Source organism: Chromobacterium sp. FG89, from assembly GCF_057808735.1.
In genome coordinates this window covers 1-56452 of record NZ_JBMDIQ010000027.1, presented here as the reverse complement: position 1 = coordinate 56452, position 56452 = coordinate 1, and the positions used below count along the sequence as shown (strand labels likewise).

The window sequence follows — 56452 nt, the reverse complement described above, 5'->3', positions numbered from 1 at the left end:
CCAGCATCTCGTCGACCAGGGCGGCGAGCGCGCGCAGGCTGTCTCGCTTGCCCGGCAGGTCCAGCCAGTCGGCCAGCGCGTTGATCACCTCGGCCGGCAATTCCAGATCCAGCAGCGCGCGCCGTTCGCGCCCGGCCAGCGCGGCCAGGCCGTCGATCTGCGCCGCCAATTGCTGGCTGCGCACCTCGGTCAGACGCGGAATGTCCAGCCGCGCCAGCAACACGGCCGGCTGAAGACGCTCGGCCAGGCGCGGCGACGGCGCGTGCTCGTCGGCCGGCGCCACATGGCTCAACAAGGCGTCCAGCGCGGCTTCGTTATTGGCTTCGGCGAAGAAGTCCGCCAGCGATTCCGCCACCACGCCGCCGATATCCGGCAGCGCGGCGAACAAGGCCGCCTGCGAACGACGGATCAAGGCCATCGTCCCCAGCCAATCGGCCAGGGTCTTGGCGGTGGATTCGCCGACATGGCGGATGCCCAGCGCGAACAGCAGCCGCGCCAGCGGCGGCCGCCGGCTGGCGGCGATCGCCTCGATCAGGTTTTCCGCCCATTTGCTCGCCACCTTGCCCGCCTTGACGGTTTCCGGGGTCGCATCCTCGTCCTCGTCGGCGCGGCGCTTCATTTCCAGCAAGTCTTCCAGCGTCAGCCGGTACAGGTCGGCCACGCCGCGCACATAGTCGTACTCCACCAGCTTGTCGATATAGCGTTCGCCCAGGCCGTCGATGTCCATCATCCGGCGGCCGGCGAAATGCTGGATCGCCTGGCTGCGCTGCGCGCGGCAGGACAGGCCGCCGGAGCAGCGCGCCACCGCCTCGCCCTCTTCGCGCACCACGTGGCTGCCGCATACCGGACAGGCGCCGGGCAGCCGGTAGGCCGGGTATTGCGGTTCGTCGAACAAGCCGCCATCCGCGGCCGGCTGCATCGGTCGGCGCTCCATCACCACGGACACCACTTCCGGAATCACGTCGCCGGCGCGGCGCACGATCACGGTGTCGCCCACGCGCACGTCTTTGCGCCTCGCCTCGTCCTCATTGTGCAAGGTGGCGTTGGTGACGGTGACGCCGCCGACGAACACCGGCTTCAGCCGCGCCACCGGGGTGATGGCGCCGGTGCGGCCCACCTGCTCCTCGATCGCCTCGACCTGGGTCAAGGCCTCCTCGGCCGGGAATTTGTGGGCAATGGCCCAGCGCGGCGCGCGCGACACAAAGCCCAGCTCGTCCTGCAAGGCGCGCTGATTGACTTTGTACACCACGCCGTCGATATCGAAAGGCAGGCCGGGGCGGCGCTGCTGTACTTGTTCGTAATAGGCGATCAAGCCGTCCACGCCGCGCACCACCGGCCGCAGGTCCTCGGCCACCACCGGGAAACCCAGCGCACGCAACCAGGCCATTTCCCCGCTGTGGCTGGCCGGCCAGTCCGCGCCCTCCACCTGGGCGATGGCGTAGGCGAAGAAGGACAGCCGGCGCTGAGCGGTGATGCGCGAATCCAATTGACGCAAGCTGCCGGCGGCGGCGTTGCGCGGATTGGCGAAGGTCTTGTCCCCGCGCGCCGCCTGCTCGCTGTTGAGCTTGTCGAAATCCTGCTTCAGCATCAGCACTTCGCCGCGCACTTCCAGCAGGCCGGGCGTGGCCGCGCCGGCCGGCAGCCGCAGCGGAATCGCGCGCACGGTGCGGATGTTCTCGGTGACGTTCTCGCCGGTCACGCCGTCGCCGCGGGTGGCCGCCTGAACCAGCACGCCGTCGCGGTAAAGTAGGGAGATCGCCAGGCCGTCGAACTTGGGCTCGGTCGCGTACTCCACCTCGGCAAGATCCAGCCCTTTGCGCACCCGCTCGTCGAACTGCAGCAGCTCTTCATGGCGCTGCTCGCGCTCGCTCAGCTGCATATCGGAAAACGCGTTGGACAGCGACAGCATGGGCACGCTGTGGGTCACTTGCTGGAATTCGTCCAACGGCACGCCGCCGACGCGGCGGGTGGGCGAATCCGCGCTCGCCAGTTCCGGATGCTCCTGTTCCAGTTGTTGCAGCTCGCGGAACAGGCGGTCGTATTCGGCGTCCGGCACGGTGGGGGTGTCCAACACATAGTATTCGTGGCCGTAGCGGTTCAGCAGTTGATGCAGTTCGGCTACGCGCTGTTGCGGAGTTTGGGCGGTCATGTTCAGTCGGACTCAAACAGAAAAAGCCGGCGTGGCGCCGGCCTTGGAAACGGAGGATTATCGAGCGGGCTTATCACCCCAGTGTAGCGGCTGGACAGCAAGGCGACACCAGGGCTTCCCGCCGGTTTCAGGCAAACAGTCTCAACGCGGCCACGCTGCCGGGGGCGATGCCGCGGTCGTCCATGCTGCCGTAGATGTGCAGCAGCTGGTCGCGGATGCGGGTCAGGCCGGCGTCGGACAGCGGACGGCGGTTGTCGTCCACCAATTGGGCGTCGAACTCCTGCGCCAGCTGGCGCGCGAAGTAAACGGCGCGGTCGAACACCTCGACGCCGCCGGCCACGCGCGGCACGTCGAACAACAGCGTCAGCGCCGGGAAGGACTTGTCCAGCAAGGTGTGAAAGGTGAACGGCATCTGGTCCGCCGCCATCAGCGAATACAGGGTGTTGCCGGAGTCCGCCAGATAGTGGAAGGCGCCGTCCGGCTCCAGCTGCAGGCCGGCGGCCTCGGCGAAGCTGCGCAGACGCGTGCCTTCTATCGGCCCCTGCGGCACGATGTTGATGCCGATCAGCACGTCCACGTCGGCGCAGAAGCGGTCCAGTTCGCGCGCCGCCACCAGCTTCTGCTGGCGCTGCGGGAAACTGACCGCGGCGTCGTGCTCCTCGGCGAAGCGCGATACCTGCTGGCAGAAGCCGGCCAGTTCCTGTTCGGTCACCGCGCCGCTGCGGTCCACCATCTGCATGCTGACGTTGATCTGCTTGTAACGGGTGCCGGGCAAGGCCTCGGCCGGCTTCCACAGGCCTTTTTCGGTGCGGCCGATCAACTGTGTGCGCTTGCCCACGTTGAAGCGCGGAATCGCCGCCAGCTCATGCGGCGCGTGGAACACCACTTCAGCGATGAAGTCCAGCGACGGATCCAGCATCGCCACCACCAGCGCCTGGTGATCGGCGGAGTCCATCTGCGGGATGTCCTCCTCTTCCTCCACCACCGGCACCGCGTCGAAAACCGCTTCGCGCGGGCGTTCGGTCTCGGCTCGCGCCGGCTCCGCGGGGATGTGCGGCTCGAAATAAGCGGCTGCGTAATCGTCCGGCTCCGGCGCGGCGTCCACCAGCACCGGTTCCATCCTGTCCTGCTTCACGCCGTCGCGCACATTGTTCTTGGGCACGTCCAGCAACACGTCGTCGTGGCCGCGCGTGAAGGCCTGGCGAGTCTTCTTGCGAAAACGCCATTCCTGGAAAGCATTGAATCCGTAAACCAGGGCGATCACCGCGCCGCCCAGTATCAACACACCAATCTGTAATTCGCTCATCAGCCAGTCCGCATTAAGGCGAATAATCGAAGCTGTCGGCAGCCCCCTCGCCGCGCGCCGGCGCATCTTTCAATGCGCGATGCGGCGTCTTTCGGCAATAGCCAGGCCGACAGCCTCCCTTTAAGTATTCGGCAACAAAACCGTTCGAATCTGGCGTTTCGGCCAGTCGAGAACGGCGATAGACCACGGTTATTATAACGAAAGCCTCAGCTTGCGCACCATTTGGCGGCAATTTAGCCGTAAATGCCTTGCCGCCAGCCTAAATCAAGCCGAGGCGATAGCTGATGCGGGCAATTTGGTGCTTCAAACCGGGTTCGCAACCTGAATTGGATGCCGAATCGCCCCTGCTGGTTCCATCGGACCGCGTCGAACCGCCCCAGTCGGCAGTTCGGCGCCGCGAGTCAGGCCCGCCGCAAGCGAGCCAAATGGAAGCGGAACGTCATTTTCAGGCCCATAAGGTCCGGTAGATGACATTTCTGACAGGGGCGCTCTGAAATATCTCGTGCCAGAATATTTCGTGTTCATGCAAATGAATGATTCCAAATCGTCTTAAACACTGCTTAGGAAAGCAAGGGATAGATCGATGAAAAACACTTCTCAAGCCAGTTTCCTTCCGGTGGTCCACGAGCTGGCGCGCACCTACCAGGCATTCGAACAGTTTGCCAGCCAGCACATTCGTCAGCTGGGCCTGACTCCGCCGCAATTCGACGTGGTCGCCACGCTGGGCCACAGCAAGGGCATGAATTGCAAGGAGCTGTCCGACCGCACGTTGATCACCAAAGGGACGCTGACCGGCGTCATCGACCGGCTGGAAGACAAGGGTCTGGTTACCCGCACCATGCAGCCCAACGATCGCCGCAGCGTGTTCGTCTCCTTGACCCAACACGGAGAACGCCTGTTCGACCAGGCCTTCCCCGCTCATATCGACTATATGCAGATCGCCTTTAAACGCTTTGGCGAACACGACCTGTCCGGTTTCTGCCAGGAATTGGGCCGCCTGCGCGAAGGCTTCAGCCTGGCGCTGGAAGAACAGGAAGAAGTCACGGCTTAGGATTCCTCCAGCCGTAACCGCCTTTACCCGGCGGCGAGGCGCGCGGTCCCGCAATGCGGTCCGCTCCTCGCCGCCATTGCGTTTTCAGCGCCGGCCGCGCACGCGGCTCAAGGGCTCTGAAACCGCACCGGCACCGTCAACACCGAATCCACCGCCTGGCCATTGCGCTTGGCCGGCGCAAAGCGCCAGCTTTCCACCGCGGCCTTGGCCGCGCGGTCCAGCCGCGGATAGCCGCTGCTGACCGCCACCGTCACCTCGCTGGCGCGGCCGGCGGCGCTAACGCTGACCCGCAGCAAGACCGTGCCCTCTTCGCCGTTCTCCCGCGACCGCTCCGGATATTCCGGCTGCGGATTGTTCAAATATTCGGCGCGATACAAGGCCACGCTGTCCTGTCCGCCGCCCCTTGCCGCGCCGGAAGCGCTTTGCGTCGACGCCGAGCCGGCCGGCTCGCCTTCCACGACGCTGGAGCCGCCTCCAAGCGCCGTCGGCAACGATGGACGCTGCCGCGGCGCGGCCGCAGCCGGCGGCGCCGCAATAGCCTTGGCAATGGGAAGGCGCTTGGACTGCGGAGATTGGCGGCGCGGGGCCGGCGACGCTTTGGCCGCTTCCGTCCTAGCCCCTACGCCATCGGGAACGCCGGCGGCCCGCGGCGCCGGCAGGCTTAGCGTCAGTACCGCGGCGCGAGCAGAAGGCCGCGGCGCGAACGGCCGCCAGCAAAACAGCAACAAGGCGTGCAGCAGCAAAGATGCCAGCAAGGCCCAAGCCCATCCAGGCCGCGCGCGCATCGCTCGCCTCAGCAGCGCATCCGGCTGCCCGGCCGGCTGTATTGCCACCAGGCCACCAGCATGGACACCAGATAAAACACAAAGAACATGCCGAAGGCCGGCAGGAAGCTGCCGAAGGCGGCCAGCGCGCTGCCGAAGGATTTGGGAATCACGAAACCGCCGAAGGCCGCCATCACCGAGCTGACGTTCATCGCCGACGCGCCGCGGCGGCCGCCGCGCGCATAGGCCTCGGCGATGTCCAGGCCGGCGGCCTTGGCCCCTTGGCCGGCCTGCAACAGAAAGACCTTGGGCGCCAACTGGAAGGAAGATCCGTTGCCGACGCCCGCGGCGAAGAAGATCAGCTGGAACATGGCGAGGAACAACCAGAACGAACCGCCGTTGCCGGCGGAGGGCATGCTCAGGTAGACGCCGACGGTGGCCAGCGCCATCACCCCGTTGCTGAGCATGGTGGCGATGCCGCCGCCGATGTGATCGCCCATCCAGCCGCCCAGCGGCCGCGACAAGGCGCAGACCATGGGGCCGATGAAGGCGTAAGGGGTGACGTCGACCAGCGGAAACATATTGCGCGCCAGCAAGGGAAAGGCGGCGGCGAAGCCGAGGAAAGTGCCGTAACTGCCCATGTACAGCAGGCAGATATACCAGGTGTGCGGGTCGCGCATCGCGTCCAGCTGGTCATGCGGCGTGATGCGCAGCTTGGGCAGATCATGCGCGTACAACAGGCAGGCCAGCGCGATGATCACGATGAAGGGCAGCCATAGATAGCCGGCGTTCTGCAGCCACACCGGATGAACGACGCCGCCGACGCCCCAGATCTGCGGCCCGCCCACCTCCCCGAACAAGGGCAGCAGAATGACCACCGGAATCGCCAGTTGCGCCACCGACACGCCCAGATTCCCCAGCCCCGCGTTCAGCCCCATCGCCAGCCCCTTGGCCGCCTTGGGAAAGAAGAAACTGGTATTGGACAGATGGGAGGCGCTGGCGCCGCCGCCGATGCCGCACAAACCGGACACCAGCAGCAAAATGGGAAACGGCGTAGAAATGTCCTGCACCACCGCGGCCACGCCCAAAGCCGGCAGCAAGAGTAGCAAGGTGGAAATGCCCAGCCACAGGCCGCCCCCCACCCAGCTCCAGATCCACGAGTACAGCAGCCGCATCAGGGCGCCGACCAGCGGCGGGATAGACACCAGCAGGAACTGCTGCTGATTGCTGAGCGCGAATCCGACCGCCGGCAGATTGACCACCACCATGCTCCACATCATCCAGATATTGAAGTTCAGGTGCAGCGACAGGATGGACAGCCAGAGATTGCGATTGGCGATGCGCCGCCCGCGGCGCAGCCAGAAGATAGGGTTTTCAGGTTCCCAACGCTTGATGCTTACGGTCATGCCCATTCATCCAGCAATGATATCGCCCGACGGCCGCTGCCGTCGGGAAGCTGCGCAGTATGCCATCCGCGCGCGCGGCCCGGTTTGCGCGCCGTCAAACTGTAACTGACGATAATAGTCCTCACCAGCCTGTTTAAACGATGACTAACAAAAACCTGGCCGACGCCAAGCGGACTTTGCCATTGCCCCAAGCGCTTTTTCAAAAGCTCGCCAGCGAGGGCGAGACAAGGCCAAAACCGCTGAGAAAGCGGAATGTACGTGTGGTACATGAGCATTTCGACGCGGTACTCACCGTGTGACGTCTCACGACGCGCAGCAGATCGTAAACAGCTTCTTAGGCGGTTTCCCGCATTTTCAACGCTTCCACGATGTCCACCGCCACAATGCGGCTGACGCCCTGCTCCTGCATGGTGACGCCCACCAATTGCTCGGCCATTTCCATGGTCAGCCGGTTATGGGAAATATAGAGAAACTGCGTGCGCTCCGACATCTGCTTGACCAGATCGCAGAAGCGGCTGGTATTGGCGTCGTCCAGCGGCGCGTCCACCTCGTCCAACAGGCAGAACGGCGCGGGATTCAGAGAGAACAGCGAGAACACCAGGCTCATCGCCGTCAACGCCTTTTCCCCGCCGGACAGCAGGTGAATGGTGCTGTTCTTCTTGCCCGGCGGCTGGGCGATGATCTGCACGCCGGCGTCCAGCAAGTCCTCGCCGGTCAGCACCAGTTCGGCGCGGCCGCCGCCGAACAGCGTGGGGAAGAACTCGCGCATCTTGGCGTTGACCGCGTCGTAAGTGGCTTGCAGCATTTCGCGGGTTTCGCCGTCTATCTTGGCGATGGCCTCCTCCAGCGTGGCCATCGCCTGATTCAGGTCCTCGGACTGAGCCGCCAGATAATCGCCGCGCTTCCGGGCTTCGTCCAGTTCTTCCAACGCGGCCAGATTGACCGCGCCCAGGCCTTCCAGCGCGCGCGCCAGCCGCGCGATCTCGGCGGCCAACGCGTTCGGTTTCACCGCCTCGCTCAAATCGGCCATCAGCGCGGCTTCGTCGGCGCCGGCGCTGGCCAGCTCTTCGGCGAAGCGCTCCATCGCCAGCCGCGCTTCCTGGTGTTTGAGCAGCCAGTCCGAGCGCGCTTCGCGCAGCGCCGGCAAAGCGGCGTTGGCTTGTTGTTGTTGATGGGTCAGCTCGCGCAGCTTCTCGGTCAGGCCGTTTAGCCGGTCGCGCACCGCGCCCAGACTGTGTTCGCGTTGCTCCCGCTCGGCCAGGGCCAGTTGCAAGGCCTCCTCCGGCACCGCCTCCTCCACCGCCTCGGCCTCTTCGGCCAGGGTTTCCAGGCGCTCGGCCAGTTGCTGGTCGCGCTCGTCCAGTTCGCGGCCGCGCCGCGCCAGCTCCGCCACCTTCTGCTCGGCGGTGCTCATTTCCAGCTTGATCTCGTGCAGCATGCGCTCGGCGTCGCGGGTCTTGTTGCGCGCCAGTTGCAAGCCGGTTTCGGCGTTGAGCCGGTCCACGCGCATGTCTTCCAGCTGCACAGTCAGTTCTTCCAGCGTCAGCGCCGTCTCTTCGCCCAGCATTTCGGCCTCGGCGATGCTCTGGCGCGCCAGTTCGCCCTCTTCGGCGATGCGGCCGCGCTCGGCCTCTATCGCCGCCAGCCGCGCCGCGCCCTGCCGCGCGGCCTGATCCAGCTTGACGTGTTCCAGCGTCGCCGCGTTCAGCTCCGCTTCCAAGCGGGTCAGCGCGCCCTTTTGCGCGCGCACCGCCTCGGCCAGCATGCCGCCGCGGCTTTGCAAGGATTCGCGGCGCCGCTGCAAGGCGTCGATTTCCGGCGACAAGGCGTCCAGCCGCGCCTGCGCCGCTTCCAGCAGCGCCTTGCGCGCCATCAGGCCGTCGCCGCTGGCTTCGGCGTGCAGGCAGAGGCTGGCGGCGTAAACGCGGTGGCCTTCCGGCGTCAGCAGGCAGGCGCCTGCCGGCAACTGCCCGCGCATGGCCAAGGCCTCGTCCAGCGAGCCGGCCAGGTAGACGCCGGCCAGCCAGTCCTGCAAGGCCGCCTGGAAGGGCTGGGCGGCGCGCACTTGCTGCAGCAACGTCGGCCACGGACGCTCGGCCTGCCAATCGCGCGCCGCCGCGCCGTCCGCCAGCGCCAGCGCCGCCGGCGGCGGTTCTCCTTGCAGCGCGGCGGCGCGCGCGGCAAGACGCTCGCCCAGCGCCGCCTCCAGCGCCGGCTGCCACTTGGGCTCCACCTGCAGGCTTTGCCACAGCTGCGGCGCCTCGGCCAGGCCGCGGTGCTGCAGCCAGGCGTCCAATTGTTCGCTGGCCGCCTCGCGCGCCAGCATGCCGGCCAGCGCGGCGGCCTCGGCTTCGGCCCGCGCCTGTTCGCTGCGCAGCCCGGCCAGTTGTTCGTCCAGTTTTTCCCGCTCTGCCGCCAGGTCCGCCTGCTTGGCCTCGTCGGCCACCAACCGGCTGCGCACCGTTTCCAGCGCGCCGCGCGCGCGCTCCGCTTCGGCGGCGGCGGCTTGTTGCTTCTCTTGGTCCGGCAGGTTCAGATCGCTCAGCTCGCGCCGCAATGCGTCTTCCCGGCCGGACAGTTGTTCCAGGTTGCGGCGCTGATGCTCGCCGTTCTGGCGCGCCAGGTCGCGATCGCGGCCGAGCTTGGCCTGCTGCGCGGTCAATCCGTTCAATTGTTGTTCGATGGCGCGGTATTCCGCCTCGGCGGTGGGCAGTTCGTCGGCGCCGTCCTCCAGCGTCATCTGCGCCTCTTCCAGCCGCATCTGCGCTTCTTCCCGCCGCGGCAGCCAATCGTCCAGTTCGGCCTTCACCTGGCCGCGGCTTTCGGCCAGCACCTGGCGCTCGGTGCGCACGGTGCCCAATTCGCGGTCGACGCGGGCGCGGTTCTGCTCGCGATGGCGCTGAGCCTCTTCCAGCCGCGCCAGTTGGGCGTTGGCCTCGAACAAGCGCTGTTGCGCCTCGTGCACTTCGTCGCTGGCGGCGAAATGGCTTTCGCGCACGGTTTCGGACTCGGCCTCCACATGGGTGACCGCGGCCTCCAGCGCCGCTTCCTCGGTTTCTATGCGCGCCAGTTCCCCGCGCGCCGCCGCCTCGTTGCGCGCGGCCTCTTCGCGCCGCGCCAAGGCCAGCAGGTTTTGCTTGTGCGTCAGCGCGCCGCGCAGATCGTGGTATTGGGCGGCCACTTCGGCCTGCTCGGACAGCCGCTCCACCTGGCGCTCCAGCTCTTGCCGCAAGTCGGCGATGCGTTCCAGATTGGCGCGGGTGTCCGCGATGCGGTGTTCGGTCTCGCGGCGGCGCTCCTTGTACTTGGACACGCCGGCGGCTTCTTCCAGATAGGCGCGCAGTTCTTCCGGCCGCGCTTCGATGATGCGGGAGATCATGCCCTGCTCGATCACCGCGTAGCCGCGCGCGCCCACGCCGGTGCCCAGGAACAGATCGGTGATGTCGCGGCGGCGCACTTGCTGGTTGTTGATGAAGTAACTGGATTCGCCCTGGCGGGTCAGCACCCGCTTGATCGACACTTCCGCGTACTGGCCCCAGGCGCCGGTGAGCGCGCCGTCGCCGTTGTCGAACACCAATTCCACCGAGGCGCGGCTGACCGGCTTGCGCGTGGACGAACCGTTGAAGATCACGTCCTGCATCGATTCGCCGCGCAGCTGCTTGGCCGAGGATTCGCCCAATACCCAGCGCACCGCGTCTATCACATTGGACTTGCCGCAGCCATTGGGGCCGATCACCGCCACCAGTTGGCCGGGCACGGCAATGCTGGTGGGGTCGACGAATGACTTGAAACCGGCAAGCTTGATGTGGGTGAGACGCAAAATGTCCTCGCAATGGCTGGGCGAAAATCGGCATTTTAGCAGTTGCCCGCCTTCGCCGCGCGTCGCGCGCGGACCTGTTGCGCGTCGCGCAGCCGCATCTACCCGGCCCGCCGACTTATGCCATAATGGCCGCATGGAACCGCTATCGTTGTCCAATCAATTCTTGATCGCCATGCCCAATATGGCGGACCCGCTGTTCTCGCGCTCGCTGGTCTTCGTCTGCGAGCACGGCGAGCACGGCGCCATGGGCCTGATCGTCAACAAGCCTTCCGGCATCGCCATGGCGCAGTTGTTCGATCAGATCGATCTGCCGCTGGACGGCGACTCGCTGCGCGCCGAGCCGGTCTACTTCGGCGGACCGGTTCAGCCGGACCGGGGTTTCGTGCTGCACATGCCGGTGGGCAATTGGCAATCCAGCCTGCTGGTCACCGACGACATCGCGCTGACCACGTCCAAGGACGTGTTGATCGCCGTGTCTGAAAACCACAAGCAGCCGGACCGCATGCTGATCACCCTGGGCTATTCCGGCTGGAGCGCCGGCCAGCTGGAGCAGGAGATCGCCGACAACGGCTGGCTGACGGTGCCGGCCCGGCCGGACATCATCTTCGGCCTGCCCTGCGAAGAACGCTACGACGCCGCGATGGCGCTGCTGGGCTTCGATCCCTCGCTCTTGTCCACGGATGTCGGCCATGCCTGAAGGTTGTGCTTTGGCATTCGATTTCGGCGAACGCCGCATCGGCGTCGCCGTCGGGGACACCCTGCTCGGCATTCCCCACCCGCTCATCACCATAGACACGGAAATCAACGACGCACGCTTCGCCGCCATCGCCGCCTTGATCGCGGAATGGCAGCCGGCGCAACTGGTGGTGGGGCTGCCGATGCACATAGACGGCACCGAACACCAGATGACGCAGCTGGCGCGCCGCTTCGCCAACCGGCTCAAGGGCCGCTACGGCCTGCCGGTGTGGCTGGTGGACGAACGACTGACCTCGGTGGTGGCCGAATCCATGCTGGAAGAAGCCGGCGTGCGCGGCCGCAAGCAAAAGCCGGCGCTGGACCAGGTGGCGGCCCAGGCCATTCTGCTGACCTGGTTCGAGCATCCCGGCCAGGCCGTCTGAGCCCATCATGAAATTCTCGCCGCAAGCCCGGGTCAGCGCGCTGATGCTGGCCTTTCTCGCCAGCCTGCTGGGCTTGATCGCGGTCTTGCTGACGCCCAGCCATCAGTTGCGCGAATGGCGCAACGCGCCGGGCCACGTGGAAAGCAGCCGCATGCTGGTGGTGTCCAGCGACGAGCATCCCGATCAGCTGTACTGGCAGCCGCATGTGCAATACCTGTACACGGTGCGCGGCCAGGTCTACCACAGCGACCGGCTGTTCGCCGTCGACGGCGCCCTGCCGGGCGACCGCAGCAACGCCGACGATCTGACGCGGCGCTTCCCCTCCGGCAAGGCGATCACCGTCTACTACAATCCGCGCAGCCCCGCCGAATCCGTGCTGATCAAGGGCGGCGACAGCGATATCGGCAGCGCCAAATTCATCCTGGCGGCGCTGAGCGCGCTGTTCGGCTGGGCGCTGCTGTACCGGCTGCGGGCCAAGCTGCCGCTGCCGCGCCGGCGCATTCACCGAGGCATCCGCGCCCCATGAGCGAAAAAGTCATCGCCCTGCTGGTCATCGCCATCGGCGTGGCCGTTTCCGCCTATCTCTGGCAGCAGTCCGCCAAGGCCCAGCAAGCCGCCGGCTGGCCCAGCGTCGCCGGCAAGATCGTCTCCAGCGAAGTGGACTGGCGCCACGCACGCGGCGGCGACAGCTCGGACCGTCGGGAATACCGCGCCATCGTGCGCTACGAATACCGCGTGGCCGACGGCGTCCACCGCGCCGAGCGGCTGCGCTTCCCCAACCCCGGCTACGGCAGCAGCGACGAGCAGGCGCGAGAGATCGTGCAACGCTATCCGGCGGGCAAGACCGTGCCGGTGTTCTACAACCCGCAGAATCCCGAAGAAGCCTGCCTGGAGCCGGGCAAACACTGGTCGGCATGGCTGGCCCAGGCCGTTGGCGTGCTGGTGGTCCTTGTCGGCCTGTTCTTGCTGCGGCGCTGACGCGCGTCTCCTGACGACTCCATAAGCGCGCCCTTCCCGCACGCCCAGAAATCAATCCAGGCAGCGATCTCATCGATACGCGGGGCTAAGCGCGCTTAGATCCATGGCTTCGCAAGCCATCACTTTTCCATCGCGGAACGTCTCGCGACTCAGCTCGCCTAATACCCGCCCCGGCGGGAGTTCCAACAAAGTCCGCATGCCGCGTTCCCAGGCGTGGCGCGCCGCATCGGTCCAGCGCTGCTGTCGCGCCATATTGCAGGCCAGATCATCGGCCAAAGCCTCGGCGTCGAACAAGAGCCGCGCGCGGCTCACGCTTAGATAGGGCACCGCCGGCCGGCATATTGCCACCCTGGCGATAGCGGCCCGCAGCTCCTGAGCCGCCGGCTCCAGCAGCGGGCAGTGCGACGGCACGCCAAGCTCCAGACGTCGGCAAGCCCGCGCCCCCGCCGCTTTGGCCGCGGTCTCCAGTTTCGCCAAGCCATTTCCGTGTCCGGCGGCCACAAACTGGACATCGCCATTCAGATTCGCCAGATACAGCGGCGTAGCCGCGCAGTGTATCGCGGCGATCAAGCCTTCCAGCCGCATCTGGTTCAATCCGGTCACCGCCAGCATGCCGTAGCCCATCGGGAAAGCCCTCTGCATCAATTCTCCGCGCAAGGCCACCAAGCGCAGGGCGTCGTCGAAACCCACCACCTGCGCCGCCACCGCCGCCGGCCAAGCGCCAATGGAAAGTCCCGCGACCATGGCCGGCCGCCAGCCTGAAGCCGCCAGCAAACGCGTTGCCGCGACGCCGGCGATCAGCAGGCAAAGCTGGACCGCGCGGGTGGACTGCAAAGCCTCCACGCTATCCAGGGTCAGCGGATTGACGGCCAGGACTTCGCCCGCTTGCTTCAAGGTTTGCGCCACCGACGAGTGCTCAGGCAAGCAATGCAACATGCCGGCGCGCTGCGCGCCCTGCCCGGGAAAAGCAAACAACACGCTCACGACATCGCCTCCTTCAACCAGGGGTCGCCAAACAAACGAGGGCCCTGTTCCGTCTTCAACAGCACCGCACCGCGCGCCGCCAGCCATTCCGCCAGCGCGAAGCCACCGTGGTCGATATCGATCTGGATATCGAGCCGACACCCGGGCCATGAACTCAAGCGACGCAAATCATCCAGCTGCGTCCGGCCAGGCCGCTGCGGCAGCCGGATCAGCAAATCCAGATCACTCTCCTCTCGCAGCAGCGGCAAACCGCTGGCTAGCGCGAAACCGCAACTGCCCGTTGGCCCCCAGGCCCAGCCGCGGGCGTCCATCCAGGGCCGCAGCGCGGCCAATGCCAGCAAGGCCGGCGGCCAAGGTCCGTTCCAATCATCCAACCTCGCCAGCAGGCTTTCCGGACTCAAGCGTTCCGCCACCGCCGCCGGGGCCAACCAGGCCGCCAGCCGCTGCTCCCGCCGCCAACCGCGCAGGCCCACAGGAATATCACCGCCGGCTCGGACATCGCGCCGCACCACCGCCAGATCGGCCAATGGCCGGTCCGCTGCCAGCCAGTCCGGCCGCTCCGCCGGCAAACGCAGGCCGGCGGCATCGTCCACCCGCAGCAGATCATGCGCTTGCCAGCAAGGCACTCAGACCACGCCAAGCGCCGGCGGCGGTCGCCGTCGGGCCCAGGCGGTACGCAGATCATAGCCATGGGCCAGTTGCAGCACCGCCATATCCGCGCGCGGCCGCCCAATGATCTGCATGCCCATCGGCAGCCCTTGCCGATTAAAGCCCACCGGCACGCTGACCGCCGGCAAGCCGGCCATGGTGGCGGCCAGCACGACTTCCATCCAGCGGTGGTAACTGCTCATATTCACGCCGGCGATCTCTTTCGGCCAGCGCTGCTCCAGCGTGAACGGAAACACCTGGGCGCTGGGCAACAGCAGGTAGTCGTAGTCCTCGAACAGCGCCAGCATCGCGCGATACCAATCGCTGCGCACCTTGGACGCCTGGTAGACCTCCAACGCGCTCAACCCAAGTCCCCCCTCGATTTCCCATTGCAGTTCCGGCTTCAGCAAGCGCCGCTGCTCCGGATCTCGATAATGGTGTTCCAAGCTGCCGGCCACCAACCAGTGGCGCAAGGTTTGCCAGCTCTGCCATAGCGCACTCATGTCGAAAGCCGGCGACGCCGGCGTCACCGTGCAACCCAGCGCGTCGAAATCCGCCAGGGCGGCGCGGCACAGGGCCAGCACACCGTCTTCCATCGGCAGATAGCCATCGTAGTCACCCAGCCAGCCCAGCCGCGCGCCGCGCAGATCACGCTCCAGCGGCTGCCGCAAATCCGGCGAATCGTAGGCCAGCGGCGCGCGCGGGTCGGCCCCGGCCTGAATGCGCAGCAGGGCCAGCAGGTCTGGCACCGACCGCGCCATCGGCCCCACGGTGGCCAGTTGCTGAAGGTAGAGCTCCGGCGAGGGGCCCAGCGGCGCGGCGCCGGCGCTGGGACGGAAACCAAAGACATTGTTGAACGCCGCCGGGTTGCGCAAGGAGCCCATCATGTCGCTGCCGTCTGCCACCGGCAGCATGCGCAAAGCCAGGGCCACCGCCGCGCCGCCGCTGCTACCGCCGGCGCAGCGCGCCGGATCATAGGCATTGCCGGTAGCGCCGAATACCGGGTTGTACGTATGGGAGCCGGCACCGAACTCCGGCGTGTTGGTCTTGCCGATGATGATGGCCCCCGCCGCGCGCATGCGCTCCACCATGATGTCGTCCTGCGTGGACACCTGGCCGCGATACAGGGGCGAGCCCATGCTGGCGACCAAACCGCGCGCGGCAGCCAGGTCCTTGACCGCCAGCGGGAAGCCATGCATCCAGCCACGGCTGTGGCCGCGGCTCAACTCGGCGTCGCAACGCGCGGCTTCAGCCAGCAGGGCGTCGGCGGGTTGTAGCGACACCACGGCCTTGACCGCCGGATTCAGGGCTTCAATCTGTTGCAGATAAGCCCGCATCGCCTCCTGGCAGGATACACGCCGCTCATGCAGCGCCGCGGACAGCGCGCAGCCGTCCAGTTCAACAATCTCCCGCGCACGCGCAGGCGTTTCGATCTTAAACACGGCTCGCTCCTTCCCTTGGGGACGCCGCGCCGCGGCTCTCGATGCCGGCGCTCTGGGCCGGCGCGCGCAGCTGGTAAGCGCCCAGCAGTCCAATTGGCAAACAGAACATCAGATAGAAGGCCGGCGCCAATGAGGAGCCGCTGCGCTGGGTCAGCAAGGTAACGATGAAGGGCGCGAAACCGCCAAACAGCATCACCGCCAGATTGTAGGAAATCGACATCGCCGTGGAGCGCACCTTGACCGGGAACAATTCGCTGACCGCGGCCGGCACCGGTCCGTTGCACAGGCCTTGCAACACGCACATGATCACTTGCACCGCCAGCAAGCGCGTAATGCTAGGCGTCTGCTCCAGCCACCAGAACAGCGGATAGACCAGCAGCAGCATCAGCCCCTGCGCGCCCAGCAGGATCGGCCGCCGTCCAATTCGGTCCGACCACCACCCGGACAAAGGCGTCATCAGGGTCAGCACCGCCACCGCAACGGTCTGGGCCGCGAAAGCCTGTTCCAGCGGCAGGCCAAACTGACGGCTGGCATAGCCAGGCATGCTGATCAGGACCACATAGAACACCGCGGTGCCCGGCACGATCAGCGCCAGCGTCGTCCACATGCCGCCCATATTGCCGGCCAAGCCCAGCACGAGCGGCTCGGCGGCCGGCTGACGGCTGGCGTGGACGAAGGCTTCGGTTTCCTCCATATGACGCCGCATCCACAGTCCCACCGGCACAATCAGCAAGCCAAAGACAAAGGGCAAGCGCCAAGCCCAAGCCTCCAATTGCGACGGCGTGAAACCATAGCTGACCAGCGCGCCCATGGCGGCGCCGGTCAGCACCGCGAGCGACTGGCCGAACAACTGCCAAGAACCGTACAAGCCACGTTTGCCCGGCGGCGCCATTTCCACCAGAAAAGCGGTGGAACTGGCGTACTCGCCGCCGGTGGCGAAGCCTTGGATCAAGCGCGCCAGCAGAATGAGCGCCGGCGCGGCCACGCCGATGGCGGCATAAGGCGGCGCCAGCACAATGATGAGAATGGCCAGGCTCATCAATCCCATGATGAGCTGCAACGCCGCCTTGCGGCCCTTGCGATCCGCGTAGACGCCCAACAGCACCCCGCCCACCGGCCGCATCACGAAACCGGCGCCGAAAGTGGCGGTGGCAAGCAGCAAGGAGATGTATTCATTGCCATCCGCCGGGAAGAACAGCTTGGAAATCACTCCGGTCATGAAGCCGTAGATGATGAAGTCGTACCATTCCAAGGCATTGCCTATGATGGCCGCCGCCACCTGTTGAATGCGAGAACGGGAAGAAGTCTCAAGCGACATAGCAGCCTCCTGCGATCGGGTGGGTACCCAAGAACCTGTTCAATGCCCGCCGCGCGGCGTGGAGCGCCGCCACGGCGAGCGCGCCTCGCCTCGCTCTTGCCCACGCAATGGTGAACCGGCGCTCAAGCCATCAGCGCACGCACGGCGAGGTACAACAAGGACGGCCCCAGCAGACAGCCCAGACCGGTATAAAACGTGGCGGTCATCGCGCCATAAGGCACCAGCTTGGGATCGGTGGCGGCCAGACCGCCGCACACGCCGCTGGTGGTGCCCATCAGGCCGCCGAAGATCATCGCGGTACGCGGGTTGTCCAGGCCGATGAACGGCGCAGCGAACGGCGTCGCCACCATCACCAGCATCGACTTGACCAGGCCCGCGGCAATGCTCAGCGCCATGGCATCCGAACTTGCCCCAATCGCCGCGCCGGTCACCGGGCCAACAATATAGGTCACCGCTCCGGCCGCGATCGTGGTCACGCTCACCGCATCGTCATAACCGAAAGCCAAGGCCACCGCCGCGCCCGCCGCGAACGAAACCAGCACCCCCAGCAATAAGGCTGCTCCGCCGCTCGCCCCCGCTTGCCGCAAAACCCGCACATCCACGCCAAACGCCGTCGCGGTAATGGCGAAGTCGCGCAACATCGCGCCGCCAAACAAGCCGATGCCCGCCAATACCGGCACATCGGCGGCCCCCTTGTCGCCGCCGGTCCAGCTGCCGCAGACATAGGCCAGCACCAGGCCCAGCAAGATGGCGATGGCCGAACCGTGGATCCGCCCGGCGCATAAGCGCGCCGACAGCCGGTAGGACAGCAACAGGGTCAGGCCAATGACGGCGAAGGCGGTCAGCAAGCCATTGCGGAGCAACACCTGCTCCAGCAACGCGCCCACGCTCAAGGCTCCGCCGCCGGCTCGCCGGAACGGCCGCGGCGGTCCAGCAAGGGGATCAAGACGCCGCAAGCCAGCACCGCCAGGCCCCCGGCCAATACCGCCGCCAGGCCGCCCCGCAAAGCAGCCGCCACGTTTTGCAAGGCGGCCATCGCCACCACCACCGGGATATAGATAGCGCTCCAAAAGGCAATGCCCTGTTGCGTGGGCGCCGTCAGCGCGCCGCGCCCGCGCAGCCACTCGCTGCTGGCGATCAGCAGCAGCATGGAGAAGCCCACGCCACCGACATTGGCTTTGACGCCAATCAGCCACCCCAGCGCATCCCCCAACAGCAGGCCGCACAATACGCAGGCCGCCAATAAAGCCGTGCCATAGATCACCATGATGTCTGCTCCCATTGCTCGCGCAGCCGTTGCCGCACCAGGCGCGACGCCCTTTGCGCCATCGCCTCGCCTTGTCGCCGCCCCTGGTCGCCGGCCTGGCGGATATCGGTCAGGGCCTCGCCCAAGGCCGCGCGAACCCGCGCGATATCCGCCGCCGTGGGAGCATGGATGGCCTCCACCGGCAATAAACGCCACAACAATCCCAAGCTGGCATAACTGCGGATGTCGTAAGCCATAGGCGGCAGTTCCGCCGCCAACGCCTCCAACGCCTCAAGCGAGCGCATCGTCACCTGGGCCGCCGCCTGCTTGCCCATCGCCTGCGTCGTCACCTCGGCGGCGTCCAGCGCCAGCAGGCGATTGGCCTGGTGACCGTGGGCGAGCAAACCTCCGGACATCGCCTGGCCAACGATCAGGCCAATCACCGGGTGGCCGACCAGCCGCGCGCTGGCATAAGCGTCCACCGCCGCAGCCAAGGCCAAGTGAATACCGTAAGCCTCCTCGCGTCGGCCATAAGCCTGGCCTGGCGTATCGATCAGCGCGACAATGGCGCGTTTGTCCGCACAGCCGGCATCCGCCGCCATGCAATCCCGCACCGCCTGCGCCAGCGCCCAGCCCTGTTCCAGCCCCGCCTCGCCCTGCCTCGCACGGACGAAACGATTACCTGGGTCTGGCGCCAGGGCGATGTAGCGCGCGGCCTCCCCAGCCAGGCGCGCATCGACCACCCGCACGGCTGGGCCATAAGGGCCGCCGCCCGCCGCTTGCGCTCCGCTCAGCGCGGTTAGCCAACGGCTGGCCAGATTCTGCAATGCCGAATGCTCTTCCATCTCCTCATGCCTCCATCAAACGGTTGCCGGCCAAAGGACATGCACAGGCCGTCAAGTTCCTGCCTGGCTGAAATCGGCGTCGGTTTTTTTCTGTCCAATACTCTTTCTTGCTTGATAAACCGCCATCAAGCTGAACACCCCCAAGACCACCAGGTAATAACTGGGAGCCAAATTATCGCCGGTCAATTTAATCAGCCAAATGCAGATCAATGGCGCAAATCCACCAAACAGGGTAACGGCTATGTTGTAGCTCAAGGCAATGCCTGTGGCCCTGGTGGTAGATGGGAATAAATCCGCCATTACGGAAGGAATGACGGAAAAGTACAGCGCCTTCAGCAAGGCCAACCACATCACCAACAATATCAAATTGAATTGACTGGGCTGCTGAGCCAATAGATAGAAACCAGGATATGTGGTGAGCACCACAAGCAGCACCGACCATTTCATCAAAGAAATGCGCCCTATTTTTTCCGCCCACAACCCAGCCAACGGCGTTACCACGGTTAAGATTACGCCGCCGACAAAGGCAGAGGTATAGGCGCCAAGACTCGGCAACTTCAAGTTTTGGGTGGCATAAGTGGGAATATAACTAATGACGTAATTAATGGCGGTGGAAACCATCATCAGCCCGATCGCAGTGAAAAACCAGGTTTTTTGCCTTACGAATATTTCCTTCGCCGGCAGCTCCTGTTGAAGGTCGCGTTGAAAGCTGGGGGGCTCATGGATATAACGCCGAATATACAGCCCAACCGGACCAATCAGCAGGCCGAAGAAGAAGGGAATGCGCCACCCCCACTCTTGTATCTCTTGCTCGCTCAAAACACTCGCCAGCCCCATACCGAACGCCGCCGCCAACAAAGTGCTCGCCCCCTGCGTGGCAAACTGCCAACTGGCGATAAACGCCTTGCGTTCGGGGAAGTGCTCCACCAGAAAAGCGGTGGAACTGCCAAACTCGCCTCCCGCCGAGAAGCCCTGAATAAGGCGCGCCAGCACGATCAACACCGGCGCGGCCATGCCTATCGTGGCATAGCCGGGCATCACGGCTATCATCAAACTGCCCAACATCATCAGCGAGATCGACACCAGCAAAGAAGCCTTGCGACCGGCCCGATCCGCATAAGCGCCCAAGACAATCGCGCCTAAAGGACGAATGATGAAAGACACGCCAAAGCTGGCGAATGTGATTAATAAGGAACTACTGACATCCTGGCTGGGAAAAAAGGCGCGACCTATATAGCTGGCGAAAAACACATAAATGGCAATATCAAACCACTCCAGGCCATTGCCAATGCATGTGGCCAGCAAGGTGCGGTATAAATTAGGCTTGTCCACCACTTTTTCATCCGGCGTAGCTATAGCTGAATTAACCATGCTCTCTCCTCTTTGCCCGGCGAAGCGTATTCGCGAGCAATATATTGTTAGCCATGCCTGCAATGACCCTCTATTTCACTTCCCAGCCGCCCCCTTTCCCAGTAATCGCAGAACATGCTCTCCCGACTCGCCCAGCTCCCAATAGAGCCGCGTCATGATTTGCAAACCTTCTCTGGCGATGGACTTCAACATATGTTCGTTAGCACCATGCTGACCACAAGCAGGATAAGAATGAGGAATCCATAAGGTGGGCAGTTGCAAGATATCGGCGAACACCTCGTTCGGCAGCGAGCCGCCGATATTGGGCAGCAAGACCGGTTTTTTCCCGGAAGCTTGTTGAATGATTTGCAAGGCCCATGCCACCAATGGGCTTTCCGGATCAAAACGCGTGGCGAGGGAACTGCTTAGCACTTCAACCTCCACCTGTTCAAAACCATGCGAATCCAAATGCCGGCGCAAATATTGGCCGCAGGCTTGCCAATCCGTGCCGACGACAAAACGCAGTTGGCAAACCGCGGTGGCGCAAGGAGGAATCGCATTGACGGGCTTTGCCGGATCCCCGGCAAGGAAGGACAACACCTCCAGGCTATTCCAGCCATACACTCTCTCCACCGGACTTAAACCAGCCTCGCCCCAGTGCGGGTCAATCGGCGGGTCTCCCGGCTGTGGCTCAAACGGAATATCGCTTAACAGCGCCTTCAGGCCAGCGCTTAGCGCCGGGGGCTTCAAAGCGTTTACCTGGATCTGCCCTTGCTCATTCACCAGGCAGGCGACGGCGTTGGCCAATTGAATGGCGGGGTTGCTCAATAAGCCTCCCCAGTTCCCGGAGTGGTAGGCCTGCTGGCGCGCCTGCAAGCTCAGTCGAAAGTTAATGCTGCCCCTGGAACCCAAAAACAGGGTGGGCCGTTCCGCGCTTAAACGCGGACCATCCGAGGCGATGAAGATATCCGCGGCCAAACGCTGTTGATACTGCCGGCAGATTTCCGCCAGGCCGGGAGAACTGATTTCCTCGCCCATCTCAAACAGGATTTTGCAGTTAAAGCCCAAACGTCCGCCTCTGGCCTGGTACACCTGCTGCAGGGCGGCGAAGTTAATCGTATGCTGGCCCTTGTTGTCGGCGCTGCCTCGGCCATACCATCGGTCGCCTTCTTCAAGCAGCGCCCAAGGCTGCAAGCCCTCGCGCCAATGTTCCGCCTGCCCAAACACCACATCGCCATGCCCATAACACAGCAAGGTTGGCAGGCCATCCCCTTCCTGCCGTTCCGCCAACAAAAACGGGCAATCGGCTTGCACCGGATTGCCGAGTAATTCACACGTAAAACCCATGGCGCTTAAGGCGGGGGCGATTTCAGTTTGCAAATACCGCAGCAAGCTCTCCCTGCCCTGTGGGTTTTGGCTTTCGGTCGCCATCGCCACCCGCCGCGCCAACGCTTGCCGCAACTCACCGCGGTCAAAGAATGCCTGCGCCTGATCGGCGACTTGTTGTCCAGTCATCATGACAATCCTCTCTCTATGGCATCGCCTTGCGCCAAGGAGAGCGCAAGCCGCGCTCGCCCCGCATCCGCCTGTGCCTTCGCATCCAGCTGCGCCAGCCTCGCACGGTAATAGTCAATGTGCTCGCTACGGTGCCGAGGCGGCAGCCCCAAACACAGCCAGTCCTGCACTTGTCGGCGGATCGCCCTTAGGTCATCGACGCAGCACGCATCGGCCAAACCGGTGGCATGACGTTGCTCGCCTCCGCTCAAACTCCAGATCAAGGGCCGATCGCTGGCGTCGTACTCCGCCGTCCCGGCTTCCTGCTCGATCACCGCCGGCCCGTTCAGCCCCAGGCGCGCTTCGCGAGTCAACAGTAAGTAACTGCATAAGCCGGCGGCGATGCCCATGCCGCCAAAACAGCCCACCGGTCCAACGCTAAGCGCGATCACCGGCCGGTAGCGGCGCAGATCGACAATCGCGGCATGGATGTCGGCAATCGCGGCCAAGCCCAAATTGGCTTCCTGCAGTCTGACCCCGCCGGTTTCCAACAACAGCAAGGCCGCCGTCGGCCGGCCATCGCGATTGGCATCGGCGGCCAGTTCCAGCATGCCGGCGATCTTGGCTCCGGACACTTCGCCCAGACTGCCGCCGAGAAAAGCGCCCTCTATCGCCAACGCGACGACTTCATGGCCGTCCAGCCTGCCGCGCGCGGCTACCACGCCGTCATCGGACTGGGCGACGATGCCCTGCTGCTCCAGCCATGGCGACGCCAAGCGCTGAAAGGGATCCAACAATTCACGGACGCTGCCGGGATCCAGCAGTTTGTGCAGCCGCTGACGCGCGCCGCACTCGCTCAGGCTGTCGCGTTGCAGAATGTCAGCAGCGCTCATCGTTTCCTCCTATCTCCCGGCTGGCTGCCAGCGCTTGCTCCAGCCGCAAGCGGATCACTCCGGGACTGGCGCCAAAATCATGAATATCCAAACGGACCGGCGGCCACGCCGTCTCGGCGAACACGCGCTCCAACACCCGCCACCAGATCTGCTCGGTGCCGGCCAAGGCGGTGCTCACCGTAACCAGGGTGTCGCCGGACGGCGCCGGCTCCAGCAATACCTCCAGATCTCCGGACCCCACTACACCGGCCAGCGCGCGCCTAAGGCCATGATTGGCCGTTGCGGGGTAAGAGAATGTGTAGCGTTCCATTCCAGGCCCTCCTTTGCCGGCGCTTGCGCCAGGCCATCCAACATTAAGGTTGCCGCCAGCAAGTCCGCGGCGCCTCCCGGCGATAAACGCCGGCGGCGCAAGCTCTGGTCCAGTTTCAACAAGCGCCGCCATCCCTCCCGGTTGGCGCAGCCTCCGGCCCGCAGTACAGCAGCCGCGCCACCTTGCGCCAACACCAGACCGCGCCGGCCTCCGCGGGCCAATAGGCAGGTATCGTCCAACTGCCGCATGATCGCTAGCAGCGCATCCAGCCGCGCCAGTCCCTCGACGACACCGCGCCGGCGCGCTGCTTGCAGGGCAGGCAGACCATGGTCGATCACCTGCGGAAAGCCGGCAATCGCCTGGCGGCGCGCTCCACCCACCCCATAGCGGGCGCAAACACGCCCTCCCGGCAAGGACAGCGACGGAGGCGCCGCGGGATCCTCTATCCGCGCTAAGCCACCCGCTCTCAACGCCAGGGTCCGCAACGTCAGCCCGGGCCAGGCGGCGGCGGCGGTCACCAGCAGGCCCAAGGCCCAGATCGCGCCGCGATGGGTATTGATGCCGCCGCTGGCGGCCAGCATCGCCGCCTCGGCCTGCCTGCCCGCCAAGCCGATACGGGCGCGCAGCCTCGGCAAGTCGCCGCTCCCTCCTTCTTGCGCCCCCGCCTCCGCCATCGCCAGAAAACCCGGACGCAAGGCCTGAGCCGAACTGCGCAGCAAAGCCCAATCCATGTCTTGATGCGCGCCGCCGCCGCGCTGGTCCACCAAACCCGGCTTGGGCGTCAACGCCGCCTCCGCCAGCAAGGCTGCTACGGCGGCGTCGGCCAGCGCCTCCGGGGACAAACGCCTCGCTCTCCGCTCGGTCCGGCTCGGCATCATCCGCTCCGAAACCGCGCAGGGGGGCGATACAAACCACCGGACCATTCCACCAGCTCGGCCATGCTTTTGGCGGCCAGCCATTCACGGCCGGCCTCGCCAGGAGACACACCCAGATCTTCAGGCAAAGCCACCAGGCCCTGCCTACGCATCCAGGCCCGTTGCGACGGATCGCTGCGCAGTCCTATCGGCGTGACCCCGGCCACTGCCGCAATCATCTGCCGCCGCTGTTCCAGGGACTCCGCGCGGTAGAGATAGGCGATGCCATCCTCGGTCAGCAAATGGGTGACGTCGTCTCCGTAGATCATCACCGGGGCCAAGGCCATGCCGCTGGCGCGGCCCACCGCCAGCGCGTCCAGCGTGTCGACGAAAGTCGGCTGCATGTTTTCCTGGAAAGTCTCCACCATCTGCACCACCAGCTTGCGGCCGCGCTCCAGCATCGGTTCCGGCGCAGGAGGCCGCATGTCCAGCCAGGCCGGCGTGGGGTGGCGGCGACCGCGCGGGTCATGGCCCATATTGGGCGCGCCGCCAAAACCGGCCAGCCGGCCGCGCGTCACCGTGGAGGAGTTGCCGTCGCCGTCGACTTGCAGCGAGGCGCCGATGAACAGATCCACGCCGTACTGGCCGGCCAATTGGCACAGCAGGCGATTGGAGCGCAAAGCGCCGTCGCGGCCGGTGAAGAACACGTCCGGCCGCGCGGCGACATAATCCTCCATGCCCATTTCGCTGCCGAAGCAATGCACGCGGTCGACCCAGCCGCTCTCTATCGCGGGAATCAGCGTCGGGTGCGGGTTCAATGCCCAATGCCGGCAAATCTTCCCCTTCAGTCCCAGACGCTCGCCATAGGTGGGCAGAATCAATTCGATGGCGGCGGTATTGAAGCCGATGCCGTGATTCAGCGACTGCACCTGATGCCGCTGGTAGATGCCGCGGATCGCCAACATCGCCATCAGTACTTGCAAAGGTTTGATGTGCCGCGGATCGCGGGTGAACAAGGGCTCCATGTGGAAGGGCCGGTCCGCCGCCACCACGAAGTCGATCCAATCGCCGGGAATGTCGACGCGCGGCAGATCGGAAACATCGTCGACCACTTGATTGACCTGCGCGATGACGATGCCGTTGCTGAACGCGGTGGCCTCCACCAGAGCCGGCGTGTCTTCGGTGCTGGGACCGGTATAGAGATTGCCGGCGCGGTCGGCGCTGAAACCGGCCACCAAGGCCACATTGGGCCGCAAATCCACCACCAGCCGCGCATACAGCTCGATGTAGGTGTGAACCGCGCCGATCTCCAACAAGCCGTCTTCCAGCAACTGGCTGATGCGCAGGCTTTGCGGCCCGGCAAAAGAAAAATCCAGCCGCCGGGCAATGCCGCGCTCAAACACGTCCAGATGCTCGCTGCGGCTGACGCAGGGCATGATCATGTGCAGATCGCACACCCGTCCCGGCTCCAACTGCGCCAGAGCCCGCGACAGGAAATCAGCCTGCTTCTGGTTATTGCCCTCCAGCACGACCTTGTCGCCCGACTGCAGCAAAACATGCAAAGCGGCAACGATGTCGGCAGCGGCCAACTGCTTGCCCGACGCCATCCCCTTCAAGCGCTCTATCCGCCGCTGCTTGTCCTGCCGCCGCAGTCCCCAATCGCGAGTTTCACTCATGAGGTCCTCCTCCAAGCCCTCACGCAATGCGACTACCATACGGACTTGGCAATGCGGCCATCAATCAAGCACACTGGCGCATCATTACTAATAAGTTAACGATGGGCTTCAGATCACCCGCCTGGAGGTCGCATGTGGACTTATGACGAAGTCACGCTGAAAAAACTGAGCGTGTTCCTGACCTTCATGCGCCTGGGAAACATGAGCCGCACGGCGGAGGCTTTGGGGCAAAGTCCGGTCAGCGTGCACCGCGCCCTGCACTCGCTGGAACAAGCCTTGGCCTGCCCGCTGTTCCAGCGCAGCGGCCGTCGGCTCGTTCCGCTGGAGTCCGCTCAGGCTTTGCTGCTTAGCGCGGAGCGGGCCTTGCTGGAATTGGAGGACGGCGTGCGCCAAACCCGGGAGGCGGCCGGTTTCGGATCGGCCAGGCTGCGAGTGGGCGCCCTGTACTCGCTGACCGCCGGCGCGCTCCCGCATATTTTGGCCGGTCTGAAGACGCGCAGGCCGCAGCTGGCCGTGGATCTGACGCTTGCGTCCAATCAAGAACTGAGGCAGAAGTTGCTTGATGGCGCGCTGGACGCCATCGTCATCGTTGAGCGGGAGCCTAGCACCGGATTGGCGTGCTTAAGCATCCCCATGTTTGAGGACGAAATCTGCTTCGCCGCACCGCTGAACTCACCTTGGAGTCAATTCCAAAGCATTGACTTAGCGACGCTGCGCGGCCTGCCTTTCGTCACCTTGCACGACACCTTTGCCACCGGCCAGGATTTTACCCAGGCTTTTGCGATAGCAGGCATCCAGCCCAATGTGGTGATGCGCGTAGCTGACATTTTTTCGCTGAGCAATCTGGTGTGCGGCGGCATAGGCTATTCCTTGCTGCCACGCCGCGTGGCCTTGTTCGGCCCGCAGTTGCAGTTGATTCCGCTGACCGCTCAGTATCGCCGAACCCAGCGCATTCATTTGCTCATGGCCAGCAAACGCGAACGCGACCCTAATTTGCTGGCGCTTGCGGCGGAATGCCGCCTCTATGGCCGCCATCATTCCCCACAGATTTCACACTCGAACACTAGGGTATAAGCAACAGCCCAATGTCATTTTTGCTATAACTATACGGTATTAAATTTTCCAAATAACCACCAATAGTCACTGACAAGAAATGACATTGCCGTCACAATGTCGCCCCAATCCCGAACTTCGAGCCGTTGACCCGATGACACGCGCGCTGTCGACATTGCTGCTGATGTGCCTGCTCTTGGCCGGCGGCGTCGCGCATGCCGGCTTCCGGACCTTCAGCGAACGGGACGCCGCCGTCTATTGCAGCGCCGACGCCGGCCTGGACATAGACCGCGTCGCCAGCGCCGGCTGGCAGGCGCGTTTCCAGCCGCTGCCGGACGGCAAACTGGCGCGCGGCTACGGGCACGACACCTGCTGGCTGCGGCTCAAGCTGAGCGATGTGCCGCCCCGGCCCTGGCTGGAGCTGATTCCCAGCTATTTGGCGCGGCTAAGCCTGTATCAGCGGCTGCCGGACGGCGGCTGGCAACGGCGGGACATCGGTTCCTGGCGTCCGGTGTCCGCGATGGAGCTGCCGCTGATCGCCGCCAGCTTTTCCCTGCTGCCGCATGAGCAAACGGTCTTCGTCAAAGTCCAGTCGCTGGCCTTGAACGCGCAGCCGCGCCTGTGGAGCGAGGCGGAACTGGCCGCCCACAACAATCAGCGCCTGCTGCAATTGGGTCTGATATACGGCTATATGCTGACCATGGTGCTGATCGCGCTGGCGGCTTGGCTGATCACCCGTCGGGCGCAGCACGCCAAGCTGTTCGGCTACATCCTGGCGGTGGCCTGCCACCGCTTCGCCACCGACGGCATGGCCCGCCTGCTGCTGTTTCCGGAACAGCCCCAGATCGCGCTGCTGTGCAATTACGTCGGTCTGGGCGCCGCCGTCATGCTGGGCTGCGCCTATTTCGCCCATCTGCTGGAGCTGAAGCGTGACTACCCCCGCACCTACCGGCTATACCAGCTGCAGGCCGCCGCCGGCGCCGCCACCGTGCTGTGCGCCTTGTTCTGGCCCTTTGGCCTCGCTTACAGCATTCCGGTCACCCTCTACGCCATCATCGTCATCAATCTGCTGACCCTGCCGGTCTGCTGGCGGCTGTGGCGGCGCAACGACAGCGGCGACCGCCTGATCGCGCTGCATCTGCCCACCAATCTGGCGCTCAACATCCCCGCGCTGCTATTGCATCTGGGACACATCCCCTATCAATCCTGGATCCAGGAATACGGCCGCCTGGCCGATCTGCCACCCATCACCCTGCTCTACATCGGCCTGTTCCTGCGCATGCGCACGCTGGAGCGCGAACGCATCGAGGCGCTGCATCAGGCCAGCCAGGCCCAGGCCGACAGCCTGCGTCAGCGCGAGGCGCGCGAAGAGCAGGCCGATCTGCTGGCGATGATCACCCATGAAATCCGCACCCCTGTGGCCATCATCGACGCCGCCAGCAGCAGCCTGCGCCTGCTGGAAGAGGACGCGCCGGCGCCGCCGGTGCTGGCGCAGCGGCAGGCGCGCCACGAACGCATCCAGCGCGCCTTGCAGCGGATGCAGGAATTGATGCGGCTGGCCGAGCAACACGGCCGCGCCGATGTGAGCGACGCCGGCCTGCACAGCCGCCCGCTGGATTTGCTGGAGCTGACCCGGCGCAGCCTGGAACAACTGGACGCGGACGCGCAGCGGCGCTTCTGGCTGCAAAGCGGCGGCGCGCGCATGCCGCTGTGCGGCGACGACCAATTGCTGACGATGCTGCTGCAGAACCTGATGGAAAACGCCCTGAAATACGCGCACCCGGACACGCCCATCCAGATCGGCGTCCACCGCCTCGCCGACCGCATCGTCTGGCAAATCAGCGACTACGGCCCCGGCATCGCGCCGGGCCAGGAAGAGGCGATTTTCCAGCGCTTCACCCGCTTGGCGGAAACCAGCAACCGCCCCGGCCTGGGACTGGGCCTGCACCTGGCGCGGCGCATCGCCGTCCAACACGGCGGCGAGCTGGGCCTGGACCCTCACTGGCCGCACGGCGCCAGCTTCATCTTGCATCTACCGAAAGCCGCTCATGACGCACATAGCCTTGCTTGAAGACAACCCGGACCTGCGCGAAGAGCTGCTGTTCCAGCTCAAGCGCTGCGGCTACCAGGCCACCGGCCTCGCCTGCGGTCAGGAGCTGGAACGGCATCTGGCCGAACATCCCTGCCGGCTGCTGATACTGGACCTGGGCTTGCCCGATATCGACGGCATGGCGCTGAGCCGGCGGCTGCGCGCCAGCCACCCCGGCCTGGGGCAAGTCATGCTCACCGCGCGCGGCGCGCTGGACGACAAGGTGCAGGGCCTGCAGCAAGGCGCCGACGCCTATCTGGTCAAACCGACGCCGCTGGCGGAATTGCTGGCCACGCTGGCCAGCGTGCTGCGGCGGCTGGACGGCGACGCGGCGGAGCGCGCCGACGGCTGGCGTTACCACGCCGCCAACCGCACGCTGACCGCACCCAACGGCCAGCAGCTGCACCTGACCCATGCGGAACATCAGGTGATGAGCGCGATGCTGCGGCGCGCGCCGGAACCGGCGCACCGTCGCGAACTGGCGGAGGCGCTGGGCGCCAATTATCTGCACTACGACGAACGCAGACTGGAAACCCTGATCAGCCGCCTGCGGCGCAAGCTCAGCGGCATCGCGCCGCAACACAACCCCATCCTGGCGGCCAGGGGCGTTGGCTATGGTTTCAGCGAGCCCTGCCAGCCGCTTTGAGGCGGCAAAAAAAACGCGGCCCGCAATGGGCCGCGCTTGGGCGGAGCAAGAAGGGACGCAGGCTCAGCGGCGGCCGGACTTCTTGCTGTCCCTCTCCTGTTGCCGGGCTTCGCGTTCGGCGGCGCGGATGGCGGCCAATTCCTTGGCGCGCTTTTCCCAGGCCAGCCATTCTTCCGGCCGTTCCAGCGTGATGCGGCCGATATTGCCGTCGCGGAAATCGGTCAGCACGATCTCGGCCGCCTTCTGCACATTGATCTTGCCGCCGGACTGCACCGCGCCGCGCTTGCGGCCTATCATTTCCAGCACCTGCCAATCCTGCTGACCGGCGATGTCGTCCAGCTTGTAGCGCGCGCTCAGCTCCGGCGTGTAGTGCTGCATCAGATACTTGAGCAGCTCCAGCGCCACTTCCTCTTCATCCATCGCGTTGCGGCCCACCGCGCCGCTGGCCGCCAGATTGTAGCCGCCCTCTTCCACCTCGATCTTGGGCCACAGCATGCCCGGGGTGTCGAACAGTTCTACGTCGTCGGCCAGGATGATGCGTTGCTCATTCTTGGTGACGCCGGGCATATTGCCGGTCTTGGCCACCTTGCGGCTGCTCATGCTGTTGATCAGCGTGGACTTGCCCACATTGGGAATGCCGCAGATCAACACCCGCAGCGGCTTTTCCAGGCCGCCGCGCGTCGGCGCCAGCTCGCGGCAGGCGGCCACCAGCTTTTGCGCCGGCGCGCGCTCGCCGGCGTCCATGCCCAGCGCCTGGGTGTTTTTCTTGGCGCGATACCAGTCCAGCCACTGCTGGGTGGCGGCGGCGTCGGCCAGGTCCTGTTTGTTCAGGATCATCAGCCGCGGCTTGCCCTTGGCCATGCGCGCCAGCATGGGATTGGCGCTGGAAGCCGGCAGCCGCGCGTCCAGCATTTCAATGACCACGTCGATGTCTTTCAATCGCTCGGCCACATCCTTGCGGGCCTTGTTCATATGGCCGGGGAACCATTGGATTGCCATGCTTCTAGCGCTTTCTTATCGGATCAAGTAGATAGGTTAGGCCATTATGGTCCAGCTCCTGCATCAATTGCAGCAGGCGGCCAATTTCGCCGGGAGGAAAGCCTTCGCGGGCGAACCAGTTCAGATAGTTGCCGGGCAGGTCGCAGATCAGCGTGCCCTTGTGTTTGCCAAACGGCATGGCCCGGGTCACCAGGCTTTGCAAATCATCGGCTTGCATTGCGCCTCTCGTTCAAACAGCCTGCGCATTGTGCCAAAACCGCGGCCGGCTGGCCATGCCCGCGCCCCTGGCTTGACATGGCGCAAGCGCCGGCCGGGTTTTGCTGGGGGCGGCCAGGCGCGCGGTTTAGCATGTAGGCGGCTTTCAAAAACCAGCGGCTCGCCGGCCGCCCATTTTCCGGTTCGCGCAGAACCTTGCCGGGCGCCGGGCATTGCATATGCCCGCGCCCGCTCTTTTTGTCCGGAGGCCGCTCACTCCGGCATCGGTTTGCCGTCGTTGAAATTCAGGAAACCGCGCACGATGCGGTATACGTACCACACCCAGGTAACGCCCAAAATCACGAAGCCCACCAGGATCCAGGCCAGCGCCACGCCCAACACGGTGCCGAGCAAGGCCCACCAGAAGGTGCGGATCTGCCAGCTGAAATGGCTTTCATAGCGCGTGCCGCGCACATCGTCGCGCTTGACGTAGTTGATGATCACCGCCACCAAGCCGGTCAGGCCGACAAACAGGCTGATTGCCTGCAGGATATAGACCACCAGGGTCAGATTATTCAGTTTGCGTTCGTCTTCTTGCGTGATCACGTCCATGGACATCATGCCTCCCCGGCTCAAAATTTATGCGAAACAATTATCAAGATACCCTAGCCAGCAGCGCTTGCAAGCGCTGTTCGAAATGCCGCGTCAACGCCGCTTCCCCTCTGCCGCCGGCCAGGGCCAGCGCCACCTCGGCGCTGCGGCTCCAGGCCTGCAAGCACGATTCGCCGCCGGCGTCCGCCACCAGAATGGGCAAGGCCGGCGCGAACGGCAGGCCGATCTGTTCCGACCAGGCGCGGCAGCGGCGGTTCGCCAGATCCAGCCGGGCAAAGCTCTCCGCCGTCACCAGCACGTGGCTGAGGCCCAGCAGCAGAATGCGCGCGGCCAGCCAATCCGCCGCGTCGGCCAGCTGCGCCGGCGTCTCCCCGCTCCGTTCGCGCCAGCGTTGCGCGGCCAGCAGCATGGCCATCGCGCGCAACTGCGGCAGCCGGCTTTCCAGCACGCCGCCGTCGCGCCGCGCGGCGGCCATCCACGCGGCGTCCGGCGCCGGGCGGTTGGCGTAGCGTTCGCCGTCGGTCAACACTTTCACCGGAACGGCGTCGCTGGGACACAGCAGGGACCAAGACTGGCGCGCGATTTGCGCGGCATCGCTGACTTCATTCATGGAACGGACCTCCTGGGGTCTGGCCTGGCTTCCGGAGGTCATGTATTTCGGGGAGGAAAAACAAATGCCGCCGGTAGCGCGGCGGCATTTATCGGGAATCTTTACTAGTGCTGGGTCAATCTTTCAGTCCACAGCCATCCCTTGGCGCCGCCGGTGTGCGGTACCAATAAAAATAGCTGTTGAAGAAGGCGAAAGATTGGGTCATGTCGTGCATGCTGCCAACAATAGGCCCGGCTTGTCAAGAAAAACCCCGGAGCATGCTCCGGGGTTTCGCCAGACCATCCCGCTTACATATTGGGATAGTTGGGGCCGCCGCCGCCCTCAGGCACGGTCCAGACGATGTTCTGGGTCGGGTCCTTGATGTCGCAGGTCTTGCAGTGCACGCAGTTCTGCGCGTTGATCTGCAAGCGCGGCTCGCCCTCTTCGCGGCCGACGATCTCATACACCCCGGCCGGGCAGTAGCGTTGTTCCGGCGCGTCGTACTTGGCCAGATTGAACTGCACCGGCACGCTGGCGTCCTTCAGCTTCAGGTGCGGCGGCTGGTCTTCGCCGTGATTGGTGTTGGAAATGAACACCGAGGACAGGCGGTCGAAGGTCAACACCCCGTCCGGCTTGGGATAGGCGATGGGCGCGCACTCGTCGGCCGGCTTCAGGCTCTGATGGTCGGCCTGGTGGTGGCGCAGCGTCCACGGCGCCTTGCCGCGGAACAAAAAGGTGTCCAGCGCCGAATAAATCATCGCCGGCCACAGACCCCAGCGGAACGAGGGCCGGATATTGCGCACCCGGTGCAGTTCCTCGTGCAGCCAGCTTTGCTTGAATTTCTGGCTGTAGGCGGTGGCTTCGCGCGCCGGCTGCTCCTGGCCCAGCAGTTCGAACACCGCTTCCGCCGCCAGCATCGCCGACTGCATCGCGGTATGGGTGCCCTTGATCTTGGGCACGTTGAGGAAGCCGGCGGTGTCGCCCACCAGCAGGCCGCCGGGGAAGGTCAGCCGCGGCAGGCTTTGCAGGCCGCCCTCGGTCAGCGCGCGCGCGCCGTAAGACAGCCGGCGGCCGCCTTCGAACACCTTGCGGATGGCCGGATGGGTCTTGAAGCGCTGGAATTCATCGAACGGCGACAGATAGGGGTTCTGGTAATCCAGGCCGATGACGAAGCCGACCACCACCTGATTATTGTCCAGGTGGTACATGAAGGAGCCGCCGTAGGTGGCGGTGTCCACCGGCCAGCCCACGGTATGGGTGATGCTGCCCGGCTGATGCAGTTCCGGCCGCACCTCCCACAATTCCTTGATGCCGATGCCGTAGGTTTGCGGATCGGCGCCGTCGTGCAGGCGGAAACGCTCGAACAGCGTCTTGGTCAAGGAGCCCCTACAGCCTTCGGCGAAGATGGTCTGCTTGGCCCACAGCTCCATGCCAGGTTGCCAGGCGTCGGTCTTCTCGCCGTCCTTGCCGATGCCCATGTCGCCGGTGGCCACGCCCTTGACCGAGCCGTCCTCGTGATAAAGCACTTCGGCGGCGGCGAAGCCGGGGTAAATTTCCACGCCCAGTTCCTCGGCCTGCTGGCCGAGCCAGCGACAGAAATTGCCGAGGCTGACGATGTAGTTGCCGTGATTGTGCATCTGCGGCGGCGTCGGCAGCTGAATGGATTCGGTTTCGGTCAACAACAGGAAACGGTCGGACTTGGCCTCGGTGTTCAGCGGCGCGCCTTTTTCCTTCCAGTCCGGGATCAGCTCATTGAGCACCCGCGGTTCGATCACCGCGCCGGACAGGATGTGGGCGCCGATTTCCGAGCCCTTCTCCAATAGACAGACGCTGATCTCCCGGCCCTGCTCCGCCGCCAGCTGCTTCAGGCGAATCGCCGCGGTCAGCCCGGAGGGGCCGCCGCCGACGATCACCACATCGTATTCCATGTAATCGCGTTCCACTGCATCTCCTTAATCGCGCGCCGGGTTCAAAAGCCCCGCTACCGCATGCATGTTGCATGGCGCGCGATCAAAAATCAAACAACCGTTTAAAAACTGTCAGACGCCCGACCGCCGGCCGCCCGTCTGACTTCAATCTGTAAAGGCTCACCCTGTTGCAAATGCACATCGCGCTGCGGGAAGGGCAGCTCGATGCCGGCCTTGGCCAGCGCGCCGTCTATCATGTGACGCAGATCGCTGGCCACCAGCACGGAATCGGCGTCGCCGATGTCCAGCCAGTACTCCAGCTCGAACTCCAGCGCGTCGGCGCCGAAGTTGCTGAACAACACCCGCGGCGGCGGCTCCTTGAGCACCAGGCCGTGACGCTCCGCCTCCGCCAGCAATAGATTGCACACCTCGCGCGGCGGGCTGCCGTAAGCCACGCCGATGGCGATTTTCCGGCGAATCCGCCGGTTGCTGTAAGTCCAGTTGGTCACCGCGCTCTCCACGAAGGTGGAGTTGGGGATCAGCGTCTCGATGCCGTCGCCTGCGCGCACCACCGAAGAACGCAGCCCTATGCTGCTGACGGTGCCGCTGATGCCGCCGACCTGGACGAAGTCGCCCACTTTCAGCGGCCGCTCCACCAAGAGCATCACGCCGCTGATCAGGTTCTTCAGCAGGTTCTGAGTGCCGAAGCCGATGCCGATCGCCAGCGCGCCGCCCAGAAAGGCGAACACCGTCAGCGGAATCTTGACCAGATTGAGCGCGAACACCACCAGCAGGGCGATCACGCAGACATAACTCCAGCGCCACCAGATATTGGCGGCGGCCTCGCTGAAGCCCAGCCTATGCGTGGCCAAGCGCCGCAAAGCGCGCAGCAGCGCAGTGCTGGCGGCGTAGCCTATCAGCAGCACCAGGATGGCGCCCAGACTCTTGCCTATGGTCACGCTGCGGGTGGCCTGCACTTTCTGGCCGTTGATCTCCACGCTGTCGTCGGCGCTGAACAGTTCATAATTCCACAGCGCCCGCGCCGCCTGCAACACGCGCTCGCTCAGCCGGCGGGACACCTCCTGCGGCGTGCCCTCCGCCGGCGCGCCGACGTCGAACTCCTGCTGCAACAGCAGAATGCCGGTCAAGGCCGCCTGCACCGGCTGTTGGGCGGCGTTGACGATGTCCAGCCGTTGGCGCAGCAGTTGCAGCATCGCCAGCGCGTGGCCGCCGCCGCGGTCCAGGCCGACTTCATGCTGCACGTCCGCCATCTTGGCCATGGTCAGCTCCGCCTCTTTTTGCAGATAGTCGCGCACCGCGCCCAATTCCTCGCCGGCCTGACGGCTGGCGCTGGCCACCTCGGCAAGATTGGCCGCCTTGCCGGCGTACAACTGGTAGCGGTACTCCCAGATGCCGCCCTCCTGCGAGTTCGCCTCCTGACGGATGCGCATCAGCTGCACCGCGAGGTCGCTATTGTCCAGAGCCTGGCGCTGCTCGACTGTGCGCTGGGTCAAATCCTGTAACAGCGCGGCCTGCGCCGGCGCGTCCTTTTTCTGCTTCAAGGCCGCCAACTGCCGCTCCAGTTCCTCCAGCTCGGCCTTGACCCGGCGGCGGCGCTGCTCGTGCGCGCTCATCTCCCGCTCCAGGCGCAGGCGTTCCTCTCCCAAGCGCCGTTGCACCCCGTCCAGTTCCGCCGGCTGGAAACGGACCTGTTTGCCGACGCCGTCCAGTTGCTTCCGCCACAAGTCCAACTGCGCCTGCAAGGTCTGCTGACGGATGCGCAGCACCTGCCCCAAGGCGTCGAACTGCAGCAATTCCGACGCGCTGATGTCGCGGCGCCAGCGCGCGCCGTCCATCCGCCAGCGCAGCGCCTCGGCCTCGCCGGCCGCGGCCCCTTCCAACTGCTCCCGCGCCTGGCGCAGACTCACCTCGTTGAGCTTGAGGCTGTTGCGCATCGCCTCCTGCATCTGCGACAACATCAGTTGCTGCGCCTGCTGGGTATCCTTTTCCCAGCCGCCGGTCTGCAGGCGGCTGCGCAAGCCCTCCACCAAGGACACCGGATAGGGGCCGGCTTGCGCAAAGCCGCTCCAGCTCCGCAAGGCCTCTTCGGCCTCGGCTTGCTGCCTCAGCCTCTGATCGCGTTCCCCCGCAAGATCCAGCTGCCAGGCGTAAGACGCCACCAAGCGTTCCAGCAAGGCGCGGCGAAACAACAGCTCGCCCGGGGTGACGCCGGCCGGCAACTTGTCCAGCTTGATGGTTTCCAATTGATCCAGCGCCTGCTGCGCCTCGGACAGCTTGTCCGCCACGCTGACCGCGGGCGCCGAAGCCGCCGGCTTGGCCGCGGGTTTGGACGCGGCCGGCAAGGCGGCGTAAGCCCCGGCGCAGGACAAGAACCCGGCAAACAGGCAACAGACGGCAAAGAAGCGGCTCTTCACGCTAGGCATTTCATTGAACAAGCGGTGGACCTTGCCCCGGCGCAGACCGCCGGCGGCAACTCGACGGCGCATTTTCGCACGAATCCGCGCGCGGCACCCAGGCCCAAACCATGCCAAAGGCATTGCCTCGTCTCAGATCACGCCCGCCCCACGCAGGCGGGCAATGTCCTCGGCGCCGTAGCCGGCCTTCTCCAGCAAGGCGTCGGTGTGCTGGCCCAGCCGGGGCGGCGCCTCGCGATATTGCGGCGGCGTGTCCGACAGTTTGATCGGGCAGGCCACCAGGGGCACGGCCTGGCCGTCCAGGCCCGGCAGTTCGATCTGCATCTGACGATGCCGGATTTGCGGATCGGCGAAGGCCTCGTCCACGGTATTGATCGGTCCGCAGGGCACGCCGGCCTGATCCAGCCGCGCCAGCCAGGCGTCGCGCGGCTGAGCCAGAAAGCCGGCGGCCAGCAAGGGCACCAGCTCGTCCCGGTGCGCGACGCGCTGCGGATTGCTGGCGAAACGGGCGTCGTCGGCCAGTTCCGGCCGGCCTATCAGCTCGCACACCGAGCGGAACTGGCGGTCGTTGCCGCAGGCCAGGATGAAGTGGCCGTCGCCGGCGCACTTGAACACTTGGTAGGGCACGATATTGGGATGGGCGTTGCCCAGGCGCGGCGGCACCGCGCCGCCCACCAGCCAGTTCATATTGACGTTGGCCAGCATCGCCAGCGCGCAGTCGAACAAGGCCATATCGATATGCTGGCCGCGCCCGCTGCCTTGCCGCGCCCACAGCGCGGCCTGGATCGCGTTGGCGGCGTAGAGTCCGGTGAACAGGTCGGTGACCGCCACGCCCACCTTGTGCGGCTCTCCGTCGGCCGGGCCGGTGATGCTCATCAGGCCGGACATGCCCTGCACGATGTAGTCGTAGCCGGCCATCTGCGCGTACGGCCCGTCCTGGCCGAAGCCGGTGACCGAGCAATACACCAGCCGCGGGTTGAGTTCGGCCAGGCTGGCGTAGTCCAGCCCGTACTTGGCCAGCCCGCCCACCTTGTAGTTTTCAATCAGCACGTCGGCGTCGGCGGCCAGCCGGCGGACGATCTCCTGCCCCTCCAGCTTGGCGATATCCACGGTCAGCGATTTCTTGCCGCGGTTGGCGCACAGAAAATAGGCCGCGGTGCCGTCCGGCAGGCTGGGCGGCGCCCATTGCCGGGTATCGTCGCCGCAACCCGGGCGCTCCACCTTGATCACTTCCGCGCCCAGGTCGGCCAGCAACTGGCCGGTCCACGGCCCCGCCAATACCCTGGACAAATCCAATACCTTGATGCCTTCCAGCGCGCCCGTCATCTGCGTCTCCCGATACATGCAACCCATCGAAAAAAAGCGGCCCGGCAAGCCGGGCCTCCAAGGACAGACAGGAATAACGGCGCGGCCGGCCTCCCGGCCGCGCCGGCTTATCAGGCAAACGCCTGAATACCGGTCTGGGCTCGGCCCAGAATCAAGGCATGCACATCGTGCGTGCCTTCGTAAGTGTTGACCGCCTCCAGGTTCATCACATGGCGGATCACGTGGAATTCGTCGGCGATGCCGTTGCCCCCGTGCATATCGCGCGACAGCCGGGCGATGTCCAGCGCCTTGCCGCAGTTGTTGCGCTTGATCAGCGAGATCATTTCCGGCGCGGCCTTGCCTTCGTCCATCAGGCGTCCCACGCGCAGCGCCGCGTGCAGGCCCAGGGCGATCTCGGTCTGCATATTGGCCAGTTTCAGCTGGATCAATTGATTGGCGGCCAGCGGACGGCCGAACTGCTTGCGGTCCAGCGTGTACTGGCGCGCCGCGTGCCAGCAGAATTCGGCGGCGCCCAGCGCGCCCCAGGCGATGCCGTAGCGCGCCTTGTTCAGGCAGCCGAACGGCCCCTTCAAACCCTTGACGCCCGGCAGGATGGCGTCTTCCGGCACCAGCATGTCGTCCATCACGATCTCGCCGGTGATGGAGGCGCGCAGCGAGAACTTGCCGTGGATCTTGGGCGCGGACAGCCCGGCCATGCCCTTCTCCAGCACAAAGCCGCGGATTTCGTCTTCGTCGTCCTTGGCCCAGACCACGAACACATCGGCCTGCGGGCTGTTGGTGATCCACATCTTGCTGCCGTTGAGCAGATAGCCGCCGTCCACTTTGCGCGCCCGCGTCTTCATGCTGGCCGGGTCCGAGCCGGAATCCGGTTCGGTCAGGCCGAAACAGCCCAGCCATTCGCCGCTGGCCAGCCGCGGCAGGTATTTATCCTTCTGCGCGTCCGAGCCGTAAGCCCAGATCGGATGCATCACCAGGCTGGACTGCACGCTCATCGCCGAGCGGTAGCCGGAATCCACCCGCTCCACTTCGCGCGCCACCAGGCCGTAGGCCACGTGGTTGAGGCCGGCGCAGCCATAGCCTTCTATGGTGCAGCCGAGCAGGCCGAGCTCGCCCATCTCGTTGATGATTTCGCGGTCGAAGCGTTCTTCGCGGTTGGCGCTCAACACCCGCGGAAACAACTTGTCCTGACAGTAGTCATGGGCGCTCTGCTGCACCATGCGTTCTTCTTCGCTCAGGCATTCGGCCAAAAGCAAAGGATCGTCCCAGCTGAACGGCGCGCGACTGGAGGGGGCTGCCATAGGTTCTGTCTCCGCGTTACTTGTTCCGCATTGCGGAACTTGGTTTCACATTGCAGAATAGGCTAATCGTCGCCTGGACGGATGTAAAGCGTTTTTGCGAAACTCGACGCCCGCCCCCGGCGCGCAACCCAAGCGGAGGCTCACGAGACAAGATGGATTCAATGGATTTGGAAACGGACAAGGACAGGCTGTTCGTCACCGCGCTGGCGCGCGGACTGGAAGTGCTGGCGGCGTTTCGCCCCGGCGAACTGGCGCTGTCCAATCAGGAGCTGGCCAAACGCACCGGCCTGCCCAAATCAACAGTGTCGCGTTTGAGCTACACTCTGACCCGCCTGGGCTATCTGGCGCAGGACGAAGCCAGCGGCCACTACCGGCTGGGACTGGCGGTGCTGGCCTTGGGCTCCACGGTGCTCGCCAGCTACGACATCCGCCAGATCGCCGGGCCGCTGATGCGCGAGTTCGCGCTGGAGCAAGGCCTGTCCATCAGCCTGGCGCTGCGCGACGGCAGCGATATGGTGTATCTGGAAACCTGCCGCAGCCCGGCCCGCATCTCGGTGCAATTGACCGTGGGCTCGCGGGTGCCCTTGGCCACCACCGCCATCGGCCGCGCTTATTACGCCGGCTTGCCGGCGGCGGAGCAGCTCAAGCTGCAAGCGCAGCTGGCCGCGCGCTACGGCGCGGAGTGGCCGGAAATAGGCGCGCGCCTGGAGGAAGCCCGCCAGGCCTATCTGCGCCAGGGTTATTCAGCGTCTTTCGGAGAATACGAACCGGATGTGATGGCCGTGGGCGTGCACTTGGCCGTGCCCGGTCAGGCGCCGATGGCCTTGAACGCCAGCGGCCCGGCCTTCGCCTTGAGCGAAGGCGCGATGCGCGAACGCATCGCGCCGGCCTTGAAGGCCTTGCGTCAGCGGCTGGCGCCGCTGGGCTGAGCGCGCGGCTCCGTTCGCCGGGCTCAGGCGGACTGGATGTAATGGACCAGGTGGTTGATCACCTGCTCCTGCTCTTCGATGGTGGCGCGCACCAGGTCGCCGATCGACAACATGCCCATCACGTCGCTGCCTTCCAACACCGGCAGGTGGCGAATGCGCTTTTCCGTCATCAGGCCCATGCAGTCGTCCAGCGTCTGGCTGGGCGTCACGTAGACCACGCGGCTGGTCATGATGTCGCGCACCTTGGTGCCGGCCGAGGTGCGGCCCTGCAATACGATGCGCCGCGCGTAGTCTCGCTCGGAGAAGATGCCGACGATGCCGCCCTCCTCCATCACCAGCACCGCGCCGATGTCGTTTTCCGCCATCACCTGCAAGGCCTGGAACACCGTGCTGTCCGGGTTCACGTAGACCAAGGCTCGGTTTGGCTTGCTGTCCAACAACTGTCTTACCGTTTGCATGCATGTCCCCTTTCAAACCGGCAATCCGGCCGTTCCCGTGGCCCCGCCCGCCGCTTGGCGACGCGGACGAGCGCCTACCAATCCACTATAGCGCAGGCTGCGGCGCCTCGGTAAGCGCGCGGCGCCCAGCCGGGGCGGAGTCCCGCCTCAAGCCCGGATCATGGTGCCGACGCCGGCGTCGGTCAGGATCTCCAGCAATAGCGCGTGCGGCACGCGGCCATCGATGATGTGCACCGCGTTGACGCCGTTGCGCGCCGCGTCCAAGGCCGAACTGATCTTGGGCAGCATGCCGCCGTGTATGGTGCCGTCGGCGAACAAGCCGTCCACCTGCTGCGCCGACAGCCCGGTCAACAGCTTGCCGTTCTTGTCGAGCACGCCAGGGGTATTGGTCATCAGCACCAGTTTTTCCGCGCCCAGGGTCTCCGCCAGCTTGCCGGCCACCAGATCCGCGTTGATGTTGTAGGCCTCGCCGTCTTCGCCAACGCCTATCGGCGCCACCACCGGGATGAAGTCCTGACTGTCCAGCAAGGACACCAGCGCCGGATCGATGCTGGAGATTTCGCCCACCTGGCCGATGTCGATCTCATCGTCGGTCTCGGACTTCAAATACATCTTGCTGGCGCGAATGAAATGTCCGTCCTTGCCGGTCAGGCCCACGGCCTTGCCGCCGTGCTTGTTGATCAGAGACACGATCTCCTTGTTCACCAGGCCGCCCAGCACCATTTCCACCAGGTCCATGGTGTCCGAGTCGGTCACGCGCATGCCCTGGATGAACTCGCCCTGCTTGCCAACGCGGTTCAGCAGCTCGTTGATCTGCGGTCCGCCGCCGTGCACCACCACCGGGTTGATGCCCACCAGCTTGAGCAACACCACGTCCTTGGCGAAGCCCTCTTTCAAAGCCGCGTCGGTCATCGCGTTGCCGCCGTACTTGATGACCAGGGTCTTGCCGGCGAAACGGCGGATATAGGGCAGGGCTTCGGCAAGAATCAGGGCTTTTTCTGCTGCGTCGGTCGGCACGGCGTTCTCCATGGTTGCGCCGGCCGTTGCCGGCCGGCGAGATGACGGTTCTGACCCAATGGTCTGATCTGTTGCATTTTAATCAAGCTTGTTAATGAACTGTGATTTATTAATTGCAGAACAACGGCATTATGCAATACAGTCCACATCATTAATGAACCAGAATTCAGCTATATCGCCATGGCCCAAGCCCCCGCCTCGCGCTGGCAGCGCAAAAAAGACGCCCGTCCCAGCGAAATCCTGGACGCCGCGCTGGCCCTGTTCGTAGAGAAAGGCTTCAGCGCCACCAAGATGGAAGACATCGCCCGCGCCGCCGGCGTGACCAAAGGCACGCCCTATCTGTACTTCCAGAACAAGGAAGAAATCTTCAAGGCCATGGTCCGCCACCATCTGTCCAGCCGTCTCGGCGCCTTTGTCGAACTGGAGCAGCAACACACCGGCCCGGTGGGCGAGCTGCTGCAGATTCTGCTGCTCAAATGGTGGGACGAAGTGGGCGCCACGCCCGCCGCCGGCCTGTGCAAGCTGGCCATCGCCGAAGCCACCAATTTTCCGGAGCTGGCGCGCTTCTACACCACGGAAGTGATCTCACCCTGTCTGCGCATGGTCGAGCACATTCTGCGCCGCGGCATGGACAGCGGGGAATTCCGCGTCCTGCCCATCGCCAGCAGCAGCGACGCCCTGCTGGCGCCGCTGGTGATGGCGATGACCTGGGCCCACTCCTTCGCCAAGGTGGTGCCCGATGTCTGCGGCTACTCGCATCAATACTCCCGCGCGCACCTGAGCGAAGCCCTGCAGTTGGTGCTGCAGGGCCTGAAGAATCCCACCTACGAGAATTGACATGAAAACTGCCGCTCATTGCCTCTGGCTGGGCATCGCCAGCCTGACCCTCGCCGCCTGCAGCAAGCCGGAGGCGCCGCCGGAAGCGCCGCGCCCGGTCCGCTACGTGGTGGCCGGCGCCGCCGCCCAGCAGCAGGGCGACAGCTACGCCGGCGAAATCCGCGCCCGCCACGAGACCAATCTGGCCTTCCGCGTGGCCGGCAAGGTGGTGGCCAAGCTGGCCAATAGCGGCGACCGGGTGAAGAAAGGCCAGACGCTGGCGCGGCTGGACCCCAGCGACTACGCGCTGGACCTGTCGGCCAAACAAGCTCAACTGGCCGCCGCGCAGTCCGATCTCGGCCAGCAGGAGCTGAATCTGAAACGCTACCGCGAGCTGCTGGCCAAGCAGTTCGTCAGCCAGTCCCAGGTGGACGGCCAGCAAAACGCGGTCAACGCCGCCCGCGCCAAGGTGGACCAGGCCAGGGCCCAGCTGGCGGCCAGCCGCAATCAGACCGGCTACACCAGCCTGGTGGCGGACGCCGACGGCGTGCTGAGCCAGATGGCCGCCGAGCCCGGCCTGGTGGTGGCCGCCGGCCAGCCGATGGCGCGTCTGTCCCAGGACGGCCCGCGCGAGGCCGCGATCCAGGTGCCGGAAAACGCGCTGGACAAGGTGCGCCGCGCCGGGCGGTTCCAGGTGCGCTTGTGGAACGGCGGCGCGCCGATGACGGGCACGCTGCGCGAACTGGCGGCCGACGCCGACCCGGCCACCCGCACCTATCCGGCGCGCGTCGCCATCGGCGGCGATTCCAGCCGTCTGCAACTGGGGATGACCGCCAGCGTTGCGCTGCCGGACGCCGCCGACTCGCAGATGCGGCTGCCGCTGACCGCGCTGCTGGACGAGCAGGGCAAGCACTATGTCTGGCTGATCGCCGCCAACGGCAAAGTCGCCCGCCGCGCGGTGACGGTCAGCCGCGTCGACGCCGACTCCGCCACCTTGTCCCAGGGCGTGCAAGCGGGCGACAAGATCGTCACCGCCGGCATCCATCTGCTGCGCGACGGCCAGGCCGTGAAACTGTTGGAGCGCTGAGACGGCCATGAAAAAACTGAACCTGTCGGAATGGGCGCTGCGCCACCAGTCGCTGGTGCGCTATTTGATGGTGATGCTGATGTTGGCCGGCGTCTGGGCTTACACCCAGCTGGGCCAGAAGGAAGACCCGGAATTCACCTTCAAGGCCATGCTGGTGCAAGCCTACTGGCCCGGCGCCGGCACGCTGGAAATGGAACAGCAGGTCACCAACAAGCTGGAGGAGAAGCTGCAGGAAATGGGCGAAATCGACTTCGTCCAAAGCTATACCAAGCCCGGCGAGAGCCTGTTGCTGATTTCGGTGCGCGAGGACGTGCCGCCCAAGAACGTGCAGCAGCTCTGGTATCAGGTGCGCAAGAAGATAGGCGATATCCGCGCCACCCTGCCGGCCGACATCCAGGGGCCCTTCTTCAACGACGAGTTCGGCGACACCTTCGGCAATATCTACGCCTTCGCCGGCGACGGCTTCAGCTACGAGGAAGTGCGCCAATACCTGGAGGACGCCAAGCGCGAGATCCTGCGCGTGCCGGACGTGGCCAAGGTCAGCCTGCTGGGCGTGCAGGAGCAGCGCGTCTACGTGGACCTGTCCACCGCCAAGCTGGCTTCGCTGGGCCTGGACACCGGCGCGATCTGGAAAGCCTTGCAACAGCAAAACGCGATGACGCCGTCCGGCGTGTTCGAAACCGCCAGCGACCGCATCTGGGTCCGTCCCACCGGCAACTACGCCAGCGTGGAGGCCATCGCCGCCACCCCGGTCACCGTCAACGGCAAAACCTTCCGCCTCGGCGACATCGCCACGGTCAAACGCGGCTATATCGACCCGCCGCAAAATACCATGCGCTTCAACGGCAAGCCGGTGCTGGGCATGGCCATCACCATGAAGGCCGGCGGCGACGTGCTGCGCCTGGGCAAAAACCTGGACGAGGCCATGCGGCAGATCCAGTCCAAGATGCCGGTGGGTCTGGAGATCCACTCGGTGTCGGACCAACCCAAGGTGGTCAAGAACGCGGTGAGCGAATTCATGCGTTCTCTGGTGGAGGCGGTGGTCATCGTGCTGGCGGTCAGCTTCTTCAGCCTGGGCCTGCGCACCGGCATCGTGGTGGCGCTGTCCATCCCGCTGGTGCTGGCGATGACCTTTCTGGCGATGTATTTCTTCAACATCGACCTGCAACGCATCTCGCTGGGATCGCTGATCATCGCGCTGGGCCTGCTGGTGGACGACGCCATCATCGCGGTGGAAATGATGGCGCTGAAACTGGAACAGGGCTGGAGCAAGTTCCAGGCCGCCACCTTCGCCTACACCAGCACCGCCTTCCCGATGCTGACCGGCACCCTGATCACCGCCGCCACCTTCCTGCCGGTGGGCATCGCCAAGTCCAATGCCGGCGAATACGTATTCAGCCTGTTCGCCGTGGTGGGCATCGCGCTGGTGCTGTCCTGGATCGTCGCGGTGGTGTTCACCCCCTATCTGGGCTACAAGCTGCTGCCGGAAAACCTGCAACACCACGAGGCGCACGATGTCTACGACAAGCCATTCTACCGGCGCTTCCGCCGGGTGGTGGAGTGGTGCCTGGAGCGGCGCAAGACTGTGATCGCGCTGACGCTGGCCGCCTTCGTGCTGTCCTTGCTCGCCTTCAAATTGCTGGTGGCCCAGCAATTCTTCCCCTCCTCCAACCGGCCCGAGCTGATGGTGGACATGTGGCTGCCGCGCGGCGCCAGCCATCAGGCCACGGAGCGCGAGGTGGAAAAACTGGAAGCGCTGCTCAAGCGCGACCCGGACATCGTCAGCGTCACCAGCTACGTGGGCAGCGGCAGTCCGCGCTTCTATCTGCCGCTGGATCAGCAGCTGCAGCATCTGAACTACGCGCAGCTGATGTTGATGACCCGCGACGAACATGTGCGCGAAGACGTGAAGAAACGGCTGGAAAAGCTGTTCGACAACGACTTCCCCAATGTCCGCGGCCGGGTGACCCGGCTGGAAAACGGCCCGCCGGTGGGCTACGCGGTGCAATTCCGGGTAATGGGCGAGGACCACGCCAAGGTGCGCGCCATCGCCGCCCAGGTGGAGGCGCTGATGCGCGCGCATCCGTCCACCCGCCAGGTCAACATCAATTGGGGCGAGCAGGTGAAGGCGCTGCGCATCCGCATCGATCAGGACAAGGCGCGCGCGCTCGGCCTGTCCTCGCAGCAATTGTCCCAGCAATTGCAGATGCTGATTTCCGGCGCCGCCGTCACCAGCTTCCGCGAAGGCGACCAGGCCATCGCCATCGTCGCCCGGCTCAATCCGGACGAGCGCAAGAACGTCGCCGGCCTCGGCAATTTGATGATACAAACCAGCAGCGGCCGCTTCGTGCCCGTGTCGCAAATCGGACACATCGAATACCAGCCAGAGGAAAGCATCATCTGGCGGCGCAACCGCCTGCCCGCCATCACCGTGAGCGCGGACCCGGCGGAAGGCGCCCAGGGCGCGGACATCTCTCGGCAGTTGCAGCCCAAGATGCAAGAATTGGAGCGGACGCTGCCTCTGGGCTATCACATCGAAACCGGCGGCAGCATGGAATCCAGCGCCAAATCGCAAAAAGCCATCGCCGCGGTGGCGCCGCTGATGCTGGTGGTGGTGGTGACCCTGCTGATGTTGCAGTTGCACAGCGTGCAGCGCACCATCATGGTGCTGCTGACCGCGCCGCTGGGCATGATAGGCGTGACGCTGACACTGATCGCCTTCAGCGCGCCCTTCGGCTTCGTCGCCATGCTGGGGGTGATCGCGCTGTCCGGCATGATCATGCGCAACTCGGTTATCCTAGTCGATCAGATCGAGCACGATATTCGCGACGGCATCGATCCCTGGCATGCGATTGTCGGCTCCACAATTAGACGTTTTAGGCCTATCATGCTGACGGCATTGGCGGCGATCCTGGCGATGATCCCGCTGAGCCGCAGCACGTTCTGGGGACCGATGGCCGTGGCCATCATGGGCGGGCTGCTGGTGGCCACGGTGCTGACCCTGCTGTTCCTGCCGGCGCTGTACGCGCAATGGTTCAAGATACGGCGGCCTCCGGCCTGACGGCGCCTTGCCGCCACACACAAGCACACAAAACAAACCGAGCAAATAAACACCAATGAACAAGACCCGATTCCGCTCGCCCCTGCTGGGCAGCCTGTTGCTGCTGGGCTTCGCCCTGCCGGTCCACGCTTTCGACCTGGTGGAAGCCTGGCGCGCCGCCCGCGACTACAACGCCGACTTCGCCGCCGCGCGCTCCGACCTGGACGCCGGCCGCGAAAAAGCGCCGCAGGGCCGCGCGTTGCTGATGCCCCAGGTCGGCGCCACCGCCAATTACAATTACACCAATCCGATCGCGCCGGCCGGCCAGGGCCGTTACGACTCCACCACCTACGGCGTCAATCTGCAGCAGCCGCTGTTCGACGTGGGCAAATACACCGGCTATCAAAAAGGTAAACTGGCGACGCAGCAGGCGGAAACCAGCTTCAGCGCCGCCGAACAGCAGTTGATCCTGGACACCTCGCAGGCCTATTTCAACGTGCTGCTGGCCAAGGACACCCTGTCCGCCACCAGCGCCAGCAAGAAAACCTTCCAGCAACAACTGGAGCAGGCCAAGACCGCCTTCGAAGTGGGCACCGCCACCATCACCGACACGCACGAGGCCCAGGCCGGCTACGACGGCGCGGTGGCCCAGGAAATCAAGGCGATCAACAGCCTGGAGCTGGCGGAAAACAATCTGCGCCGCGTCACCGGGCTGGACCCCAAGACCATCCAGCCGGTGCTGGACAAACTGCCGCTGGAACTGCCGACCCCGGCCACGCTGGAAGCCTGGATCGGGCTGGCCCTGCGCAACAGCCTGAGCATCAAGACCGCCGAGCAGGCGTTGGAGATCGCCGACAAGAACGTCACCGAGAAAAAGGGCGGCCACCTGCCGGTGATCAGCCTGACCGCCGGCTACAGCGACACTCAGACCCGCGCCCCGATGCAGCAGCCGCACACCCGCGGCAGCAGCATAGGCGTCGGCGTCACCCTGCCCCTGTTCGCCGGCGGCGGCATCAATTCGCAAGTGCGCGAGGCGGCGGCGCAGCAGGAGTCCGCCAAGGACAAGCTGGAAGCCACCCGCCGCCAGGTGCGCGAAGACGTACGCCGCACCTTCCTCGGCGTCACCAACGGCGCGGCGCTGGTGCGGGCCCAGGAACAGCTGCTGATCTCGGCCAAGAGCAAGGTGGAATCCACCCGCCTGGGCAAGGAGGTCGGCATCCGTACCAATATCGATCTGCTGCAGGCCGAGCAGGCTTACTACTCGACGCTAACCAGCCTGGCCACCGCCAAGTACGAGTATCTGATCGCGCGGCTGTCCTTATCCCAGGCCGCCGGCCAGCTGGATAGCGAGGTGCTGGGCAAGGTCAACGCCGTCATCCGCCGTTAAATCCGCTTCTCCGCGGCCATGCCAACCGGCATGGCCGCCGCCTTCTTCCGCTGCTTTCCGCCCCTCTCCCTCCCCCGCTGACGTCCACGCAACAGGTGTTTAATTTTTTAGGGCATGTGTAGCTTTTTGCTAAACACGAACATAGAATGCCTGAGATGGTCAGACAGCAATAATGAAAGCAAAAAAACCACGGAGCGGCAACCGGCGCCATGACAGACCGGCCCCGTTCCGACACCGATTCGCGGCGGCCCGTCCGATGCGGCGCCGACCGCACAACGTCGAGGAGAGAGCAGATGAGCAATAAGGATTTGATGCAACGCAAGGCCGACGCCACCCCGCGCGGCGTGGGCGTCATGTGCGGCTTCTTTGCCGAGCGCGCCAAGAATGCCGAAGTCTGGGATACCGACGGCAAACGCTACATCGACTTCGCCGGCGGCATCGGCGTCTTGAACACCGGCCATCTGCACGACAAGGTGCAGGCCGCGGTGGCGGAACAACTGTCCCGCTTCAGCCACACCTGCTATCAAGTCGTCCCCTACGAATCCTATATCCGCCTGACCGAACGGCTGAACCAGCTGACCCCGGGCCAGCACGCCAAGAAAACCGCGCTGTTCACCACCGGCGCCGAAGCGGTGGAAAACGCGGTGAAAGTGGCGCGCGCCGCCACTGGCCGCGCCGGCGTCATCGCCTTCGGCGGCGCCTTCCACGGCCGCACCCTGCTGGGCATGGCGCTGACCGGCAAGGTGGCGCCGTACAAAGTGGGCTTCGGCCCCTTCCCCAGCGACGTCTATCACGCGCCCTATCCCAACGCGCTGCACGGCGTGTCCGTGGAAGACTCCCTGCACGGTCTGGAAAAGCTGTTCAAATACGATGTCGATCCCAAGCGCGTCGCCGCCATCATCTTCGAACCGGTGCAGGGCGAAGGCGGTTTCTACGCCGCGCCCAGCGAATGGGTGGTGCAGCTGCGCAAGATCTGCGACGAACACGGCATCCTGCTGATCGCCGACGAGGTGCAGTCCGGCTTCGCCCGCACCGGCAAGCTGTTCGCGATGGAACACTACCCGGTGCAGGCCGACCTGATCACCATGGCCAAATCGCTGGCCGGCGGCTTCCCGCTGTCCGCGCTGACCGGCCGCGCCGAACTGATGGACGCTCCGGCGCCCGGCGGCCTGGGCGGCACCTATGCCGGCAACCCGCTGGCGGTGGCAGCGGCGCTGGCGGTGATCGACGTCATCGCGGAAGAAAAGCTGCTGGAGCGCGCCAACCGTCTGGGCGAGCTGCTGAAGGAAAAACTGCACGGCCTGAAAAGCGCAGTGCCGCAGATCGCCGAAGTCCGCGGACTGGGCGCGATGCTGGCGGTGGAGTTCAATCAGCCCGGCAGCCCGCAGCCTGATCCGGACTTCGCCAAGAAAGTGCAGACCAAGGCGCTGGAATCCGGCCTGATCCTGCTGACCTGCGGCGTCTACGCCAACGTGGTCCGTTTCCTGTTCCCGCTGACCATAGAAGACGCGGTGTTCGAAGAAGCCCTGGCCAAGCTGGAAGCCGCGCTCAAAGCTTAAGCGCCTGTTCAAAGTCCAAGGCCCGCGCCGCCCGGCGCGGGCCTTATCCGACATCTTCCGCGTTGGAGAGCCGCATGTTGAACCTGAAAGACCCCTCGCTGCTGAAACAGCAGTGCTATGTGAACGGCGCCTGGCTTGACGCCGACAACGGCGAAACCATCCCGGTGAGCAACCCGGCTACCGGCGAAATCATCGCCAGCGTGCCCAAGATGGGCAAGGCCGAAGCCGAGCGCGCCGTGGCCGGCGCGGCCGAGGCCTTCCTCGTCTGGAAACGCAAGCCAGCGAAAGAACGCGCCGCCCTGCTGCGCCGCTGGTTCGATCTGGTGATGGCGAACCAGGACGATCTGGCCGTCATCCTCACCTGCGAACAGGGCAAGCCGCTCTCGGAAGCCAAAGGCGAAATCGCCTACGGGGCGTCCTATATCGAGTGGTACGCCGAAGAAGCCAAGCGCCTGTACGGCGACACCATCCCCTCTCCCGGCGCCGACAAACGCATCCTGGTCAACAAGGAGTCGATAGGCGTGACCGCCGCGATCACGCCGTGGAACTTCCCCAATGCGATGATCACGCGCAAAGCGGCCCCGGCGCTGGCCGCCGGCTGCCCGATGGTGGTGCGCCCGGCCAGCCAGACCCCGCTGTCCGCCTTGGCCCTGGCGGCGCTGGCCGAGCGCGCCGGCATTCCCGCCGGCGTGTTCTCGGTGCTGACCGGCGGCTCCAGCGAAATCGGCGCGGTGCTGACCGGCAGCGACACCGTGAAGAAATTCTCCTTCACCGGCTCCACCGAAGTGGGCCGCAAGCTGATCGCCCAATGCGCGGACACCGTCAAGAAAGTGTCGATGGAGCTGGGCGGCAACGCGCCCTTCATCGTCTTCGACGACGCCGACCTCGACGCCGCGGTGGAAGGCGCCATCATCTCCAAATACCGCAACGCCGGCCAGACCTGCGTCTGCGCCAACCGGCTGCTGGTGCAGGACGGCGTCTACGACGCCTTCGCCGAGAAGTTCGCCGCCGCGGTGGCCAAGCTCAAGGTGGGCAACGGCCTGGAGGCCGGCGTCAGCCAGGGCCCGATGATAGACATGAACGCGGTGAGCAAAGTGGAAGAGCACATCGCCGACGCGCTGGCCAAGGGCGGCAAGCTGGTGGCCGGCGGCAAGCGCCACGCGCTGGGCCACAGCTTCTTCGAACCGACGGTGATCACCGACGTCACGCCGCGGATGAAGGTGGCCAAGGAGGAGACCTTCGGCCCGCTGGCGCCGCTGTTCCGCTTCCACAGCGAGGCGGAAGCGATCCAGATGGCCAACGACACCGAGTTCGGCCTGGCCAGCTACTTCTACGCCCGCGACATCGGCCGCATCTTCCGCGTGTCCGAGGGCCTGGAATACGGCATGGTGGCGGTCAACACCGGCATCCTGTCCAACGAGGCCGCGCCCTTCGGCGGCGTCAAGCAATCCGGTCTGGGCCGCGAAGGCTCCAAGTACGGCATCGAGGACTATCTGGAAATCAAATACGTGCTGCTGGGCGGCATCGACCAGTAAAGCGCCGCGCCAATGCGAAACGGGCTGGAAATCCAGCCCGTTTTTTTGACCACTTCAGCCCTACACCTAGTGGAACTTGGCCAAGGTCTCCGACAAGGGGATGCCGGCCTCTTTCAGGCATTCAGCCAGATCGCGCCAGGCCTCGTCGCGCTCAGGCGCCACGTCCGGCGTCACCAGCCACGGCGCATGCGCGGCGGATTCCTCGCGACCCCGCAGGCGGAAGCCCACCTCATAGCCCTGTAATTCCGGCTGATATTCCGCCACCGCCTCCAGTTCCTGCACCCCGCCGGCGCTCGCGGCCAGCAGCGCCGCGGTCACGCCCAGGCGTTTGCGGTTCCAGGCCCGCACGCCGGTCTGCACCGCCTCCCACCAAGGCAGCGGCGCGAACAGCTCGGCCTCGCCGTATTCCATCTCTGCGCCCACCGCCTGCTGCACCAGCGGCATCGCCGCGTCCAGCGCCTTGCGCGCCAGACGGCGCGCCTGCTCCGGCGGCAAAGCGCCGCGCTCCACCAGGAAGGGAATCCAGGCCAGCACCAATTGCGGCTCGTTGGTCTTGCGCGCCGCCTCGTAAGTGGCGCGCGAGGAGTCCGGATCCAGCGGCGCGAAATCGCAGCCGGCGTCCATCACCGGCGCCAATTGCACCAAGTCCTGGCAGGCGCGCTCGTTCAGCATCTCCAGCGTGAACAAGGTGGGAGAAATCCACAATATCGACTGCTCCGGCACCTCCAGCGCGTCCGCCAGCGCCACCTCCAGCCGCTCCAGCTGCGGGAAATGCCACCACACTCCGCCCTGGGCGCGTGAAAACGCGAACGGCAAAGCCCACAGCTCGAACGACACCACGGCGCCGTCCTTGCGCATCACCTCGGGGAAGGCGATCGCGTCGCGCGCGCAATTCACCAGCAACTGCCTCGCGGCCGGCTGGGACAACAGCGCCAACTGCGATTCGGTGAACACCGCCTGATCGCCGGCCGCCAGCGCCATCTGCACCTCGCCCGCCAGCTGCGCCCGGTCCATAGGCTGATCCACCGCGCGCCGCGCCAGTTCCACCAATTGGTTCACCGCGCGGCCGCGCTCCGCCGGCGGCAGCGGCTCGGTGGGGCCGGCGCGCATCTCGCGCGGCACCGGGCCGGCGGCCTCGCGGTCGGCGTAAGCCTTGTGCAGGCGCTGATAAGCCTGCATCGCCTCATCGCAGATCGCCTGCAACTGGCCCACGGTCGGCATCTCGTCTTCATTGCTGAAGTTGAAGTCGAACAAGCGCAGGCGCAGATTGCAGACATAGACCGTCACATTGTCCGCCTCGTCGAACAGCATGGCGCTGACCAGGCCTTCCCGCTCGCGGCCGGGAAAGTCGGTGTCGTCGTCGCCAAGCAGGCGGCAGACAAAAGCCGGCGTTTCCGTGTGAATCAGGTACTCGGAACCTTCCAGGCCCTGATCGTCGACGGCATCACCAAAAATGAAGCGGTTGGGCAAGAACGGCTCGCCCTTGATGCGGGCATTACGCGGCAGGGATTTCATCTGGCAAGCAAATCTATTCAATAAATCAAACACTCATTGTACCTGCCTAGCGGGGCGGCTTGAAGTCCGCCGGCAAAATCAATCCCCGTCCCGCCATTGCGCCAGCGTCCGGCGCTGCCCGCCCGCCGCGTCGAAGTTGTCCGCGGACAGCCAGGCTTCGAAGCCTTGCCGCAAGGTCGGCCACTCCTGATCCAGGATGGAAAACCAGGCGGTGTCGCGATTGCGCCCCTTGTAGACCATGGCCTGCCGGAACACGCCTTCGAAGCGGAAGCCCAGTCGCTGCGCCGCTCGCTGCGAAGGCAGGTTCAGCGCGTCGCACTTCCACTCATAACGGCGATAGCCCAGCTCAAAGGCCTGGCGCATCAACAGATACATCGCTTCCGTCGCCGCCGGCCGACGCTGCAGCAAGGGCGAGAAATTCAGATGCCCGACTTCGATGCAGCCCATGGCCGGATCGATGCGCAGATAGGCGGCCACGCCTAGCGCCTCCCCGCTGACCGCGTCCACGATCGCGTAAAAATGCGGATCGCGCCGCCATTGCTGCTCGGCCAGCCAGCCGTAGTAGTCGGCGTAATCGGCAAACGGCCCGTAACTCAGATAAGTCCAGTTGCGCGCCTCCGCGTCCGCGCCCATCGCCGCGAACAAAGCGGGACCGTGCCGCTCCGCCTGCAACGGCTCCAGCCGGCAGAAGCGTCCCTGCAGATCCGTCTTAGGCGGCCAAGCCGCCTCGCGCCAGTCGGCCACCGGCCATCCCACCGCTTGCCCCAGAGCGTTGGCCTCGCCCGCCTGCGCCATGCCCGTTTCCAACATCGCCTCCCCTTTCAGCATGCGCAGGACACGGCGACGCCGGCGCGCGCCGTGGTCGCGTAGCCATCGCGCACCCACCAATCCAGGCCGCCTTGCAGTTCGCGCACATTGAAGCCGAGACGCGCCAGCTTCAAAGCGCCCTTGGTCGACGCGTTGCAGCCTATGCCGTCGCAGAACGACACCAGGACCGCATCCTTGGGCAAATGCGCGGTGCTCCCCTCATCCATGGTCCGGTGCGGCACGGACACGGCGCCGGGCAGGGTTTCCTTGCGGAAGGCCTCTTCCGCGCGGGCGTCGATCAGGACCAATTTCTCCCCGGCTTGCAAGGCGCTCCAGACATCGGCCGCGTCCATCTCGTACGCCAGCTTGGCGGCGTAAAAATCCTGCTGACTCAACATTTTTTTCTCCTGCGGCTCTGGGAATGCTGTTAGCCTAAGCGACAAGTCATACCCCAAACAGTGCCACCATGCAAAATCTGAAGGAACCACTTTGTCCGCCGAGTGGTTGATCGATTTCCTGCGTCAGCGCTTGCAACGCCAGGGCGCCGAAAGTTTGGCGCGCCAGCTCTACCGTTTATTGCGTGAACTGATCCGCGCCGGTCAGCTGGCCGGCGGCGCGCCCTTGCCCGCCAGCCGCGCGCTGGCGGCGGAGCTGGCGCTGGGCCGCAACACCATTCTCAACGCCTACGAGCAACTGGCCGCCGAAGGCTATCTGGAAAGCCGCCACGGCTCCGGCACTTATGTCGCCGCCCTGTTCAGCCCCAGCGCCTCGCCGCCTCAGCGCGCTCCGCAACACCCGGGGCTGTCTCAGCGCGGCCAACGCGTCTCCGGGCAGTGCTCGCTGCCCACCGGGCTGGCCGGAGCCTTCGCCCCCGGCACGCCGGAACTGAAGCAATTCCCCCACGCCCAGTGGCAGCGTTGCCTGCAACAGCATATCCAGCGTCCGCAACTGGATCATCTGCATTATCGCCACGACGGCGGCCTGCCCGAGCTCAAGCGTTCCCTCAGCCAATACCTGTATCTATCCCGCTCGGTTCGCTGCCAGCCGGAGCAAATCGTCATCATCCAGGGTGCGCAACAAGGGCTGGAATTGCTCGCACGGCTATTGGCCGACCCCGGCGACGCCGCCTGGGTGGAGGACCCCGGCTATAGCGGCGCGCAAGCCGCGCTGCGCGCGTCGGAATTGGACATCGTCCCGATCCCGGTCGACGCCCAGGGCATGGCCCCGACGCCCGCGCATCAGGCCGCGCCGCCGCGCCTGATTTACATCACGCCGTCCCACCAATACCCGACCGGCGTCGTCATGTCGCTGGCGCGGCGGCTCGCGCTGCTGCAATTAGCCAAACAGCACGACAGCTGGATCATCGAAGACGACTACGACAGCGAATTCCGCTACGCCACCCACCCCATCGCCTCCCTTCAAGGCCTGGCCGACAGCGAACGCGTCATTTATCTCGGCACCTTCAGCAAAGTGATGTTTCCGGCGCTGGGCCTGGGCTATCTGATCCTGCCGGAAGAATTGGTGGAACCGTTCCGCCGCGTGCAGGCGCGCTTGTACCGGGAAGGCAATTATCAGGTGCAGGCGGCCTTGGCCGATTTCATCGAACAAGGCCATTTCGCCCGCCACATTAAACATATGCGCGAACTCTACCAACTGCGGCAACAACTGCTGCGCGGCACCCTGCAGCGCGCCTTGGGTGACGCCCTGCCGCTGTCCGCAGGCGAAGCCGGCCTGCACTTGGTCGCGCAACTGCCGGACGGCTTCGACGAAGAGGAACTCAGCCAGGCCGCCGCCCGGCAGCAACTGTGGCTGCGCCCGCTGGCCAAGCACTTCATCGGACGGCCGGACCGCAGCGGGCTGGTGCTGGGCTACGCAGGCGTGGAGGAACAGGAACTTCACGCCGCCGCGCTCAAGCTGGCGGCGCTATTGGAAACGCGATGGAAATGAAACCGACTTTGCTGGTCAGCGCCTGCCTGCTGGGGCAGCCCGTGCGCTACGACGGCCAGGCCAAACCGCTGGCCGAACGGGACTGGGCGCGGTTGCGCCGGGATTTCACCCTGATCTCCGCCTGTCCCGAATGCATGGGCGGGCTGCCCACGCCTAGGCCGGCGGCGGAACTGCGCGGCGGCGACGGCGCGGCCGCCTTGCACGGCCAGGCCACCGTGGAAACCGCCGCAGGCGAAGACATCAGCGCCGCCTTTCTGCGCGGCGCCCAGGCATGCCTGCGTCTGGCGCAAGCCCATGGCTGCCGACAAGCGCTGTTGAAAGCCAACAGCCCCTCCTGCGGCACGCGCCGCATCTACGACGGCGAGTTTTCCGGCACGCTCAAGGACGGGGAAGGCGTGGCCGCCAGCCTATTGCGGCAGGCCGGCATCGAGGTTTATTCGGAGGAAGACATGGCGGAACGGCTGAGAGCGCCGGCGAGCTGAACGCCGCCGGCCCCCTATCGACGGCGCTTACAGAAACTCGAGGCGGCCGCCGCTCAAATGGTACATGGCGCCGGCGATCTTGATCCGGCCCTCCTTCTCTAGCTTGGCCAGCACATCGCTGCGCTTGCGGATCTGATCGATGGTATGCAGCACATTGCTGCGCGCCACCGCATCGACAAACTCCGCGTTCTTGCTGCTGCGCTCGCCCTCGTAGCGGGTCTGCGCAATCGCCGGGCGGATGCGCGCCAGCAAGCCGGTCAGATTGCCCAGCTCCACATGGTCTATCGCCCCCTTGATCGCCCCACAGGCGGTATGCCCCATCACCAGCACCACCTTGGCGCCGGCAACCGCGCAGGCGAACTCCATGCTGCCCAGCAAGTCGTCATTCACCACATTGCCGGCCACCCGGGAATTGAAGGTGTCGCCTATGCCGGCGTCCATCACGATTTCCGCCGGCGCGCGCGAGTCTATGCAACTGAGCACCACCGCGGCGGGGTATTGCCCCTCGGCGCTGGAACGCTTTTGCGCCAGGTAATCGTGCTGCATCGGCTTGCCGGTGCGGAAACGTTCATTGCCCTTGGCCATCTCCGCCAGCACCTGCTCCGGCGTCATCGCGTCCCGCTGCGTCTTGCTCAAAGACGCCGCGTAAGCCACACCGTTCACGCCTCCGTTGGCGCCGATGGCAAATAGCGCCGCCGCGCCCAGCGCGGTTTTCATCACCGTCCGCCGGCCGATGGTTTCGCCGCAATGGCCTTCCCGACACAGATGCTCGCTCATTCGCGTCCTTTCCTAGTGCAGTGGTATAAAGTTTTTTAATTTTATTCAGTAACTATTTATTTAGATGATCACCGGCGACTTAGTTCATCAAACCCGCAATTAAGACATGGGTATGGCGTTTGCCGCATCGGCACCCAACAACAAGCCAGGAAAAGAGAAGGAAAACGGAAGATAAGGAGAAGCGGCGGCTCCGTCCAGACGCAATAAAGCCTCCCTTTGGGGGAGGCTTCTGTGTCGCCATTCAACAGCACAATGCATAAAGCCCAGCTCGTGTGAGCTGGGCTTTGCAATGGGG

At 65.0% G+C, this 56452-nt stretch carries 51 protein-coding genes (1 of these 51 cut by a window edge); 17 read left to right on the top strand and 34 right to left on the bottom strand.

The genetic code is table 11. The features are described 5' to 3' along the window. On the bottom strand, positions 1-2149 hold the 5' portion of the coding sequence (gene ligA / locus ACODRW_RS20985) for an NAD-dependent DNA ligase LigA (protein WP_488906620.1). It extends 263 nt beyond the left edge of the window; 2149 of the gene's 2412 nt are visible here — the first part of the coding sequence; its start codon is at positions 2147-2149; its stop codon lies beyond the left edge, outside the window. Between the two features lie 127 nt (positions 2150-2276). Then, positions 2277-3455 carry a cell division protein ZipA C-terminal FtsZ-binding domain-containing protein gene (locus tag ACODRW_RS20980; RefSeq protein ID WP_227106779.1) on the bottom strand — a complete coding sequence of 393 codons (1179 nt, stop codon included), beginning with the start codon at positions 3453-3455 and terminating at the stop codon, positions 2277-2279. Positions 3456-4038: 583 nt separating this feature from the next. Here ACODRW_RS20980 and ACODRW_RS20975 point away from each other — a divergent pair. Further along, the gene (locus ACODRW_RS20975; protein ID WP_019103187.1) at positions 4039-4506 is read left to right on the top strand and encodes a MarR family winged helix-turn-helix transcriptional regulator; all 468 of its coding nucleotides are present in this window, start codon (positions 4039-4041) and stop codon (positions 4504-4506) included. A gap of 107 nt (positions 4507-4613) precedes the next feature. Here ACODRW_RS20975 and ACODRW_RS20970 read toward each other — a convergent pair whose 3' ends face one another. From ACODRW_RS20970 to smc, 4 genes are all read right to left on the bottom strand, one after another. Next, a complete protein-coding gene (locus ACODRW_RS20970; protein WP_488906619.1) occupies positions 4614-4997 on the bottom strand; it encodes an energy transducer TonB in 384 nt (127 codons plus the stop codon). 302 nt (positions 4998-5299) lie between these two features. Beyond that, on the bottom strand, positions 5300-6676 hold the full coding sequence (locus ACODRW_RS20965; RefSeq protein ID WP_488906618.1) for an MFS transporter: 1377 nt from the start codon (positions 6674-6676) through the stop codon (positions 5300-5302). Further along, positions 6673-6945 carry a hypothetical protein gene (locus tag ACODRW_RS20960; protein ID WP_488906617.1) on the bottom strand — a complete coding sequence of 91 codons (273 nt, stop codon included), beginning with the start codon at positions 6943-6945 and terminating at the stop codon, positions 6673-6675. Before ACODRW_RS20960 ends, ACODRW_RS20965 begins: the two co-directional genes overlap by 4 nt. Before the next feature lie 65 nt (positions 6946-7010). Beyond that, positions 7011-10631, bottom strand: coding sequence for a chromosome segregation protein SMC (gene smc, locus ACODRW_RS20955; RefSeq protein ID WP_488906616.1), 3621 nt, complete (start codon positions 10629-10631; stop codon positions 7011-7013). Here smc and ACODRW_RS20950 point away from each other — a divergent pair. From ACODRW_RS20950 to ACODRW_RS20935, 4 genes are read left to right on the top strand one after another with little or no spacing between them, the layout of a single operon-like run. Beyond that, positions 10630-11193, top strand: a complete 564-nt coding sequence (locus tag ACODRW_RS20950; protein WP_107798062.1) for a YqgE/AlgH family protein — start codon at positions 10630-10632, stop codon at positions 11191-11193. The genes smc and ACODRW_RS20950 overlap by 2 nt on opposite strands. Then, positions 11177-11614, top strand: coding sequence for a Holliday junction resolvase RuvX (gene ruvX, locus ACODRW_RS20945; RefSeq protein WP_107798061.1), 438 nt, complete (start codon positions 11177-11179; stop codon positions 11612-11614). The genes ACODRW_RS20950 and ruvX overlap by 17 nt, the downstream gene beginning before the upstream one ends. 7 nt (positions 11615-11621) lie before the next feature. After that, positions 11622-12140, top strand: coding sequence for a DUF3592 domain-containing protein (locus tag ACODRW_RS20940; protein WP_107798060.1), 519 nt, complete (start codon positions 11622-11624; stop codon positions 12138-12140). After that, entirely contained in the window at positions 12137-12592 is a 456-nt protein-coding gene (locus tag ACODRW_RS20935) for a DUF3592 domain-containing protein (protein WP_488906615.1), read from the top strand. Before ACODRW_RS20940 ends, ACODRW_RS20935 begins: the two co-directional genes overlap by 4 nt. 69 nt (positions 12593-12661) lie before the next feature. On the opposite strand, the gene mdcH is transcribed toward ACODRW_RS20935, so the two are convergent. The 13 genes from mdcH to mdcA form a co-directional block, all read right to left on the bottom strand. Then, complete coding sequence (gene mdcH, locus ACODRW_RS20930; RefSeq protein ID WP_488906614.1) at positions 12662-13576, bottom strand: malonate decarboxylase subunit epsilon; 915 nt, start codon at positions 13574-13576, stop codon at positions 12662-12664. Next, a complete protein-coding gene (locus ACODRW_RS20925) occupies positions 13573-14202 on the bottom strand; it encodes a malonate decarboxylase holo-ACP synthase (protein ID WP_488906613.1) in 630 nt (209 codons plus the stop codon). Before ACODRW_RS20925 ends, mdcH begins: the two co-directional genes overlap by 4 nt. Then, a complete protein-coding gene (locus ACODRW_RS20920) occupies positions 14203-15666 on the bottom strand; it encodes an amidase (protein WP_488906612.1) in 1464 nt (487 codons plus the stop codon). Further along, positions 15659-16984, bottom strand: a complete 1326-nt coding sequence (locus tag ACODRW_RS20915; RefSeq protein WP_488906611.1) for an MFS transporter — start codon at positions 16982-16984, stop codon at positions 15659-15661. The genes ACODRW_RS20920 and ACODRW_RS20915 overlap by 8 nt, the downstream gene beginning before the upstream one ends. 122 nt (positions 16985-17106) lie before the next feature. After that, positions 17107-17871 (bottom strand): malonate transporter subunit MadM, encoded by a 765-nt coding sequence (gene madM, locus ACODRW_RS20910; RefSeq protein WP_488906610.1) that lies wholly within the window; start codon positions 17869-17871, stop codon positions 17107-17109. Positions 17872-17873: 2 nt separating this feature from the next. Further along, positions 17874-18251, bottom strand: a complete 378-nt coding sequence (gene madL / locus ACODRW_RS20905) for a malonate transporter subunit MadL (protein ID WP_488906609.1) — start codon at positions 18249-18251, stop codon at positions 17874-17876. Continuing rightward, a complete protein-coding gene (gene mdcE / locus ACODRW_RS20900) occupies positions 18245-19075 on the bottom strand; it encodes a biotin-independent malonate decarboxylase subunit gamma (protein WP_488906608.1) in 831 nt (276 codons plus the stop codon). Before mdcE ends, madL begins: the two co-directional genes overlap by 7 nt. Positions 19076-19126: 51 nt before the next feature. Then, positions 19127-20446, bottom strand: a complete 1320-nt coding sequence (locus tag ACODRW_RS20895; RefSeq protein ID WP_488906607.1) for an MFS transporter — start codon at positions 20444-20446, stop codon at positions 19127-19129. Positions 20447-20521: 75 nt separating this feature from the next. Then, positions 20522-21943: a M20 family metallopeptidase gene (locus tag ACODRW_RS20890; protein ID WP_488906606.1), complete on the bottom strand. Its 1422-nt coding sequence runs from the start codon at positions 21941-21943 to the stop codon at positions 20522-20524. Beyond that, the gene (locus tag ACODRW_RS20885) at positions 21940-22812 is read right to left on the bottom strand and encodes a biotin-independent malonate decarboxylase subunit beta (protein WP_488906605.1); all 873 of its coding nucleotides are present in this window, start codon (positions 22810-22812) and stop codon (positions 21940-21942) included. The genes ACODRW_RS20890 and ACODRW_RS20885 overlap by 4 nt, the downstream gene beginning before the upstream one ends. Then, the gene (locus ACODRW_RS20880) at positions 22799-23122 is read right to left on the bottom strand and encodes a malonate decarboxylase subunit delta (RefSeq protein WP_488906604.1); all 324 of its coding nucleotides are present in this window, start codon (positions 23120-23122) and stop codon (positions 22799-22801) included. The genes ACODRW_RS20885 and ACODRW_RS20880 overlap by 14 nt, the downstream gene beginning before the upstream one ends. Beyond that, positions 23053-23997: a triphosphoribosyl-dephospho-CoA synthase gene (locus ACODRW_RS20875; RefSeq protein ID WP_253315073.1), complete on the bottom strand. Its 945-nt coding sequence runs from the start codon at positions 23995-23997 to the stop codon at positions 23053-23055. Before ACODRW_RS20875 ends, ACODRW_RS20880 begins: the two co-directional genes overlap by 70 nt. After that, positions 23997-25652: a malonate decarboxylase subunit alpha gene (gene mdcA, locus ACODRW_RS20870; protein ID WP_488906603.1), complete on the bottom strand. Its 1656-nt coding sequence runs from the start codon at positions 25650-25652 to the stop codon at positions 23997-23999. The genes ACODRW_RS20875 and mdcA overlap by 1 nt, the downstream gene beginning before the upstream one ends. 132 nt (positions 25653-25784) lie before the next feature. On the opposite strand from mdcA, the gene ACODRW_RS20865 reads away from it, so the two are divergent. From ACODRW_RS20865 to ACODRW_RS20855, 3 genes are all read left to right on the top strand, one after another. Then, positions 25785-26726, top strand: a complete 942-nt coding sequence (locus ACODRW_RS20865; RefSeq protein WP_488906602.1) for a LysR family transcriptional regulator — start codon at positions 25785-25787, stop codon at positions 26724-26726. A 133-nt stretch (positions 26727-26859) separates the two neighbouring features. After that, positions 26860-28776 (top strand): sensor histidine kinase, encoded by a 1917-nt coding sequence (locus ACODRW_RS20860; protein ID WP_488906601.1) that lies wholly within the window; start codon positions 26860-26862, stop codon positions 28774-28776. Then, positions 28754-29440, top strand: coding sequence for a response regulator transcription factor (locus ACODRW_RS20855; protein ID WP_107798057.1), 687 nt, complete (start codon positions 28754-28756; stop codon positions 29438-29440). The genes ACODRW_RS20860 and ACODRW_RS20855 overlap by 23 nt, the downstream gene beginning before the upstream one ends. A 63-nt stretch (positions 29441-29503) precedes the next feature. Here ACODRW_RS20855 and ylqF read toward each other — a convergent pair whose 3' ends face one another. The 8 genes from ylqF to ACODRW_RS20815 form a co-directional block, all read right to left on the bottom strand. Next, positions 29504-30439 carry a ribosome biogenesis GTPase YlqF gene (gene ylqF / locus ACODRW_RS20850; protein WP_107798056.1) on the bottom strand — a complete coding sequence of 312 codons (936 nt, stop codon included), beginning with the start codon at positions 30437-30439 and terminating at the stop codon, positions 29504-29506. Positions 30440-30443: 4 nt separating this feature from the next. Beyond that, entirely contained in the window at positions 30444-30656 is a 213-nt protein-coding gene (locus tag ACODRW_RS20845) for a DUF3820 family protein (RefSeq protein WP_019100859.1), read from the bottom strand. Positions 30657-30907: 251 nt separating this feature from the next. Next, positions 30908-31246, bottom strand: a complete 339-nt coding sequence (locus ACODRW_RS20840) for a DUF4870 family protein (RefSeq protein WP_107801617.1) — start codon at positions 31244-31246, stop codon at positions 30908-30910. A 43-nt stretch (positions 31247-31289) separates the two neighbouring features. After that, a complete protein-coding gene (locus ACODRW_RS20835; RefSeq protein ID WP_488906600.1) occupies positions 31290-31856 on the bottom strand; it encodes a hypothetical protein in 567 nt (188 codons plus the stop codon). A 287-nt stretch (positions 31857-32143) separates the two neighbouring features. Continuing rightward, positions 32144-33763 carry an electron transfer flavoprotein-ubiquinone oxidoreductase gene (locus tag ACODRW_RS20830; RefSeq protein ID WP_227108533.1) on the bottom strand — a complete coding sequence of 540 codons (1620 nt, stop codon included), beginning with the start codon at positions 33761-33763 and terminating at the stop codon, positions 32144-32146. A gap of 101 nt (positions 33764-33864) precedes the next feature. After that, complete coding sequence (locus ACODRW_RS20825) at positions 33865-36249, bottom strand: mechanosensitive ion channel family protein (RefSeq protein ID WP_488906599.1); 2385 nt, start codon at positions 36247-36249, stop codon at positions 33865-33867. Positions 36250-36309: 60 nt separating this feature from the next. Beyond that, entirely contained in the window at positions 36310-37503 is a 1194-nt protein-coding gene (locus tag ACODRW_RS20820) for a CaiB/BaiF CoA transferase family protein (protein WP_488906598.1), read from the bottom strand. Between the two features lie 110 nt (positions 37504-37613). Beyond that, a complete protein-coding gene (locus ACODRW_RS20815; protein ID WP_488906597.1) occupies positions 37614-38801 on the bottom strand; it encodes an acyl-CoA dehydrogenase in 1188 nt (395 codons plus the stop codon). Positions 38802-38962: 161 nt separating this feature from the next. Here ACODRW_RS20815 and ACODRW_RS20810 point away from each other — a divergent pair, with 161 nt between their 5' ends. After that, positions 38963-39730, top strand: coding sequence for an IclR family transcriptional regulator (locus ACODRW_RS20810; RefSeq protein WP_488906596.1), 768 nt, complete (start codon positions 38963-38965; stop codon positions 39728-39730). Between the two features lie 23 nt (positions 39731-39753). Here the strand turns inward: ACODRW_RS20810 and ACODRW_RS20805 are convergent, their stop codons facing one another. Both ACODRW_RS20805 and argB read right to left on the bottom strand, forming a co-directional pair. Next, positions 39754-40188, bottom strand: a complete 435-nt coding sequence (locus tag ACODRW_RS20805; protein ID WP_048414414.1) for a CBS domain-containing protein — start codon at positions 40186-40188, stop codon at positions 39754-39756. A gap of 147 nt (positions 40189-40335) precedes the next feature. Continuing rightward, the gene (gene argB / locus ACODRW_RS20800; protein ID WP_107798050.1) at positions 40336-41217 is read right to left on the bottom strand and encodes an acetylglutamate kinase; all 882 of its coding nucleotides are present in this window, start codon (positions 41215-41217) and stop codon (positions 40336-40338) included. A 168-nt stretch (positions 41218-41385) separates the two neighbouring features. Between argB and ACODRW_RS20795 the strand changes: the two genes are divergently transcribed. The 6 genes from ACODRW_RS20795 (at position 41386) to ACODRW_RS20770 (ending at position 50629) form a co-directional block, all read left to right on the top strand. Further along, entirely contained in the window at positions 41386-42042 is a 657-nt protein-coding gene (locus tag ACODRW_RS20795) for a TetR/AcrR family transcriptional regulator (protein ID WP_107798049.1), read from the top strand. 1 nt (position 42043) lies between these two features. Next, positions 42044-43108, top strand: coding sequence for an efflux RND transporter periplasmic adaptor subunit (locus tag ACODRW_RS20790; protein ID WP_488906595.1), 1065 nt, complete (start codon positions 42044-42046; stop codon positions 43106-43108). Between the two features lie 7 nt (positions 43109-43115). After that, positions 43116-46169, top strand: coding sequence for an efflux RND transporter permease subunit (locus tag ACODRW_RS20785; protein ID WP_488906594.1), 3054 nt, complete (start codon positions 43116-43118; stop codon positions 46167-46169). 55 nt (positions 46170-46224) lie between these two features. After that, the gene (locus ACODRW_RS20780; protein ID WP_488906593.1) at positions 46225-47535 is read left to right on the top strand and encodes a TolC family outer membrane protein; all 1311 of its coding nucleotides are present in this window, start codon (positions 46225-46227) and stop codon (positions 47533-47535) included. A 293-nt stretch (positions 47536-47828) separates the two neighbouring features. Continuing rightward, complete coding sequence (gene gabT, locus ACODRW_RS20775) at positions 47829-49094, top strand: 4-aminobutyrate--2-oxoglutarate transaminase (protein ID WP_107798045.1); 1266 nt, start codon at positions 47829-47831, stop codon at positions 49092-49094. 74 nt (positions 49095-49168) lie between these two features. Further along, positions 49169-50629, top strand: coding sequence for an NAD-dependent succinate-semialdehyde dehydrogenase (locus ACODRW_RS20770; RefSeq protein ID WP_488906592.1), 1461 nt, complete (start codon positions 49169-49171; stop codon positions 50627-50629). A 66-nt stretch (positions 50630-50695) separates the two neighbouring features. Here ACODRW_RS20770 and ACODRW_RS20765 read toward each other — a convergent pair whose 3' ends face one another. The 3 genes from ACODRW_RS20765 to ACODRW_RS20755 all read right to left on the bottom strand — a co-directional run bounded on the left by ACODRW_RS20765 (position 50696) and on the right by ACODRW_RS20755 (position 53349). After that, a complete protein-coding gene (locus ACODRW_RS20765; RefSeq protein ID WP_107798043.1) occupies positions 50696-52144 on the bottom strand; it encodes a hypothetical protein in 1449 nt (482 codons plus the stop codon). A 78-nt stretch (positions 52145-52222) separates the two neighbouring features. Further along, positions 52223-52954, bottom strand: coding sequence for a GNAT family N-acetyltransferase (locus tag ACODRW_RS20760; protein WP_488906591.1), 732 nt, complete (start codon positions 52952-52954; stop codon positions 52223-52225). 11 nt (positions 52955-52965) lie between these two features. After that, on the bottom strand, positions 52966-53349 hold the full coding sequence (locus ACODRW_RS20755; RefSeq protein ID WP_253315086.1) for a rhodanese-like domain-containing protein: 384 nt from the start codon (positions 53347-53349) through the stop codon (positions 52966-52968). A gap of 91 nt (positions 53350-53440) precedes the next feature. On the opposite strand from ACODRW_RS20755, the gene pdxR reads away from it, so the two are divergent. After that, positions 53441-54898, top strand: a complete 1458-nt coding sequence (gene pdxR, locus ACODRW_RS20750; protein WP_488906590.1) for a MocR-like pyridoxine biosynthesis transcription factor PdxR — start codon at positions 53441-53443, stop codon at positions 54896-54898. Next, positions 54895-55380 carry a 2-thiouracil desulfurase family protein gene (locus tag ACODRW_RS20745; protein WP_488906589.1) on the top strand — a complete coding sequence of 162 codons (486 nt, stop codon included), beginning with the start codon at positions 54895-54897 and terminating at the stop codon, positions 55378-55380. Before pdxR ends, ACODRW_RS20745 begins: the two co-directional genes overlap by 4 nt. Before the next feature lie 27 nt (positions 55381-55407). Here the strand turns inward: ACODRW_RS20745 and ACODRW_RS20740 are convergent, their stop codons facing one another. Both ACODRW_RS20740 and ACODRW_RS20735 read right to left on the bottom strand, forming a co-directional pair. Then, a complete protein-coding gene (locus ACODRW_RS20740; RefSeq protein ID WP_107798039.1) occupies positions 55408-56157 on the bottom strand; it encodes a carbonic anhydrase family protein in 750 nt (249 codons plus the stop codon). A 99-nt stretch (positions 56158-56256) separates the two neighbouring features. Continuing rightward, positions 56257-56452, bottom strand: a 196-nt coding sequence (locus ACODRW_RS20735) for a hypothetical protein (RefSeq protein ID WP_488906588.1), incomplete at its 5' end; no start/stop codon positions are given.

Coding starts and splice junctions, on each gene's coding strand:
- ACODRW_RS20980 (WP_227106779.1), bottom strand. CDS start 3,455: ATGAGCGAATTACAGATTGGTGTGTTGATACTGGGCGGCGCGGTGATC.
- ACODRW_RS20975 (WP_019103187.1), top strand. CDS start 4,039: ATGAAAAACACTTCTCAAGCCAGTTTCCTTCCGGTGGTCCACGAGCTG.
- ACODRW_RS20965 (WP_488906618.1), bottom strand. CDS start 6,676: ATGACCGTAAGCATCAAGCGTTGGGAACCTGAAAACCCTATCTTCTGG.
- ACODRW_RS20960 (WP_488906617.1), bottom strand. CDS start 6,945: ATGTACCACACGTACATTCCGCTTTCTCAGCGGTTTTGGCCTTGTCTC.
- ACODRW_RS20950 (WP_107798062.1), top strand. CDS start 10,630: ATGGAACCGCTATCGTTGTCCAATCAATTCTTGATCGCCATGCCCAAT.
- smc (WP_488906616.1), bottom strand. CDS start 10,631: ATGCGGCCATTATGGCATAAGTCGGCGGGCCGGGTAGATGCGGCTGCG.
- ruvX (WP_107798061.1), top strand. CDS start 11,177: ATGTCGGCCATGCCTGAAGGTTGTGCTTTGGCATTCGATTTCGGCGAA.
- ACODRW_RS20940 (WP_107798060.1), top strand. CDS start 11,622: ATGAAATTCTCGCCGCAAGCCCGGGTCAGCGCGCTGATGCTGGCCTTT.
- ACODRW_RS20935 (WP_488906615.1), top strand. CDS start 12,137: ATGAGCGAAAAAGTCATCGCCCTGCTGGTCATCGCCATCGGCGTGGCC.
- ACODRW_RS20915 (WP_488906611.1), bottom strand. CDS start 16,984: ATGTCGCTTGAGACTTCTTCCCGTTCTCGCATTCAACAGGTGGCGGCG.
- madL (WP_488906609.1), bottom strand. CDS start 18,251: ATGGTGATCTATGGCACGGCTTTATTGGCGGCCTGCGTATTGTGCGGC.
- mdcE (WP_488906608.1), bottom strand. CDS start 19,075: ATGGAAGAGCATTCGGCATTGCAGAATCTGGCCAGCCGTTGGCTAACC.
- ACODRW_RS20895 (WP_488906607.1), bottom strand. CDS start 20,446: ATGGTTAATTCAGCTATAGCTACGCCGGATGAAAAAGTGGTGGACAAG.
- ACODRW_RS20890 (WP_488906606.1), bottom strand. CDS start 21,943: ATGATGACTGGACAACAAGTCGCCGATCAGGCGCAGGCATTCTTTGAC.
- ACODRW_RS20885 (WP_488906605.1), bottom strand. CDS start 22,812: ATGAGCGCTGCTGACATTCTGCAACGCGACAGCCTGAGCGAGTGCGGC.
- ACODRW_RS20880 (WP_488906604.1), bottom strand. CDS start 23,122: ATGGAACGCTACACATTCTCTTACCCCGCAACGGCCAATCATGGCCTT.
- ACODRW_RS20875 (WP_253315073.1), bottom strand. CDS start 23,997: ATGCCGAGCCGGACCGAGCGGAGAGCGAGGCGTTTGTCCCCGGAGGCG.
- mdcA (WP_488906603.1), bottom strand. CDS start 25,652: ATGAGTGAAACTCGCGATTGGGGACTGCGGCGGCAGGACAAGCAGCGG.
- ACODRW_RS20865 (WP_488906602.1), top strand. CDS start 25,785: ATGTGGACTTATGACGAAGTCACGCTGAAAAAACTGAGCGTGTTCCTG.
- ACODRW_RS20860 (WP_488906601.1), top strand. CDS start 26,860: ATGACACGCGCGCTGTCGACATTGCTGCTGATGTGCCTGCTCTTGGCC.
- ACODRW_RS20855 (WP_107798057.1), top strand. CDS start 28,754: ATGACGCACATAGCCTTGCTTGAAGACAACCCGGACCTGCGCGAAGAG.
- ylqF (WP_107798056.1), bottom strand. CDS start 30,439: ATGGCAATCCAATGGTTCCCCGGCCATATGAACAAGGCCCGCAAGGAT.
- ACODRW_RS20845 (WP_019100859.1), bottom strand. CDS start 30,656: ATGCAAGCCGATGATTTGCAAAGCCTGGTGACCCGGGCCATGCCGTTT.
- ACODRW_RS20840 (WP_107801617.1), bottom strand. CDS start 31,246: ATGGACGTGATCACGCAAGAAGACGAACGCAAACTGAATAATCTGACC.
- ACODRW_RS20835 (WP_488906600.1), bottom strand. CDS start 31,856: ATGAATGAAGTCAGCGATGCCGCGCAAATCGCGCGCCAGTCTTGGTCC.
- ACODRW_RS20830 (WP_227108533.1), bottom strand. CDS start 33,763: ATGGAATACGATGTGGTGATCGTCGGCGGCGGCCCCTCCGGGCTGACC.
- ACODRW_RS20825 (WP_488906599.1), bottom strand. CDS start 36,249: ATGCGCCGTCGAGTTGCCGCCGGCGGTCTGCGCCGGGGCAAGGTCCAC.
- ACODRW_RS20820 (WP_488906598.1), bottom strand. CDS start 37,503: ATGACGGGCGCGCTGGAAGGCATCAAGGTATTGGATTTGTCCAGGGTA.
- ACODRW_RS20815 (WP_488906597.1), bottom strand. CDS start 38,801: ATGGCAGCCCCCTCCAGTCGCGCGCCGTTCAGCTGGGACGATCCTTTG.
- ACODRW_RS20810 (WP_488906596.1), top strand. CDS start 38,963: ATGGATTTGGAAACGGACAAGGACAGGCTGTTCGTCACCGCGCTGGCG.
- ACODRW_RS20805 (WP_048414414.1), bottom strand. CDS start 40,188: ATGCAAACGGTAAGACAGTTGTTGGACAGCAAGCCAAACCGAGCCTTG.
- argB (WP_107798050.1), bottom strand. CDS start 41,217: ATGGAGAACGCCGTGCCGACCGACGCAGCAGAAAAAGCCCTGATTCTT.
- ACODRW_RS20795 (WP_107798049.1), top strand. CDS start 41,386: ATGGCCCAAGCCCCCGCCTCGCGCTGGCAGCGCAAAAAAGACGCCCGT.
- ACODRW_RS20790 (WP_488906595.1), top strand. CDS start 42,044: ATGAAAACTGCCGCTCATTGCCTCTGGCTGGGCATCGCCAGCCTGACC.
- ACODRW_RS20785 (WP_488906594.1), top strand. CDS start 43,116: ATGAAAAAACTGAACCTGTCGGAATGGGCGCTGCGCCACCAGTCGCTG.
- ACODRW_RS20780 (WP_488906593.1), top strand. CDS start 46,225: ATGAACAAGACCCGATTCCGCTCGCCCCTGCTGGGCAGCCTGTTGCTG.
- gabT (WP_107798045.1), top strand. CDS start 47,829: ATGAGCAATAAGGATTTGATGCAACGCAAGGCCGACGCCACCCCGCGC.
- ACODRW_RS20770 (WP_488906592.1), top strand. CDS start 49,169: ATGTTGAACCTGAAAGACCCCTCGCTGCTGAAACAGCAGTGCTATGTG.
- ACODRW_RS20765 (WP_107798043.1), bottom strand. CDS start 52,144: ATGAAATCCCTGCCGCGTAATGCCCGCATCAAGGGCGAGCCGTTCTTG.
- ACODRW_RS20760 (WP_488906591.1), bottom strand. CDS start 52,954: ATGTTGGAAACGGGCATGGCGCAGGCGGGCGAGGCCAACGCTCTGGGG.
- ACODRW_RS20755 (WP_253315086.1), bottom strand. CDS start 53,349: ATGTTGAGTCAGCAGGATTTTTACGCCGCCAAGCTGGCGTACGAGATG.
- ACODRW_RS20745 (WP_488906589.1), top strand. CDS start 54,895: ATGAAACCGACTTTGCTGGTCAGCGCCTGCCTGCTGGGGCAGCCCGTG.
- ACODRW_RS20740 (WP_107798039.1), bottom strand. CDS start 56,157: ATGAGCGAGCATCTGTGTCGGGAAGGCCATTGCGGCGAAACCATCGGC.